Origin of the sequence: Flavobacterium cheongpyeongense, from assembly GCF_003202435.1 — a bacterium.
GTDB classification, from domain to species: Bacteria; Bacteroidota; Bacteroidia; order Flavobacteriales; family Flavobacteriaceae; genus Flavobacterium; species Flavobacterium cheongpyeongense.
Map to the genome: position 1 here is coordinate 1 of NZ_QJHK01000007.1, position 57671 is coordinate 57671.

At 34.8% G+C, this 57671-nt stretch carries 40 protein-coding genes and 1 pseudogene (1 of these 41 running past the window's edge); 11 read left to right on the forward strand and 30 right to left on the reverse strand.

The genetic code is table 11. The features are described from left to right. Window positions 1-927: 927 nt before the first annotated feature. From DMB65_RS09640 to DMB65_RS09705, 13 genes and pseudogenes are all read right to left on the reverse strand, one after another. Window positions 928-1212: pseudogene (locus DMB65_RS09640) on the reverse strand (type II toxin-antitoxin system RelE/ParE family toxin); the annotation flags it as partial. Window positions 1213-1232: 20 nt separating this feature from the next. After that, window positions 1233-1442 (reverse strand): hypothetical protein, encoded by a 210-nt coding sequence (locus DMB65_RS09645; RefSeq protein WP_110306448.1) that lies wholly within the window; start codon window positions 1440-1442, stop codon window positions 1233-1235. A gap of 219 nt (window positions 1443-1661) precedes the next feature. Beyond that, window positions 1662-2090 carry a hypothetical protein gene (locus DMB65_RS09650; RefSeq protein WP_110306449.1) on the reverse strand — a complete coding sequence of 143 codons (429 nt, stop codon included), beginning with the start codon at window positions 2088-2090 and terminating at the stop codon, window positions 1662-1664. 1 nt (window position 2091) lies between these two features. Beyond that, window positions 2092-2997: a ParA family protein gene (locus tag DMB65_RS09655; RefSeq protein ID WP_110306450.1), complete on the reverse strand. Its 906-nt coding sequence runs from the start codon at window positions 2995-2997 to the stop codon at window positions 2092-2094. Window positions 2998-3543: 546 nt separating this feature from the next. Continuing rightward, window positions 3544-4806: a YeiH family protein gene (locus DMB65_RS09660; protein ID WP_110306451.1), complete on the reverse strand. Its 1263-nt coding sequence runs from the start codon at window positions 4804-4806 to the stop codon at window positions 3544-3546. Window positions 4807-4831: 25 nt separating this feature from the next. Further along, window positions 4832-5911 carry a formylglycine-generating enzyme family protein gene (locus DMB65_RS09665; RefSeq protein ID WP_110306452.1) on the reverse strand — a complete coding sequence of 360 codons (1080 nt, stop codon included), beginning with the start codon at window positions 5909-5911 and terminating at the stop codon, window positions 4832-4834. A 318-nt stretch (window positions 5912-6229) separates the two neighbouring features. Then, the gene (locus tag DMB65_RS09670; RefSeq protein ID WP_317048133.1) at window positions 6230-6904 is read right to left on the reverse strand and encodes a thioredoxin domain-containing protein; all 675 of its coding nucleotides are present in this window, start codon (window positions 6902-6904) and stop codon (window positions 6230-6232) included. A 30-nt stretch (window positions 6905-6934) separates the two neighbouring features. Then, window positions 6935-7993, reverse strand: coding sequence for a sterol desaturase family protein (locus DMB65_RS09675; RefSeq protein ID WP_110306453.1), 1059 nt, complete (start codon window positions 7991-7993; stop codon window positions 6935-6937). A 223-nt stretch (window positions 7994-8216) separates the two neighbouring features. Continuing rightward, window positions 8217-10124 (reverse strand): arylsulfatase, encoded by a 1908-nt coding sequence (locus DMB65_RS09680; protein ID WP_110306454.1) that lies wholly within the window; start codon window positions 10122-10124, stop codon window positions 8217-8219. A 288-nt stretch (window positions 10125-10412) separates the two neighbouring features. Then, window positions 10413-11981 carry an arylsulfatase gene (locus DMB65_RS09685; RefSeq protein ID WP_110306455.1) on the reverse strand — a complete coding sequence of 523 codons (1569 nt, stop codon included), beginning with the start codon at window positions 11979-11981 and terminating at the stop codon, window positions 10413-10415. Between the two features lie 27 nt (window positions 11982-12008). Beyond that, on the reverse strand, window positions 12009-13481 hold the full coding sequence (locus DMB65_RS09690) for a RagB/SusD family nutrient uptake outer membrane protein (RefSeq protein ID WP_110306456.1): 1473 nt from the start codon (window positions 13479-13481) through the stop codon (window positions 12009-12011). A gap of 20 nt (window positions 13482-13501) precedes the next feature. Continuing rightward, complete coding sequence (locus tag DMB65_RS09695; protein WP_110306457.1) at window positions 13502-16624, reverse strand: SusC/RagA family TonB-linked outer membrane protein; 3123 nt, start codon at window positions 16622-16624, stop codon at window positions 13502-13504. Window positions 16625-17500: 876 nt separating this feature from the next. Beyond that, window positions 17501-17833: a winged helix-turn-helix transcriptional regulator gene (locus DMB65_RS09705; protein ID WP_110306459.1), complete on the reverse strand. Its 333-nt coding sequence runs from the start codon at window positions 17831-17833 to the stop codon at window positions 17501-17503. Window positions 17834-17950: 117 nt separating this feature from the next. Here DMB65_RS09705 and DMB65_RS09710 point away from each other — a divergent pair, with 117 nt between their 5' ends. Next, window positions 17951-18847, forward strand: a complete 897-nt coding sequence (locus DMB65_RS09710; protein ID WP_110306460.1) for an SDR family oxidoreductase — start codon at window positions 17951-17953, stop codon at window positions 18845-18847. Between the two features lie 317 nt (window positions 18848-19164). Here the strand turns inward: DMB65_RS09710 and DMB65_RS09715 are convergent, their stop codons facing one another. The 5 genes from DMB65_RS09715 to DMB65_RS09735 all read right to left on the reverse strand — a co-directional run bounded on the left by DMB65_RS09715 (window position 19165) and on the right by DMB65_RS09735 (window position 25047). Then, window positions 19165-19989, reverse strand: coding sequence for a hypothetical protein (locus tag DMB65_RS09715; RefSeq protein WP_110306461.1), 825 nt, complete (start codon window positions 19987-19989; stop codon window positions 19165-19167). 439 nt (window positions 19990-20428) lie between these two features. Next, window positions 20429-21757: a beta-1,3-glucanase family protein gene (locus tag DMB65_RS09720; RefSeq protein ID WP_110306462.1), complete on the reverse strand. Its 1329-nt coding sequence runs from the start codon at window positions 21755-21757 to the stop codon at window positions 20429-20431. A gap of 219 nt (window positions 21758-21976) precedes the next feature. Continuing rightward, entirely contained in the window at window positions 21977-22723 is a 747-nt protein-coding gene (locus DMB65_RS09725; RefSeq protein ID WP_110306463.1) for a LytR/AlgR family response regulator transcription factor, read from the reverse strand. Then, window positions 22710-24452 carry an ATP-binding protein gene (locus DMB65_RS09730; RefSeq protein ID WP_110306464.1) on the reverse strand — a complete coding sequence of 581 codons (1743 nt, stop codon included), beginning with the start codon at window positions 24450-24452 and terminating at the stop codon, window positions 22710-22712. Before DMB65_RS09730 ends, DMB65_RS09725 begins: the two co-directional genes overlap by 14 nt. 88 nt (window positions 24453-24540) lie before the next feature. Next, window positions 24541-25047 carry a hypothetical protein gene (locus tag DMB65_RS09735; RefSeq protein WP_110306465.1) on the reverse strand — a complete coding sequence of 169 codons (507 nt, stop codon included), beginning with the start codon at window positions 25045-25047 and terminating at the stop codon, window positions 24541-24543. A gap of 1263 nt (window positions 25048-26310) precedes the next feature. On the opposite strand from DMB65_RS09735, the gene DMB65_RS09750 reads away from it, so the two are divergent. Further along, window positions 26311-27144 carry a DNA adenine methylase gene (locus tag DMB65_RS09750; protein WP_110306467.1) on the forward strand — a complete coding sequence of 278 codons (834 nt, stop codon included), beginning with the start codon at window positions 26311-26313 and terminating at the stop codon, window positions 27142-27144. Beyond that, window positions 27119-29407, forward strand: a complete 2289-nt coding sequence (locus DMB65_RS09755) for a DGQHR domain-containing protein (protein ID WP_230470639.1) — start codon at window positions 27119-27121, stop codon at window positions 29405-29407. The genes DMB65_RS09750 and DMB65_RS09755 overlap by 26 nt, the downstream gene beginning before the upstream one ends. A 40-nt stretch (window positions 29408-29447) precedes the next feature. Here the strand turns inward: DMB65_RS09755 and DMB65_RS09760 are convergent, their stop codons facing one another. The 5 genes from DMB65_RS09760 to DMB65_RS09780 all read right to left on the reverse strand — a co-directional run bounded on the left by DMB65_RS09760 (window position 29448) and on the right by DMB65_RS09780 (window position 34359). Continuing rightward, entirely contained in the window at window positions 29448-30407 is a 960-nt protein-coding gene (locus DMB65_RS09760; protein WP_110306469.1) for a hypothetical protein, read from the reverse strand. Continuing rightward, window positions 30404-32290: an ORC-CDC6 family AAA ATPase gene (locus DMB65_RS09765; RefSeq protein WP_110306470.1), complete on the reverse strand. Its 1887-nt coding sequence runs from the start codon at window positions 32288-32290 to the stop codon at window positions 30404-30406. The genes DMB65_RS09760 and DMB65_RS09765 overlap by 4 nt, the downstream gene beginning before the upstream one ends. A gap of 2 nt (window positions 32291-32292) precedes the next feature. Continuing rightward, a complete protein-coding gene (locus DMB65_RS09770) occupies window positions 32293-33444 on the reverse strand; it encodes a metallophosphoesterase family protein (RefSeq protein ID WP_110306471.1) in 1152 nt (383 codons plus the stop codon). 115 nt (window positions 33445-33559) lie between these two features. Next, on the reverse strand, window positions 33560-34057 hold the full coding sequence (locus DMB65_RS09775) for a CinA family protein (protein ID WP_110306472.1): 498 nt from the start codon (window positions 34055-34057) through the stop codon (window positions 33560-33562). A gap of 35 nt (window positions 34058-34092) precedes the next feature. After that, the gene (locus tag DMB65_RS09780) at window positions 34093-34359 is read right to left on the reverse strand and encodes a helix-turn-helix domain-containing protein (RefSeq protein WP_110306473.1); all 267 of its coding nucleotides are present in this window, start codon (window positions 34357-34359) and stop codon (window positions 34093-34095) included. Window positions 34360-34932: 573 nt separating this feature from the next. On the opposite strand from DMB65_RS09780, the gene DMB65_RS09785 reads away from it, so the two are divergent. The 3 genes from DMB65_RS09785 to DMB65_RS09795 are packed head-to-tail and all read left to right on the forward strand — an operon-like array spanning window position 34933 to window position 41962. Next, window positions 34933-37887 (forward strand): SusC/RagA family TonB-linked outer membrane protein, encoded by a 2955-nt coding sequence (locus DMB65_RS09785; RefSeq protein ID WP_230470640.1) that lies wholly within the window; start codon window positions 34933-34935, stop codon window positions 37885-37887. Window positions 37888-37897: 10 nt separating this feature from the next. After that, a complete protein-coding gene (locus tag DMB65_RS09790) occupies window positions 37898-39286 on the forward strand; it encodes a RagB/SusD family nutrient uptake outer membrane protein (RefSeq protein ID WP_110306475.1) in 1389 nt (462 codons plus the stop codon). A gap of 9 nt (window positions 39287-39295) precedes the next feature. Further along, window positions 39296-41962, forward strand: coding sequence for an alpha/beta hydrolase family protein (locus tag DMB65_RS09795; protein WP_110306476.1), 2667 nt, complete (start codon window positions 39296-39298; stop codon window positions 41960-41962). Window positions 41963-42022: 60 nt separating this feature from the next. Here the strand turns inward: DMB65_RS09795 and DMB65_RS09800 are convergent, their stop codons facing one another. The 4 genes from DMB65_RS09800 to DMB65_RS09815 all read right to left on the reverse strand — a co-directional run bounded on the left by DMB65_RS09800 (window position 42023) and on the right by DMB65_RS09815 (window position 45367). Further along, a complete protein-coding gene (locus DMB65_RS09800; RefSeq protein ID WP_110306477.1) occupies window positions 42023-42289 on the reverse strand; it encodes a DUF6520 family protein in 267 nt (88 codons plus the stop codon). A 99-nt stretch (window positions 42290-42388) separates the two neighbouring features. Then, on the reverse strand, window positions 42389-43915 hold the full coding sequence (locus DMB65_RS09805) for a MauE/DoxX family redox-associated membrane protein (protein ID WP_110306478.1): 1527 nt from the start codon (window positions 43913-43915) through the stop codon (window positions 42389-42391). A gap of 80 nt (window positions 43916-43995) precedes the next feature. Continuing rightward, window positions 43996-44940: a helix-turn-helix domain-containing protein gene (locus DMB65_RS09810; protein ID WP_110306479.1), complete on the reverse strand. Its 945-nt coding sequence runs from the start codon at window positions 44938-44940 to the stop codon at window positions 43996-43998. Window positions 44941-44983: 43 nt separating this feature from the next. Further along, on the reverse strand, window positions 44984-45367 hold the full coding sequence (locus DMB65_RS09815; RefSeq protein ID WP_095382737.1) for a DUF7793 family protein: 384 nt from the start codon (window positions 45365-45367) through the stop codon (window positions 44984-44986). A gap of 243 nt (window positions 45368-45610) precedes the next feature. On the opposite strand from DMB65_RS09815, the gene DMB65_RS09820 reads away from it, so the two are divergent. The 5 genes from DMB65_RS09820 (at window position 45611) to DMB65_RS09840 (ending at window position 53115) form a co-directional block, all read left to right on the forward strand. Continuing rightward, window positions 45611-48046 carry a bifunctional aminotransferase class I/II-fold pyridoxal phosphate-dependent enzyme/GNAT family N-acetyltransferase gene (locus DMB65_RS09820; protein ID WP_110306608.1) on the forward strand — a complete coding sequence of 812 codons (2436 nt, stop codon included), beginning with the start codon at window positions 45611-45613 and terminating at the stop codon, window positions 48044-48046. A 90-nt stretch (window positions 48047-48136) separates the two neighbouring features. Continuing rightward, window positions 48137-48988 carry an RteC domain-containing protein gene (locus DMB65_RS09825; RefSeq protein WP_110306480.1) on the forward strand — a complete coding sequence of 284 codons (852 nt, stop codon included), beginning with the start codon at window positions 48137-48139 and terminating at the stop codon, window positions 48986-48988. A 227-nt stretch (window positions 48989-49215) separates the two neighbouring features. Next, window positions 49216-49512 (forward strand): helix-turn-helix domain-containing protein, encoded by a 297-nt coding sequence (locus DMB65_RS09830; protein WP_095382670.1) that lies wholly within the window; start codon window positions 49216-49218, stop codon window positions 49510-49512. Window positions 49513-49605: 93 nt separating this feature from the next. Next, window positions 49606-51030: a DUF4099 domain-containing protein gene (locus tag DMB65_RS09835; protein ID WP_110306609.1), complete on the forward strand. Its 1425-nt coding sequence runs from the start codon at window positions 49606-49608 to the stop codon at window positions 51028-51030. Between the two features lie 6 nt (window positions 51031-51036). After that, entirely contained in the window at window positions 51037-53115 is a 2079-nt protein-coding gene (locus tag DMB65_RS09840; RefSeq protein WP_110306481.1) for a type IA DNA topoisomerase, read from the forward strand. Between the two features lie 182 nt (window positions 53116-53297). Here the strand turns inward: DMB65_RS09840 and DMB65_RS09845 are convergent, their stop codons facing one another. The 3 genes in view from DMB65_RS09845 to DMB65_RS09855 are tightly spaced (at most 30 nt apart) and all read right to left on the reverse strand, a layout consistent with a single transcriptional unit that may run on beyond the window. Then, window positions 53298-54494, reverse strand: coding sequence for a HEPN-associated N-terminal domain-containing protein (locus DMB65_RS09845; protein WP_110306482.1), 1197 nt, complete (start codon window positions 54492-54494; stop codon window positions 53298-53300). Between the two features lie 30 nt (window positions 54495-54524). Next, window positions 54525-56093 carry a UvrD-helicase domain-containing protein gene (locus DMB65_RS09850; RefSeq protein ID WP_110306483.1) on the reverse strand — a complete coding sequence of 523 codons (1569 nt, stop codon included), beginning with the start codon at window positions 56091-56093 and terminating at the stop codon, window positions 54525-54527. Continuing rightward, window positions 56093-57671 carry the 3' portion of an ATP-dependent nuclease gene (locus DMB65_RS09855; protein ID WP_110306484.1) on the reverse strand. Its footprint extends 305 nt past the window's final position, so only the last 1579 of its 1884 coding nucleotides appear in the window; the start codon falls outside the window, past its right edge — the gene reads right to left on this strand; it ends in the stop codon at window positions 56093-56095. The genes DMB65_RS09850 and DMB65_RS09855 overlap by 1 nt, the downstream gene beginning before the upstream one ends.

Below are 57671 nucleotides of genomic sequence, written 5' to 3' on the forward strand. Positions count from 1 at the left end.
GACTAATAACTCAAATAATATCCTGAAAACTAACCGACATTTGTAATGTAATAATTGCATTGACCCCCAACAGTAAAATTATACTCCAAAAACAAATTTAGTTACTTTAAAGCTCCTCGCCCCAGGGAGCTTTTTTATTGTCTTTACGAAATCAAATCTTATATCCTGTTTTAACAGAATTGCTATTCAAAAGAAAATTTTGAATCCATATCAATAATAGTACTTTGCTTGGGCAGAAATGAAATTCATGAAGCCAAAATAAAACTATAAAAAAGTGAATAATCCTTCAATGTAAAAATAAAAGCTTTTAAATCTCAATTCAGAGGTGTAAGGAATGTGGCTTTTTACTTTTAGACTCACTAATATGTGTACTTAATTTTGATCCATCCACTTTTATACTAATCCATTATATTATTATTTTACAATTAGTTCTATTGTAAAAATAAAAATGTCTATCTGCCATTAATTCCATTCATTAAAAGCTTACAATCCTAAATGGTTTTCACAAATTTTATATTGTTTATTCTTTGTATCACTACGCGCTTGCAAGCTCAATTTTTCATGAAAAACACAAATTATATGCAGTAATACATTATAGTCTGGAGATGAATTACGGGTAGTGATGAAATAAAATAGTATCAGTAATATCTATAACAAAAAAAAGTGCAACTCTTCATAAATGAATTACTGCACTTTTCAAAAAAATATCAAGTAGAATAAACTATACCAATAGTAGATTAGGCTTTTTGTACTTGTTGTTTTTTCATTCTTCATAGATCATAAACTACTTCGAGTCGATTTATTTATTGGCTTTAATCTTTTTTTACCTCCATAAAACAAAAAAGCTACAGCGTTTTTAATTGCTGCAGCTTGTTGAAACTTTATTTTATACTTTGAAAATCAGCTATTTTACCGAATTACAACTCATTATTTATTTTTATTTAGGTTTTGTCTAGTATCAAAAACTCTATTGATATAAATTTTTGTTTTACCTTCTCGATAGGTTATTTTACAATGATGGTGAATTAACTTTCTATACTCATACTTCAAATGAACAAAATCTTCATCAACAGCACCTATTTCTTTAAAATTATAATTTTCTAAAACCTCTGTACTTTCTCTTAATTCTGTAGCAATTACAATCGCTTTATTAAATCCATAAAGCATGGCATTAAATCTAGTAACTTTTTCTAAATCCTTTAGAGCTCTGGAAGTCCAATAAACGGGTTATATTATTCCTTCCAACTTTCAATCATTTTTTGCACCTCAATTTGACTATAAATTTTGCCTGCTTTTATGTCCTCTTCAGATTCAGCAATCATCTTATCTTTTTTTATTTGAACACTATATGCTTTTGCCATTTCATAGAACATTTTAACGAATTTTTCGTCTCCTTCGTTAATAAGCTGATGCAGCTCTTGTTTTAATTCCAATGTACTCATAATAATAGTGTTTTTAATTCTCTCACAAATTTACAAATTCTATTTCATAATTTTTATTCTATTGAATGAAAGTTGATTGTAGACTCTTGCAGGCTTTTAAAATGCTATTATTTCTGATTTTATAAAACAAAAAAGCTACAGCGTTTTTATTGCTCTAGCTTTTTTGAAATTTTTATTGTTTGCTCTTGTTTGTTATTACACTTAAAAGGTTGTCAAATTTTAAATATTGTCTTTAAAATCAGATCTTGATGAATCAGACTTTCCTTGAATTGCTTCTGAGCGCAAACGAAAACCTATTGTGGCTTCAATAATCTTTTGTTTTAATTTTTCTAAATTATCTTTTTTAGTATGGGGATAATCTAATTTTCGTAAAATTTCTTCTAAAGATAATCTAGAAATAAAAAGTGAATCCAAATATTTCATTGCTTCATCACGCTCACCAACAGTATTTAAAAAGTCAATTATTTCAGTTGTAGAAAAGGTGATAGAATCTTTTTTTTGCTTTAAATTTTGTTTTTTCTCAATTAAATCAAATTGAATTACTAAATCACCATTTTCTATTTTAGCTATTTCTTCATCAGAAAGCTTTTTTAAGAAGGACAGACAATATTCCATTACCTGTAAATAAGGGGAGATTTTTTTTTTCATTTTATAATGCTAGATTTTCAAATTCATCGACAAAATCTTTAATTTCTTCGGTAATATCATCACGATTAGTATATTGTAACACAACAGGTACTCCATACTGTGGAGCATCCGCAAATAATGTTTTATTTTCCCGTATGACGCTTGTAAATACATTAATACCTAACTTTTTAGTCTGCGCTATAAATGGTCTTTGAGCAGAAATTGGCTTACCTCCATAAATTTGAATCATTGTAAAAATTACTCCAAGGATTTGCGGCTTTATTAATTCTAATTCCTCATCATCTTCAACTTCGCGATAATCATTGTACTCTTTTACTAAAGAATTTAGGCTTTTTTGTAAATAATCAATTCCCATTGTAGATAAATAATCTGGTTTTGCTGGAATTAAAATTGAATTGCTTGCTACTATCGCATTTTTAGTTACAATATTGAAATTGGGAGGACAATCAATTAATATAATATCATATTCTGTTTCTAACGATTCTATACCTTCAATAAGTTTTCTATGTACCTTTAGAAAATTTTGTTTAGTTTGTTGAAGATTAGCTCCTCCTAATAAAGTTGCTAATTCTAAATCCACATTAATCAATTCCAAGTGTGAGGCAATTAAATGCAATTTCCCTTCTTCAATTAAATAATCATTAACTTTTAAATTATCTATTATCAAACTATTGAAATCAATCGTTGATTTCCGAGAAGGTTTGAACCAATTTTTGATAGTTTTTGAACTTGATAAATCGTTTAACCAATATTCCGGTGTAACAAATGAGAACGTTAAACTTGCTTGAGGATCTAAATCAATTGCTAAAACTTTATATCCTTTGGATGCCAATTGGCTAGCCAAATTAGCAGTTATAGTAGTTTTCCCTACCCCTCCTTTGTAATTGATAACTGAAATAATCTCCATAAATTTTATTTGATATTATTATTAACTTTAAATGAAACTAGATTTTACTATTTTAAAGGCTAGTCATACAAAAGTAGTAAACAATGAAGTTAATAACTGTTTTCAAACCATTAAAATATTTAACTGATTTAACATCAAAACAATAACTAAATTTATCCATATTATATGAATTCATATTTTAAATAACATAAAACCAAAAAAGCCCAAGAACTAATTTCCTTGGGTTTTTGCTTTTTATTTCTTTCCAGAAGGTTTCTATAAAAACATCCACATCATAGGTTACAAAACCGCCTTTACTTTGTATTAGATAAAAAACTAATTAACCGAAAAAAAAGTGCAGCTCTTCAAAAATGAATTACTGCACTTTTCAAAAAAAAAAAATCAAGTAAAATAAACTAACCAAATCTAAACATGCAACAGGAAATTTTGACTTCCTGTCTTTCTATTTTTTATTTAATAAAATATTTACAGCAGAACATTAAAAGTTAACAACTGTTTTTCAGCTTATTATATTTTTCAAAATTATTCCGGCATGTATACTCCTAATCATTTGCCAAACAACAAAAAAGCAATGATAAGCGTGATAATAATATTGAACAGCTGTGCCATCAAAAAAGCATACAATGGTTTTTTACTATTGTTACTGAACAAATCTTTGAAATTGGTTTCTAACCCAATACTGGTAAAAGCCAGCGCGAACCAAAGTCCTTGCAGATTCTTCAAACTATCCTTAACTGCATCTCTTGTTTCAGCTTGAATCAGGAAAGAAAAAACCAAAGAAGCCACAATAAAACCAATCACAAACTTGGGGAAACGCTCCCAAATAACTCCCAGAGTTGGCTTCGATTCCAGAGCTTCCGAAGATTTATTATGAGTATAAGTCCAATAAACCGATATTGCAAAAGCAGCTAATCCTAACAATACATTCTGCGAGAATTTGACAATCGTGCTAATCTTCAAAGCAGTTTCTCCGACCAATGAACCCGAAGCCACAACTGCCCCCGAAGTATCTATACTGCCTCCCAGCCAGGCTCCTGTTACTTCTTCTGGAAAGTTGAAATGCCTGGCAATAATCGGCATAAAAATCATCATTGGAATGGCTGTTACCAACACCATCGAAATTACATAAGAAAGCTTTTTTGAATCTCCTTTTATCGCACCAGATGTTGCAATTGCTGCAGAAACACCGCAAATAGAAACAGCACTGGAAATCATTAAGGCTAATTCCTCATCTACTTTTAACTTTCTGCAGACCCAAAAAGCAAAATACCAAACTGATAAAACAACTACTAGAGCCTGAATAAGTCCTAGAGAACCCGCCTTTAGTATATCCGAAAATATAACACTGGTTCCTAATAACACCAATCCGATTTTTACAAAAATTTCGGTTGAAAGTGCCGTACGAAACCATTCCGGGAGCTTGAAAAAATTGCCTATAGACAAGCCTATAATCAAACTAAAAATAACCGCCTCCAGATTGAGTCCCTTGATTACCGTATTCCCGGCAATAATCAATGCCACAACTGTTAACGCAAACACAATAGGAAAGCCCAATAAAAATTTTTTAACCGATTTTCCTACCAAAAAAACACCTAAAATCCCAATGCCTAAAAGGTAAATGAATTCCAGAAAAAGTTCTTTTATGTTCGTAATACTGAATACGTCATTTAGTAAATCTGTGCCATTTGACCACTTGAATACAGGAACCGAAGGCAGGTAAATAAAAAGCGAGATTCCAATTATCAAGAACCCTAATAGCACTACCGTCCAATCTTCGTGAATGCTAAATTGTTTTGTTTTTGATGACATATTAAATTACTGTTTTTAACTTTAATTATTTATCCTTCACACATCTAAATCCCAAGTGATTACAGGCACTTGTTGTTTCTCCTTTTCCACGGCTTCCAGCTACATATCGGATGCAATATTGGTCGCTGCAGAGATAAGAACCTCCTCTTTGAACATGTTTTTCTACTCCCGGTTCCTCGGGATCATTGCTGGTAGAAGGTCCTTTTGGATTATCATTGGCACTGATTTTATAATAATCATCACGATACAAATCATTGCACCATTCCCATACATTTCCTTCCATATCATAAATACCAAAAGGATTTTTAGGAAAAGATTTTACTGGAGCTGCACCAGCAAAACCGTCTTCGGCTGTATTATTATTGGGGAAAGTTCCCTGAAAAATATTAGCAGCCCATTTCCCGTTTGGCTTCAGCTCCGAACCCCAATAATATTTGGAAGGTGTTCTTCCGGCTCTAGCTGCAAATTCCCATTCCGCCTCAGTTGGAAGACGCTTTCCTGCCCATTCCGCATAAGCTTTTGCATCTAAATAACTGATTTGAACCACAGGATTGTTCTCTAAACCAACAATATTGCTTTCAGGTCCCGATGGATGCTGCCAGCTGGCTCCCGGCACATATTGCCACCATTGCTGGATGTTGTCTAATGCTACTTTCTCTGTTGGAGGCACAAATACAGCCGAACCCGGGACTAAATTTTCAAGCGGTACACCCGGGTAATCTTTTGGGTCTAATGGTCTTTCGGCAATTGTAACATAATTGGTTGCTTTCACAAAAGCGGCAAATTGAGCATTTGTCACCTCGTGTTCATCAATCCAATAGCCATTTACACGCACTTTGTGAATAGGTTTTGCATCCGGATAATCATTGGTTCCCATATTGAATTCTCCACCCTCGACCCAAACCATTCCATTGGTTGAAGTGTTATTTTCTTTAGATTTTTTCTCTATTGATTGCAACAATAAAGTTTTTTTTGAGTTATTTGCCTTGCACATGGCTTCACAACTTGTGGTATTTAAGGTTGTATCTGTATTTTTTTGCCCAAAAGCAACATATCTATTTGATAAAATAAGGGCAACAATTAAACTAATTATTTTTATTTTCATCTTTTTTTGATAATTTTTTTTCCTACGGTACCTCAAGGATAGCTGATTTTTATTCGATTCAAATTTTCAAATTTCTTTTTCAAAATAAAATACTACTAATTTGATAGAACAAATATATTTTAAAAATTATAACTACCAAATTTTGGTTTGTATTATTTTTAATTCTAAAATAGTCCAAAAAATCATTATCCTATTTAAAGCATTAAAATACAACAACTTAAGCAGGGGGAATATTTTTAAAAAAAAGAGAGTCCATATCATTACAATATGAAATCCCTTTTCAGACAAAAGAATATTTTAAATCCAGTAATTAGAGTATTATTTTTGGGCTAAAGCCAAATCTACCTCTTTTTTTAAACTGGTTAAACCGTCTTTTTTGAAAATAATTTTACCGTTTTGATATAAAATCAAGGTTGGAAAAACAGTAATCGTTTTTAAGTCGGCTATCACTTGCGGGCTTTCTTCTAAATCAATTTCGATGATTTTTAAATTAGCTCCATATTCCGCTCTGATCGTTTCTAAAACAGGTTTCACTTTTTTGCAGGCACCACAATATCTGGAACCAATATCTACCAAAACTGTATTGTTGTCAGCAATGATTTTATTGTATTCTGCCAAGGTTAATCTGCTTTTCAAATTGGTATAAAAAGGCTTTCCTGATCCTATCCAGGCAGCAATACCTCCTCTTAAATCGTATACATCTGAAAAACCGGTTTTTAATAATTCTCTGACCAATTCACCGCTTCTCCCCGCACCAATCGAATAGATCAATACAGGTTTTGATTGATCCAATGTTGCTACATATTTGGCATAATTTTCAGTTGCCAAATTAAAATTAACCGCACCTTCGATATGATTTAAGGCAAACTCTTCGGGACTTCGGGCATCAATAATCTGTGGTTTTTTTTGACTTTTTATCTTGGCGTAAAAGTATCTACTTTTAAAGTAAACACATTCTGATTTTGCGAAAAGCCAGCAATTGTAACTAAAAATACAATTACTGTTATTCTATTTTTGAATGATTTAAGACTGAACAGGTTCATATACATTTTGTTTTACGGTTTCAGTATTTTTACTTTTAGAAATTGGAATCGACAGAACGCCTTCAGCCAATGGACTTCCTTCTTTTTTAGATTTGAATATTGGCCAAAGAAACTGTGCATACCATTCTTCACCTTTGTATGTTTTAGTTCCGTATGATTCAGGGAATTTACGAGTGATTAAACCCGTTCCGAAAATCACATCCCATAAGAAAAACATATTTCCGAAATTGCCTTTAAAATGTCCAACGCCATCCCCGCTAGTATCCGCATGATGTGCATGATGCGTAGCCGGAGTAGAAATAAAACGCTCCAAAACCCAAGCGACAGGATGCAATACTTTGTATTTGTAAAACGGTTTGTCCCAAGCAAGACTAGAGTGTGCTGCTAGAGTGATGGTGCTTTTTATCACGGTAACAAACAAAGCCGGCAGCCCTAACCCTAAAAACGTCAATGCTGCTGTCAAATAAATCTGAGAAAAAAAAACGGTGTAAATAAAGTTTTGTCTCGAAGCCATTGCCATTCCCATATACGGAGCCGAATGATGTGTTCTATGAAAACGCCATAAAAAAGGCACTTGGTGGTGCAGACGGTGGTACCAATATTGGGTTAAATCATCGGCTATTGCAATCAGGAAAAAACCTCCCCAAAACGGAACCCAAGATAATGTATTGGCAAGATTAGGAATTAAATATGGTAATGCTGTTAAGCTAAAAAAAGTGATTACCGGAGGCAAAAGCAATTTTGGAGCCAAAAAACAAATAATATCAATTTTGCGTTCCGTGCCAGTCCATTGATCGTCATATAAACCTGCTGCAAATTCAACTGCTCCCAAAATCAGCATAAAAACGATTAATCCCCAAGTGCGGATATTCTCGAATGCAGGTTTTGCAAATTCCAAAAATGACGGTAACGAAATGTGTGATTCTGCTATGATACCGTTACTCAGTCTAAAATAAAGATAAATTGCCAATACCGGCAAACTATAAATGAAAAGACTTATGCCCAAGTCTCTTGTTAGTTTTTTTTGATCTAATGCCATGATTTCTTATTTTAAAATTTGATTTACTAATGCTAAACCTCCAGCCAAAATAACCAGCGGTATTAAAAACACGATTATCCCAACGACAATCTTTTTCCCGATTAATTGAAAATCTATTAGTTTCATATTTGTTTTTTATTAAGTAATTAGCGCTTAGTGATCAGTTTTTTGCAGTTTGATTAGACAAACTAATCACTCTACTATTCACTAAGCACTAACTTTATTAATTTGTACTTCCTGCCTGAGTTGCTTTATGAATCAATTCCTGAAAGCTTTCCCCTGTGGCATTGTGTATTTTTCTTCCTAACACATCCTGCCAGTCGATTAACGGATAAACGTTATTCTCTTTGGCCTGCTCATCAAACAATTTTTTAAGCTCCTCTAATTTTTCAGGATACTTTTTTGCCAAGTTATTGCGCTCGTTAAAATCTTCATTAAGGTTGTATAATTCCCAAACATCAGTGTCGAAATTGCTTGGTACCGGTACTTGATTTTTACCCGCACCAGTTTGTGAAGTAAAAGGATTTGCATGTGCCGCCGCCGCTTTCCATCCATCTTTGTAAATAGCTCTGTTTCCGAAAATATAGTAATACTGTATTTTGTGCAATGATTCCGCTTTTGCATCATTTAAAGAAGCATATAAAGAAGAGCCCTGAATTTTATCCTGTTTAATTTCTCTTATCGTTTCAGGTGTTTTGATACCTGCAATCTCCAATGTAGTAGGAAGAATATCCGTTACGTGGCTGTATTGATTTCTGATTCCTCCTTTTTCTTTAATCCCTTTTGGATAAAAAACAATCAAAGGATTGCGTGTTCCTCCTTCGGATTGTGCGTCTTGTTTCCAGTTTTTGAAAGGTACGTTTGTTGCTTGGGCCCAACCCAAAGGATAATTGGTGTTCAAGCCTTTTGGTGTGCCAATTTCTCCAATTTTCTCTAAATTCGACTGAAGATTTTGCTCATCAGATACGCCTTGAGAAAAAAGACTTTGGCTGATTGTACCCACTTGAGAGCCTTCTTTACTGGCTCCATTATCACCAATAGCAACAAAGATTAAAGTGTTGTCTAATTGATTGGTTTCTTTCAGATAATTTACTACTCTTCCTATTTCATGGTCGGTGTAAGTGAGATATCCGGCGTACACTTCCATAAATCTGGCGTATACTTTCTTTTGGTCAGGTGTTAATTTGTTCCAAGCAGAAATAATAGCATTACGTTCTGGCAATACAGCATTAGCAGGGATTACACCCAATTTCTTTTGGTTTGCCAAAACTTTTTCGCGGTATACGTCCCAGCCTTCATCAAATTTCCCTTTATAGGCATCACTCCAAGATGCTTCAACCTGATGCGGTGCATGAACTGCCCCTGGCGCATAATATAAAAAGAATGGTTTACCTGGAGCTGCTTTTTGTTGTTTGGTGATATAACTAATTGCTTTATCCGTAATTTGCTCTGTTAAGTGTCTTCCATCTGGTGTTATGTGCGCTTGATCTTCTACTAAATCTGGTTTGTATTGATCTGTTTGGGATCCTAAGAAACCAAAGAAATGATCAAATCCTTTTCCGGTTGGCCATCTGTCAAACGGACCTGCATCTGTAGCATCTTCGTCAGGAGTAACACCATATTTACCAACGGCAAAAGTGTTGTATCCATTTTCTCTTAAAATTTCAGCAATTGTTCCTTTATCCGATGGAATTCGACCATCCCAACCCGGGAAACCTGCTGATAAAATAGTGTGCGAAAAGCCACTGACATGAACTCTTCCTGAATTCCTGCCTGTCAATAATGCCGCACGGGTTGGCGCGCAAATTGCAGTGGTGTGAAAATTGGTATAGCGCAGTCCATTATTGGCCAAAGCATCAAAAGTTGGTGTTTCTATCAAGCCACCAAAAGCACTGGAAGCCCCAAATCCCACATCATCCAGCAAAATCCAAACTACATTGGGAGCGCCTTTTGGAGCTTTTACAGGTTCCGGCCAATATTCTTTAGATTCCGCTAATGTTTTACCAACAACTCCTTTATAATTGGTATCCGGTTTGTTTTGGGCAAAGCCAAATTGCGCCATTAACAATGCGGTAATTAAAAGCCCTTTTTGAGGACTTTTGACTTTTGAACTAAATTTAATTTTTTTCATTGTTTTATATTTTATAGATTATTAATGTTCCCTCTTCTGGGTGAATATTTCATTTTTTTTTTAAAAAATTAAATTTTAAATCACAATTAATTCTATAGATTTAATATGATTTTGAATTATGGTTTTACGAGTTGTTTAATATCAAACAATTATGAACAACTGTTGCTAATTTTATTTATGATCTTTCACTAAGCGAATTGTAGAAAAAAAGCCATCAAAATGGATTAGATAAAAAAACTGTTTAATTTAATTTCATTTTCGTTGATTAAAAATTCATTCGTTTTACAACTATTTTATTTTATTCCAATCTTCAACACCTACTTTTACAGACCACTGTTTGTGTAATTCGATTAGAGTCTGAAGCATTGCTGGTTCTGCATTTGCCAGGTTTTTTGTTTCGGTTCTATCTGTAGCAAGATTGTACAATTCCCAAGGCTGATTGTTTTCGGCTACCGCCTTCCATTCTCCTTTTCGTACTGCTTTACTGCCTTCATGTTCCCAAAACAAAGCCTCATGTTCATTAGATTTTTTGCCTTCCAATTCCTTTTTTAAACTAATACCTTCTAAAGGAGTTAGATTTTTTCCTTTAAAAGAATCCGGATATTGAATATCCGCAAACTCCAAACAAGTTGGGAAAATATCAATCAAATGACTTACCCGGTTGCTCAATGTACCCGCCTTTATATGCTTGGGATAATAGGCAATAAAAGGAGAAGCAATACCGCCTTCGTGTGTGTTTTTTTTGAATAATTGAAAAGGCGTATTGCTCACATTTCCCCACGGACTTTCGTAACTATCAATTGACGCAACCGAACCTGGTGTCCCATTTTTTTGTGTAACATAATTCCAGTTTTTCACCTCATCGGCACTTCCGCCATTATCCGAAAGAAAAAGTACAAGGGTATTATCTTCTTCTCCCAAAGCCTTTATTTTCTTCAAGATTTCACCAATGCTGGCATCCATTCTATCAATCATTGCGGCATAAATTGCCATCCGATTATCCCACTTGTCTTTTTCTTCGGTACTTAGTTGATTCCAATCGGGTACTTTTTCAAAACGATTGGATAAGTCCCAATTTTGATCAACTATTCCTTGTTCTTTTAATTTTTTAAAACGGCTTGCTCTCAGTTTATCCCAGCCCGCCAGGTATTTGCCTCTGTATTTTGCAATATCTTCTGGCAATGCCTGAATGGGCCAATGTGGCGCATTGTAAGCTACATACAGAAAAAAAGGCTTTTGCTGATTGCGCTGTTTTTCTAAAGAATTAACAGCAAAATTCGTTATTTCCTGCGTTAAATAGGTTGAGGAATCTGTGCGAATAATTTCTTTATCTCCTTTTAAAAAAGTAACGGTTCTGCCGTCATTATACAAAGGCTGCGAGTTGAAATAACTGCTGCCGTTGTTTTGCAAGGTAAAAGAATCATCAAACCCTCTATTTACCGCCCAAGCTGAAGGTACTAAACCAACGTGCCATTTTCCTGAAACAATGGTGTTGTATCCTGCTTGTTTGAGTGCTTGCCCAATTGTGATGCAATGCTCATTTAAATAGCCCTGATAAGCCGGAACGCCCTTATCTTGTACCATATCGCCAACACCTGCCTGATGTGAATACAATCCTGTGAGTAGTGATGCCCGTGATGGACAGCAACGCCCCGCATTATAAAACTGTTTTATAATAAGCCCGTTTTTAGCGAGCTTATTCAAGTTTGGGGTTTTAATTTCTGAGCCAAAAGCACCAATATCAGAGAAACCTAAATCATCTGCCAAAATGACGAGAATGTTGGGTTGTTTTTTCTGTGCGAATTGCTGAACTGGCACAAAAACCAAAAGGGAAAGAATGAAAATTTTTTTAATCATTTTGTTTATTTGTATGAAAACCTTTCATTAATAACCCGGATTTTGTGGTAATCCTATCGGGTCAATATTTCGCTCACTTTGTGGAATTGGATACAAATTATTACGTTCTGAAACAGAATTTTTGGCTGTTACTTTTTTTACTTCGCTAACCAAAGTTCCCCACCGTACAAGGTCATACCATCTTTGTCCTTCCTGAACAAATTCTTTTTTGCGCTCTTCTCTAATGGCTTCTCTTAACTGGATTGTTGTTAGTCCTGCCAAATCTACCGTTGCATCTGGTGTTGTAATTGCTTTTGAAAAAGCTCTTCTTCTTACTTGGTTTACCAGTTCATGAGCCTCTTCGGTTGCTCCATCTTTCTCGTTAATGGCTTCTGCTAATGACAATAAAATATCGGCATAACGAATAATTGGAAAATTAATAGCCACATTACTTGGTGATGACAAGTTGGTAACATCTAAATATTTACTAAAAATTGGCTTCGGAAAAGTATAAAGCAATCCGGTAGCTGGATTTAATAATTGTTTCTTGTAGCTTACATCTCTGCGGGTGTCACCTGCGACATAAATATCATAAAACAGGGCAACATTCGAAATAATATCAGCTGGTTCTGTGGCAGTAAATCCTGTAAACGAAGTCGCTTGAAAAGTACTGCCGCTGGCTCCATTACTTGCCTGGTTTGGCTCGAATTGAACAGAAAAAATATGTTCTTTTCCGTTCTTTTTGGCTTTATTAAACACATCGGCAAAACTTTCGAAAAGGGCATATCCAAAACCGCCATTGATCACTTCTTTAGCTTTTAGAATAGCGTTTGTCCAATCTTTTCTGGTCAAATATACTTTCGCCAAAATAGCTTTGGCAGCTCCAGAAGTAGCACGTCCTATATTAGTTCCTGTATAAGTAGATGGCAGTGCTTCCGCATCTTTTAAATCCAAAATAATTTGAGCATACACCTCATCAACTGTGGCTCTTTTTGATTTTAGACTTTCCACATTAATAGAAGTTGGCTCGTGCAAAACGATTGGAACTCCTCCCCAAAGACGAACTGCCTGGAAGTACAACAAACCCCTAATGAATTTAGCTTCATTAATCAATCTGGTTTTAATCACATCTGAACCAGACACATTTGGAATATTGTCAATCGCAATATTGGCTTTGTTGATGCCGTTGTAAATTTGGCGCCAAGCCAATTGAACACGATCTGAAGTGGCATCGTGGGTCAAATTACTCATTGCTCTTACTTGAGGATTTGTTGCAGAAACACCTGCTGCAGCATAATCAGAACCCATATCGGTCAAGAAATAGAGATTTCTTCCGAAAAGACTTTGTTCGCCTGGCTCAATTACGAAAGAAGCATAAACCGCAGTCACACTAGCAATGGCATCATCTTGGGTTTTGAAGAAATTTTCTTTGGTTATAAAAGAGGTTGGTGTTACCTCTAAATCCGTGCACGAAAACAATAACGCGGCACTTAATAGGACTGATAGTATTATTTTTTTCATCGTTTAATTTTTTATTTTACTTAAAAAGTTACGTTCAAGCCCGTGATGAATGTTTTGGAATTTGGATAAGCTCCAAAATCAATTCCGGGATATAAATTGTTTTGTTCATAAGAACTTACCTCTGGATCATAGCCCGTATATTTGGTCCAGGTGATTAGGTTTTCGGCAGATACATATAGTTTTATGCTCTTTGTTCTAATTTTTGAGGAAAGACTTTTAGGTAATGTGTATCCAAAAGTTACTATTTTCAATCTCAAATAAGAAGCATCTTCTACAAAACGTTCAGAAACGATTGCTACTGGCGAGCTTGAAGCTCTTGGAATTTCATTACTTGGATTAGTAGGTGTCCAACGATCTAACAAAGTAGCAGCTGAATTGGTTCCTAGAGTTGAAACTTCCAATTGTTGATTCAAAGCATTAAATATTTTACCACCATAAGATCCTTGGAATGAAAAACTCAAATCGAAATTGCTATAGGAAACCGTATTGCCTAAATTTGCCACAAACTTGGGTTGTGAACTTCCTAGACTACCTTTATCAGCAGCAGTGATTACACCATCTCCGTTAGTATCTACGTATTTTCTATCTCCAACTTTCGTATTGGCAAGGCTATTGATTTTTGGTTGGGTATTGATTTCTTCCTGAGTTTGGAAAATTCCGTTGGTTTGGTATCCCCAGAAAGTACCTAGTGGCTCTCCTACTTTTACGGTTACAGGTTGTTGTTGTAACAAAGAACCATTTGGAACTACTGGAAAGAATTGTTGCACTCCATTCCCTATTTCAAGTACTTTGTTTCTGTTCGCTGAAAACACAAAGTTCGAATTCCAAAAGAATGTATCTGTTTTTATATTTTCTGTATTTAAACTTATTTCAATTCCTTTATTCTCGACTCCACCAATGTTTTGTAGCACTGTAGCAAATCCTGAAGTCAATGGCACTGGCACATTGATAAGCAAATCTTTTGTTTTTTTGTAATACACGTCAAAAACGAAATTTATTTTTCTATCCCATAATGACAAGTCCAAACCGGCATTGTATTGGGTCGTTTTTTCCCATCTTAAATCTGGATTGGCTAAGCGTGTCGGAGCCAATCCGGTTTGAACGGTTCCTCCAAAACTATAATTAACCGATCCAATCGAAGCCAAAGAAAGGTAATTCCCAATTTCCTGATTTCCTGTTGTTCCTGCGCTTAATCGCAATTTAGCATCCGTTACCACTTCTTTAATACCTTTAGCAAAATCTTCATCGGTAATATTCCAAGAAAAACCAGCTGACGGGAAATACCCCCAAAGTGATTCTGATCCAAATCTTGAAGAACCATCGGCACGAGCCGAAACAGTAAGATTGTATTTCCCTTTATACGAATAATTTGCTCTGGCTAAATACGATTTCAATACACTTTCAAAAGCATCACTAAAGGGTTTTACAGCCACACCGTCTTGTAAAGCATTGTAGGTATTGGCATCATTTACAAAAGTATTCGCCCCTGCATTTACAACTTCTCCCTGGGTATATTGAAGTGTATATCCTGCCAAAGCCGAAAACTTATGATCTTCTCCAAAACGAGTATTGTAATTCAGGGTGTTTTCATTCAATACAGAACTTACCAGGCGATTCCCCACAGAGGCTAATCCTTTAGTAGCTGCTCCAAGAGTCGTATTGGATGGTGCATAAAAATTTTGCTTCGTATTGATGACATCTCCACTTATTGCAACCTTAGCCGTAATTTCACTATTGATTTTATACTCGGCAAACAAACTGGTCAAAATTCTATTGATTTTGGTTTCGTTTGTGGTGTTTTCCAAATCATTGATTGGGTTAGGTACATACCCATTTACGGAAGTCGCATAAGGATTATTCGTTACGTTGTAACTTCCATCATCATTTTTAACAGGAACAACGGGAGCAGTCAGCAAGGCACTAACCACCGGAGTATTATTTCTACCACCACTACCCGCTCCAACTCCATTGGCTATAGAATTGGTGTAATTGGTATTAACACCAAATTTAAAAGCTTGTGAATAATTTTTTTCATAGTTGGCCCGAAGGGAAATTCGCTTAAAATCGGAGCCAAGAACAATTCCTTCCTGATCAAAATAAGCTGCAGAAATCGCATACCTGGAACGGTCATCTCCGCCAGAAAAGCTCAACTGGTAATTTTGAATCGGAGCAGTTCTAAACAATTCCGATTGCCAATCATATCCACCCGAAGTTTTAAGAGCCTCAATCTGAGCTGGTGAAAAAGAAGGTGCCTGTCCTATACTTGCCTGAACATCATTGCGTAAACTGGCCCATTGAGAAGCATTAAGAAGATCTATTTTGTTCGACACTTTTTGAAAACCATAATAGGATTGGAATGAAATAAGATCTTGTCCTTTAGTCCCTTTTTTTGTTGTAATAATCACTACTCCATTGGCACCACGAGAACCATAAATTGCAGTAGCAGAAGCATCTTTCAGAACATCGATTGACTCAATATCACTAGGGTTTATTGTAGACAAAACGTTCACTCCCGCTCCGGAATTAGCCACTCCAGCCGTACTATTGCTATTGTCATTATAAATCAGTACGCCATCTAAAACATAAAGTGGTTCATTCCCTGCCGTGATAGAATTTCCTCCTCTAATACGGACACTTGAAGTTGCTCCTGGCTGTCCCGAACTTTGGGTAACTACTACTCCTGAAACAGCTCCTCTTAATAAATTGTCGGCAGAGGAGGTAACTCGATTTAAATCTGCTTTGGAAACAGAGGAAACTGCCCCCGTAATGTCCTTCTTTTTTTGAGTTCCATAACCTACAACTACTAATTCATTCAATTCTTGAACATCTTGCTTTAAGCTAATTATTACAGGGGTAACATTGGCTGTATATTCAGTTTTCTTATAACCAACATATGTTACAATCAAAATGTATGGGAATTTTTGTCCTGTTTGAAAATAAAACTTTCCTTCTGCGTCAGTAATAACACTATGTGTAGTTCCTTTTATAGTTACTGTAACTCCTGGAATGGGTTGATTTGTAATTGATTCTACAACAGTTCCATCTAGTTTTGACTGAATGAGCGGTGTGGTATTTTGCGCCTTAATTCCTAATGACAGCAGGAAAACAAACAACCAAGAGTTTATATTTAATTTTTTTTTCATTACTTTGTTTTGGTTTAATAAATAAGGATCCCTGAAGGCTGATTTATCAACTTTCTATCCTTTTTGAGATGAACATTTCTTTTTTAAACTTCGCCATTTCTGTTGCCGCAGAAATGGCTTTTTTTTAGCTACAACACATTTGTTTTTTCATTCTATTTTTTATTTTTTATTAATATTAATTTGATTTTTATTAGAAAGACATATGGTGAACACTCAGAATAATTTATAGTTTTTGCAATAAATTATTTTGAAAATGAGTATCCGAAATGGTGATGGCAGCAAATTGAAAACGCTAACAGGAACAACACATTCGACTAAGAGTGCCGAACGAAAAAAATCCTTGCTTGATCAAAAAAGAGGTATTCTTGATTGTTTTCAAAATATTAGTATTAGTAATTACTATCTATTATTTAAACTCTACTATTTCTATAGACAAATGTAGGTTAATATTTTGAATTACCAAAAAATTTCAAAACATTTTACAAAACAAATGTTAATACACCGACAACAAAAACATAAAGAACTAAAAGACAATATTTTAAATAAATCTAAAAACTATTTAAACATTCTGATGGGTTGTAAAAATAGTGTTTGATGGCTTAGATAATGATAGAAGAATCTCACGAAACGATAAGCGATTAATGGAATCATCCGCTAGTATGGCCAAATTATCTGCTATAAAACTGTTATTGAACAAAATTTAAACAGGCTCTAAAAAGAATATGATTTACTATTCGAATTCTTTTCATTACCAATACTTATAAAACATTATCTTACAATACATTATTTGATTAACATCTTATAAAAGAGAATTTGATACCAAAAAATAGGTTATACTACCTTTTTGATAATCTATATCAGGCTAATGGGTCAAACCTAAACTAAATTTTCCAGTCCAAAAGCGGCTATCTGATCTATGATTGGTAATGTTTTCAAACCCAGTTCTGTCAATTTATATTCGACCTTGGGCGGAATTTCAGGGTATGCTTTTTTACTGACCAAATTATGCTCCACCAAAGAATTCAATTCCTGTATCAGCATTTTTTCACTAATACCCACTACCGCTCTTTTAAGTTCCCCATATCGAATAGTCCGTGTATTAATCTGATACAAAATCATCATGGTCCATTTACCGCTCAAAATGCTCAATGATTTTTTCACAGGGCAGTTTGTATCGCATGCATTAATTATTTTTAAATTTTTTTCCATTGATATTCAATATTTCTAACTATTTAGTAAGCACCCAACCAACACGTAAGTACTTGTACAAAAGTAAGTTATTAATTAGTTTTACCAAAAATTAAAACAATTAAATAAAAAAATAAGATGAAAATAGTAGTATTTGGAGCCACAGGTTCACAACAATTTCATGTGATTAGCGAAGCAAAAAATAAGGGAGCAGTAGTTTACGCAGCAACCAGTTCCGAAAAAAGTTTCGAAAAATTAGAAACAGCAGGTGCAATCCCTGTTTTAGGCGATATGTCTGATGCCCAAAAAATGAAAGAAATCACCAAAGAAATGGACGCTATTGCTTTATTGATTCCGGTTTCTTTACCTAACCCGGCAGATGGATTTCAATTTGCCAAAAATGTAATAGATGCAGCTAAGGCAAATGATGTTAAAATGATTGTTTGGAATACCAGTGGATTTTTAGCTCCACAAAAATTAGGAATTCCGATGGAAGATGTAAAATTAGATACAAAGGAATATCTAAAAAATTGCGGAGTACCTTATGTGATTATTGAGCCGTCTATTTATGCCGAAAATTTGCTGGCTCCTTACACAACCGATTATGTAAAAAGAGAAAGAAAAGTAGCTTACCCAACTCCTGAGGATATGCCCATTGGCTATATTGCATCAAGAGATGTTAGTGCCTTTGTCGTAGAAGCTTTATACAAACCAGAACTTTCAGGACGATCATTTATGGTTAGTGGATTGGATGACCTGAAAGGAAATGGTCTTGCTGAAAAATTCTCTATTGGCCTTGGAGAAAAAATTGATTTCTACGCAATGCCTCCACAAGAATTTGGAGATAAATTAAGTATTCTTGTTGGAGAGGAAAGTGCCAGAGGCGTACAAGGTTATTATGAAATGCTTGCAAGTCTGCCAGTATATCCAACGAAATTCAATCCTAACTTAAAGGAAGTATTGGAAGAATTGCCAGTAAAAATGACTCCAATGGAAGAATGGGTTAAACTACATAAAGCAATTTTTATGGGCTAAATTATTTGAAAAAGCAACGAGGATATAGGACTATTTTTGTTGCTTTTTTTCTTTCATAATTCTAAAACCTGTCCTGACATCAATTTGAGCCTATTTTTTTGATTTTTATTCATAAACTTTAATCTCGAAAATGCAGATTATAGTTGGGATAATTTATAGCATAAGGTGGTATGCAAAAACTTTAAGGATAAACCAAAATTAATCCATGAGATTTGGGTTTCATTTTTCATGTCAAACAAATTTATACAAAGAAGCCACGAAAACTTTCATGGCTTCTTTTTAATAATAATAATAATAATCTTTTTTCAAATGAATTATTACCCTTGTAATTGTGGGTTTAAAACCCCAGCTGTAACGGTATAAATTAATCCATTAGGGCCTTCTTGCGCAAAACCAAAAATACCATATTCTCCTTCCTGATAAATTTGATTATCTCTTTCATCATAAGGTACAGCTGCCCATTTTAGAACGTCAGATGCTTTGACTTGGATGTTTTTTGTAGGATAATTCGAATCTGTTGGGCAAGATACTTCTATATTGAAAGCAGTCTCTTGAATTGTATTATCTGGAACAATAAACCAAGTTGGTGTTGGTCCTGAACCATTTTGTCCGGGAGGTATAGGTAAAGCTACTGCTCTGTTAATAGGGAATGAACCACTTCTTAATGTACCGCCAGTAATACTGGTTACATTGCAAAAAAGTTTGTTGCCATCTGCTACTCCTGGATCATTTTGACTTAAAGCGGACAATTGAAATACCGAATCATTTGCTGTACTTTGATTGTTTTCAAATTGAAAGTCTAAACTATTTAGTTGAATGTCTGCTGGAGCATTTAAGGAAAAAGTCATTACAAAATCGCCATTGTTAGCATTGATTTGATTTGTAATGTATTCGGTAACAATCCAATCAGGATTAGGACAACCTTGACTGAAATTCATTATGATGTTGTCTTTCGGAATTCCATTTATAAAACGAAACTCAAGTTTTGTAGGCTTTAAGTCTGACGGTAGGTTACAAAAACTCATTGTAAATTTCCCGTTGTTTGAATTGATTTGATTTTCTAAGTATTCAGTCACAGTATACCCTGGATTTTCCCCTTGCGTTAGCATCATTATTGTCTGAACTTGATTATTTGATTCCATAATTTCTATGATTTATTTAGTAGTTCCTACTCATAAGGCTTTTCGGATTTCACCCCGTTTTTATAGTGGTTTCTGAACTCCACTTTTAAATAAATGAGTAAAAATAAAACTAGCTAGCTTTTTAATTTCTTTAGTAAAAGTATTGTGGTATAATAGTTTAAATTAAAAAAATCCCATAAGTCTGAGTTTTTTATCCATAAGAAGGCGAAACTATGGAACAAGAATTTTTTGTCAATATTTTTACAATACAAAACAAAATAGGTTTCGCCTGTTAATTATAATATACAAAATGAGGCTGTCCGAAAAGTCGAAACTAGCCTCTGAGAATTGCACAAATAAAATTCGTCTCCAATAGGAATCCAAATATTTTAGTATAAAAAAGAGGCTGTCCATACTTTTCGGACAGCCTCGTTGGATTAAAGAAAAATGTATTAATTAATTAATTGTCTTCTGTAACATTAAGCAATGAAATTTGCAATGTATCTGCAATAGCAGGATTCACTGAAACCAATACAGGTGAAAAACGATCAGAATAAGCAAAATTATAAGCGTCAGAAAGTTTTTGTAAAACAGCAGCATATTGGTTGTAGTGCAAAGGGTTATTTTGCAAAGCACTAAATAGTGAAGCACCGGGTATGGAAAACCAATCAGTACTTGACATCGCTCCCACTTTTATTTTGCCAATTATTGTTTCAGAACCAATAGCTCCAATATTAAATCCTGCTAATAAATCTCCGGTTATCCACCCATAAACGTCGTTTGCAGGATTTTGTGAAGTTCCTCCATTAATTGAAAAAGAGGCATTGGCACCATAAATACCACTTGGATTGATTAAATCATTTTTTTTATAAACGATAGTTGTTGTCCCAACTACACTGCCTATAGTCCCGGTTAAAGTAATATCACCTGTATTGTCAATTGTAGCGGTTAAATTATAAGCTTGGGCACTTTGAGGCCCGGTGGTTGGTACATTTGGCCCAACGCCATTAAACTGACCTGCAATTGTGGCTATAATTCCATTTCCTAATCCAGGTATCACTTTTCCAACCATCGTATTGGGTCCAAAATTTTGAATCAGTGAGTTAAGATAGTCCTCAAAAAGATCATAAGGCGTAACTGGAACACCACCAATTGGCGGATAAGAAGAAGGCCCAATAACACGTGCAAAACCAGTTCCCGGTTGCGTTGGCAACTGTTCAAAACTGCCAGGGACAAGAGCAGGCAAAGCATTGCTTAAACCAGACTGTGGTGTAGCTGTAATAGCACTTAATTGTGTATAAATCATTTGAGAAGTTTTACCTGTTTTAATGCCATTATCTGCTTGTACAATTGCCTTATGCAAAAAAGTATCTAGCTGCATGGGAATACTCCAATAGTCAATACTGGTTAAATCGGCTACATCAGTCGGATTTCCATTAAACGTTAATTCCATTTTATCATAGCGAAGAAAAAAATTAGGGTCGGTAATATTTTGAGCAGGTTCATAACCCGCATTCAGAACAGACCATGTCTGACCATAAGATATATAAATCCTGCCACTAAAATTTTGAATGGACACTCCTGTACCTAAATCAGTTAAAGAATACCAGTTCCCTTTTCCTGCTTCTTTATTTAACGGTTGTATTTCGAGTTCTAAAGGTTGTAACTGATTTGGATCTGGGTAGTGTATGCTAAATAGAGCTGTATCACTTCCGGAAACAAAACCTATTGATACAAGTTTATCAGATAAGCCGCTGTTGTTCTTGAAAATTACTTTTAATGTTGCCATACTATTGTTTTTTTTAGTTTATGAACTATTTATAATTTTAGTCCAATAAAGGTAGTATGGCAAATTATCCGGATTAAAAAAAAAGGAACGAAACCGTGATTTTTTTGAATAAGAATAGAAAATCAGTCCTAAAAATTATTTTCTGATGTTTTACCGTAATGCAAAAAAAAACAAACCAGTCGAATGGATGTCTTTTTGGAACAAAGCAGAACACATCGATTATTTCAAAATATAGGTCTTGTTAATGATATCTTTGTATTTATCACTTAGTATCACTCTATGGTTTCCTTGTAGTATAATCAAATTATCTGAGGGAATAATCTCTGTTATTTTTTTAGTGTTCGCTATAAAATTTCTATGTGTCCTGCAAAAAACAGTACTGTCAAACAATTCTAAGATTTTGGTTAATGATATAAGGATAACAAATTTTTCTTTTTCTGTTATAATATTACAATATTTTTCTTCGACTTCAATATAGATAATATCACTGATATCGACCTTTTTTAGTAATTTACCTTTTTTAACAAATAAATATTCTTTGCTAATTACTGTATTTTCTTCTTCGCTCAAAAAAACATCATCCTGGGCATAGAATTTTTCGAAAGCCAACTCAAGAGCATATAAAAGTTCAAGCTCATTAAATGGTTTCATCAAATAACTAAACGGCTTTGTCAATTTTGCACGTTCAAATATTTTTCTGTCTGTAGAACTCGTTAAAAAAACAAAAGGCTTTGAAGCATTGGGATCGGCATTGATACTTTCCGCAAAAGCAAGACCATCGGGCAAACCATTCAAAAAAATATCAATTATGACTATGTCAACCTTATTGTTATAAAACAGGGATAAAGCATCTTTATGATTTGTAGCCAGCCCTGCAATTGTATAGTTATTGGCTTGTAATCCTTTTATTAGAGCATCACTTTCTGATGGTTTGTCCTCAATAATTAATACATTAATATTGTCCATTGTGGTACTTTTTAGCCAAAGATACGATGATTTTTGTTCCTTTTCCTAATTCGCTTTCTATATCCAGTTTCCCGTTATTTTTTTGGATCATTGATTTACACAACTGCATTCCCAAACCAGTACCAATTATTTCTGCATTCTCTTTTTTAGACATTAATGTGGTTTCTTTCAAAAGAGATGTTCGTGTGTTTTCGCTCATGCCTATCCCATTATCTTCAATAATCAACTCGCAATAGTCCTCATTAGTATTTTGAGTATAAATTTTTAAGATTCCATTCTCTTTTGAAAATTTAATCGCATTGTCTAAAAAATTACGAAGTATTATTTTTAAAGATTCCTGATCGGCAAAAACAATATCTTTCTTAGAAACTGAATTTTCAAAAACAAGATTTTTTTCAGATATTAAAGGGAGATAATTATAAGCCATCAGCTCTACAATAAAATACAAACGCATGGAAGTTACCTCAAAGAAAGATTGTTTTGTCTGAAGCAGAACCCAGTGCAATAAATTATCCAATAAGTTATAAGTACCATTTGCAATAGCACTGTTTTGATGTAAAAGAGAATCCAGTTCGTCCAGATTTTTAGTAGCTAAATTTTCCCGTAATTTAGTATTACTGGTTTTCATTGCATTGACAGAGGAACGCAAATCATGACTTACTATAGAAAACAAGGTATCTTTAGTATCATTCAATTCATCAAGTGCCTCTTTCTGGGTTAAGATGATTTTGTTGGTTTTTATTTTTTCCCTGTAAAAATAAACAGCCGTTCCTAATAGTAATAACAGGACAATGGATGAGTAGAAGAACCCATTTCTTTCGGCTATTTTAATTCTATTTTCGGCTTGAAGCAAACCTACTTCTTTTTGTTTTTGTTTTATTGCAAATTGTTTCTCTAGCTCTGCAACTTCCCATATTTTATTTTGATTGTTCAAAGAATCTTTCCATTGATCATATTCTTCTCTGTATATTAATGCTTTTGCAAAATGGTTACGATTTTTTTCTACTACAGCCATATTGAGTGCTGCATTTTGCTTTAATTGGTAATTTTTTACTTTTTTGGAGAGATGATACGCTTTCTCAAAATAAGGAATAGCCAGATTATCTTTGTATTGGTCATAGTATAATGTGGCAATATCTCCATAAGAGCCTACCAATATTGAAGAATCATTTTGTTTTTCTTCTAATTTTATACTCTGAAGTAAATAATGTTCAGCTTTTTTAAACTCTTTTAAATGCAAATAACACAGCCCCAGATTGTGTTTTACACTACTTTTTTTTATACCCAAAAGCTCATCTTCATGGAGTTTTTCAATTTCCTGAAAGTAATTAATCGCCTCTTTGAATTTTTTTTCTTCCAAAACTATTTGACCAAGGAGCATTTTACTGTGATTAAAGAATTCAAAATCTTTAGAAATTGAAGTAAATTCCTTTTTGCTTTCCTTAAAAATTTTTTTCTCTTTAAAACTAAATCCTCTAAAAAAATGGCAAAAGTTTTCAATCTCCTTATTTTGATTCCCGATGCTCAACTGTTTCATCGAGTAAACTAAAGTCGAATCCCATTCTTTTTGCAAAAAAAAATATTGTGCTTTATTAAAATTAGATTCACCCATGATTTTTTTGCTTTTCGCTATAATTTCTTTTTCAAAAGCACTATGGTTTTGTTGAGAAAAAAACAATTGAGGAAAAAGTAAAAAAATAAAGATTACTATTTTAGAAACAACTTTCATTTGCTAATTTTTGTTAGCAATTTAGTCAAAATATATAAAAAAACAGAGACTAACTAAGCCTCTGTTTTTTTATATATTTCCCTGATTATCATAAACCAGTTTGCACTGTCGTTACTGTTCCTCTGGAACCTATTGGATCTTCATCCCATAAAAAACAAACAATTTCCTTTAATTTTAAAAGGTCCGGTATTGGCAAGTCTTTAGGCAATATCCCATTGTGAGTATAATCTTTAGGATTCGCTTTAAAATTCAATTGAAAAACATCGAATTTTGAACATGGTTCAGGAGCTACATTATAGCATACATAAAAATTAGCATACGGTGTTTCATCGTTAGTATAACTAAAATCCTGTATGACTGTCAATTGCTTAGGTGTGACTTTTGCTTTTTTACTAATAAATACGACAATACTAATCTGCATCTTGTGTTTTTTATTTATTGTTACTTGCGCAATCGGAGGTAGCGGTTTTTTATGTCTGGGGTTAGGGAATTTTATTCGATATCCCAAGCGCTTTACTTTAACTCCTTTTATTTTAATACCGGCCGGTTTTTCTATTGGCACGCAAGAAGTATCTTGTTGATCTGTTGTACTCATAATTATTTGTTTTTAGATTAAAATTTCTATTAAATTAAAAAATAAGATTCCGTTTTAACAAGAGCCTGTTTTCTAGTTCTAATACAATATATAATTGCTTACTTATTGTTTATTCTGCTTCTTATTCAACAGTTTCGTTGAACGTGTATTTGTAGTACAGACCACTTGTCAATAGGATAAAAAACGGATCCGTTAATCTCGTTCACCGCCTGATAGCGTTTAGCATTCATAAATACAAACGCCAAGACTAAATACGAATACTGAGCAGTACTTTGTCATTTTGTTTGTCAGATTTGATTAATTTACTTTGACAATCAAAATTTTAAGAACCTAGGCTATTTTAAAATACCGGAGTTCCCTAATGATTTTTTTCTTTCGCAGGAACAAATCGAATTGATCGGGTGTAAAAGCAATTAATTGCTGTACAAAGAAAATTAAAAGGATAACTTTTATTGAGTAAATTGGTACGAAGAGGTCTTTTTTTGGAACGAAGTAAAAATTAAATTCGGCAATCAAAGATATAAAGGTCATGATTATCTTGATTGAAATGAAGACTTTTTGAATTAAAAGCATTTAGAAGCCAATTTAGAGGAGTAAGAAAAATAGATTTCTTCCTGTTCAGATTATCCAATCTTTTTGCCTAATCCTCAACTTTTGAACCTGAGCACTCAAAAACCAATTTAATACAAAAACAAAAAAGCCACTCGATTTGAGTGGCTTTTGATGTGAACGCAGAAGGATTCGAACCAAAGGTCACAAACCCGTAACAACACTATACTTTCAGTAATTTCAAAAACCGTTTGCCACGATCTTGCCACATTTATTTTAGATGTTTTACAACAACTATTTATTGATTCTAGAGAATATTATAATTCTATAGCAAATGTAAACATTTGATCACAAATTCCAATTGTAAATTAATTTCAAGTACTGATAAACTTTTATTTTAAATCCCACAATTAACATTTTTTCTAGATTTTAATGAATTTTATTGTTGAATTATGGATTTCCGTAATTCAATACCCAAAGATAAATTTACTTTTATAAAAATTAAATGAATGAAAATAATAGTTTGTTATTAAAAGCTACTCAGATACTGAAGTAAATTTTTTATTATATTATAAAACTTAACTCCAGTTAATGTATTTACTAAATTAAACTTTAGAGTCCTGTGTATGGCAGTACCAATATTGACAATAAATGTTATTTTTTATAAAAAAAATATATCTTTGGTATTTAACCTCAAAATAATTAATCTAATTTATGATTACTCAAGAAAAAGCAGTAGGCAAACCCTTTTTAAGATGGGCTGGAGGTAAAAGGTGGCTTACAAGTCAGATTGAGACAATTATTCCTAAAGATTTTAATAATTATTTCGAACCCTTTTTAGGAGGAGCTTCAATATATATTTATTTAAAGAAAAATAACCTAATCAAAAATAATTCTTTTTTATCTGACGCAAATCAAGATCTGATTAATGCGTATAATATGATTGCAAAAGATCCTCAGAAGGTTATAGATATTTTAAAAAAGTATAAAAACGAAAAAGAACAATATTATATTTTAAGAGATTTAGAACCTGAGAATGATATCGAAAAAGCCGCAAGGTTTATTTATTTAAATAAAACTTCTTATAATGGTATTTATAGAGTAAATAGAAATGGTAAATATAATGTTCCTTATGGAGATAGGAAAATTATAAACTTATTTGATTTTGAAAACATAGAAAATGTCTCGAAAATTTTAAATAAAGAAACAATTTTGATATCTCATGATTTTGAATTAATAAAAACTCAAATTCAGCCATTAGATCTAATATTTTTAGACCCTCCCTATACAGTCGCACATGAAAATAATGGTTTCGTGGAATACAATCAATCTATTTTTACATGGGATGATCAAAAAAGACTTGCAAATTTATTACAGCACATTAATGAAGTTGGTGCTTTTTTTATAATGACTAACGCAAAACATGACTCGATAGATGAACTTTTTTCTCCCTATGGAAAGCATAGTATACTATCTAGGCAGAGCCTAATAGGCGGAAAAGGCGCGAAAAGGCAAAACATTAATGAATACATTTTTAAGAATTTTTAATATGCAACAAAACCTTAAAATTGAACTACTTGGAAAACTTGTAACTGAAAAAAACATTTCTTCTCAAATTTCTTTACGAAATAAGTCCCATATTTATGAAACTATTTCGAATGAAGAAACGATTTTAAATTTAAAAGTAGAGGAAGGTTGGGAAATAGACCGAACGTATTCAAAAACAATTAAAATAAAAAAAAAGAAGCCACTTGATCAATTTTTTGAAGATAGAGTTTGGACCTTATTTGCTAAATTTGGTTTTACTATTTTAAATAAGGATAGGTTTTTTAATCTTCCCTATGATAAAACCAATGATTCGCTAACTCAACAAATAGATGTTTTTGCCAAAGATAAAGAGACAATAATTCTTGTTGAATGCAGGACTGCTATACAAAACAAAAGAGGTGATTTTAAAAAAGAATTAGAAGCAACGTCAGGTAAAATTCAAGGACTTATTAATTCCGTAAGGTCACTTTTTCCGGATGAAAAATTAAAATTTAAATATATTCTAGCAACGCATAATTTTTCAATTAATGAAAATGATATCGCTCGACTTGAAAATATAAACGGTATTCACTTTGACGAAAGTAATATCGAATACTATTATGAGTTAATTTCTCAATTAGGTAATGCTGCCAAGTATCAATTATTAGGATCACTATTTTATGGACAAGACATTCCGGAACTTGAAAATAAGGTACCTGCAGTTAGAGGGGAAATGGGTGGACATACTTATTATGCATTTTCAATTGAGCCAGGAAAACTTTTGAAAATGGGCTATGTTTTACATAGGAATAAGGCAAATATTAACATGATGCCTACATATCAAAGACTCATTAAAAAACAAAGACTAAAAGAAATTAAAACATTTATTGATGAAAAAAAGGGCTACTTTCCAAATTCAATTGTTATTAGTATAGATACGAATAAGAAAGACTTACAGTTTGATAGAGCTAATACTCAGGTTCAATCTACTATATCTGATGTTGGAATTTTACATTTGCCCCGAAAATATCGCTCTGCATATATTATTGATGGTCAACATAGACTATATGGCTATGCAGATTCAATCTATAAAGATAAAAATACAATTCCTGTAGTAGCATTTATAAATCTTGATAGAAGCGAACAAGTAAGGATTTTTATGGAAATTAATGAAAATCAAAAGGCAGTTTCCAAAAATTTAAGATTAACATTAAATTCTGACTTACTTTGGACTTCTACATTCTATACTGATCAACAAAAAGCCATGTATTCTAGGATTGCAATAACTTTAGGTGAAGATAGGAAATCTGCATTGTTTGATAAAATTTCCATTGGAGAGGATAAAAAAATAATAACATCCGAAGCCATTGTAAACGCTCTAAATAAAACAAATTTTTTCGGTAAAGTAAGTAAAAATAAAATTGAAAAATTAGGAACCTTTTTTAAAGGAAATATTGACGATGGGTACAATTCCCTATCAAATTTTCTATTAAAATCTTTTACATACTTGGAAGAAAACTTAGAAGACGAATGGAGTAATAAGGAAAGTATCTTATTAATTAATAAAGGTGTATCTTCAATCATCAGGGTTCTTAGCGACATATGTGATCATATTTCTTTGAACCATTCGATAATAAATTCTGATAATTATTTCTCTAAAACTAAACATTTTTTAGATGCTATAATACTTTTCTATGTTAATCTTGATGATGAGATTAAGGAAGATCTTAGAAAAACATATGGACAAGGGGGAGATTTGAAATACTGGCGAACTCTTCAGAAATTCATTAGAGATACTTACGATGAATTTAAACCGATTGGTCTAGACGAATATCTACAAAAGGAAAAAAGGGAATTCAATGAAGAGGCTTTTAAAATAATACGAGAAATTGAACAATTTCTCAATAAAGATTTTGAAAAAAAACTCGAATCTAAATTTGGAACTCAGTGGTTCTCAAAAGGAATTCCATTACCTATTCAAAAAAAGTCTACTGAATTAGCCCTAGAAAAAAATTATAGAAAGGAAGACGGAGAGAATGACTCATCACCATGGGACTGCCTACATTTAATTGACTATAGAGAGATAGCTCGTAAAAATTGGCCAGATTTATTTGAAAAGGAATATACATTACCTCCCGAAAAGAAAATTTCGGGAGGAAGTGAAGCTAAGACTAAATGGTTTGAGAAATTAAATACATTAAGAAATAAAAATTTTCATTCTTACTCTGTCGTAAAGGATGAAATCGAATATCTAAGGGAATTAAAATCATTTTTGATTAAATAATTTAATCGTCTTCTTTTAAATAAATTTTTAAGTTCAGTTTTTAACTTTCTAAATCACTCTCAAAAGTTACTCTGTAAATTGATATTTTTCCATCCGGTTCTTTATCAATTGCAGTTTTTGATGCTTTACTAGAACTTATTCGCCAGACATCAGTATTTTCTACCTTAATAGATTCTATTAAACATAATAAACTAAAGATTTTAGGTCCACAGGGAGCTAGTACTATTCTGTGAGATTGAACTAAATCCACAACTAATGTATGCAGCAATTTTGCGGTAATTTTCAAATTTAAAATTGGATATTCAAATATATTTTCTTTCTTAACTTCTGTAAGTAACACACTATTCTCTACTTTTACTGTTTGACTAAATTCTTCTGCATACGAAGAATCTGAAATAAAAACATAACTCTCAGCATCAAGATATTGTGCTAAACCAGTTGCTTTGTCTTTTTCATAACCTAGTCCAATTATTAATGCAGTCGGCTTATCTGGAATGGAAATATTGCTAAATCCCTCTAATGGATCAACACTTAGGGTTAAATTTTCACCTTTCAAAGGAGCAGTATAAATTGAGTGTGAGTAAGCATAATATAGATTTACTCTTCTGATTTTTGAATCTTCCAAATAACAATTAAAGTAATTTAAGAAGGAAGAAAACCAGATACTTGTCATACTTGAATAATCAATAAGAATATTGATATCACCTTCTTTACTTTTTTCAAAAAAAGCATTTAAGGTATTTATTATTTCAACGCCAGATTCACCTTCGGATAATATAAAATTGCAACTAGAATCTTTTTCATAAAATAATTTATTTTCATTTGTTTTAAGCCTTGCTTCATTTTCAAATTCCAAGACATGGCTAACCTCTGACTTAACATCATGCTTAGATTTAAAAAAAATCGATCTCTTTTCATATCCACATGCAAAATATGAAATATCAAATTTTATTTCAGATAATTGGTCTTCAGTTATTTGTTGGGTCGTAATTAGTTTCATAGTTCTTCTGAAAATAAGTTCGGAGTAATTTCTCCCTTTTTTCCGTCTTTTAAAATTGTACTTAATTGTCTTGATCCATATTCTCTTATTGGTAATTTAAAATTAGGATACAGTAAATACGATAACCTGAAGCGTTTTTCAAAAATGCCATTTTCTGAAAGAGCTTCCTTAGGATCAATATAAACAAAGGCTCCTAGCCTAATTCCTAAATTAACCAAACTAATAATTTTTTCATTTACTCCGTCGTCGACAATAAAAGACCCAACAGGCTCAATCGTAAAATCTTTACTAAAAAAATAACTGCCAAAATAACTGCCAATCTGCACGATAAGTTTTCCTAAGTTCTGAACTTTTCCATATAATTCAATACTAGCATCAGGATGTGAAGAAATTATTTGTAAATGTCGTTGAGAGATTCTATAGATTATAGTTGACTGCTTTTCTGGCGTAATTTCTTCAATCGTTTCACGCGGATTAATTTTTAATAATTCATCTATCAATGCTGTTAAAAATCTAGGATTTCCGTCGCAGATTTCATAAACATTATTTGTTCCAAAATAAAATGGAATGTTTTTTCTTCCAATTATATTATTATTTCTTAAAAATTGGCTCCTATAAATTATTATTGGCTTCATTTTCCTAAAGACTGGCCCCATTTGCCTCTCATCTGATGGGGCTGGAGATTGAAAGGAAATACTTTTTTTATCGAGAAATAAGCGAAAGGTTTTGTCATTTTGAGCTAGATATTTAGTTAAGTGCCACATTAAAGTTCCTTTTTTAAAATTTGAATCCCAGGAATCATTATTGTCAGGCACAATTTCCTTCTGATTTGATAACTTCATGCTCTTAAGGATTTTTTCAATATCATAAATCCCAAAAATCTTTTCAGGCACGATTTCCCTACCGTGATAGTTTTTAATCTTCGTTGCTGCCAGTTTACTAGCAAATTCATTCCATTTTACAAATCCATTTCTATCGTATGTCCATGCTCGTATTACATTATAATCATTGGAGTCACTTGACTCTAATGCTATATCCCTACTGTCTACAATAGATTTCTCGATTTTTACGATAGGAGTAGACGTTAATTTATATAATATACTTTGATCACCTCTACTTCTAAGTTGACTTATTAAATTTTCTTGTAGCCATTCGGGAGCAAGTTCTAACTCATCAAAACAAAGCGCCCACCTAAAATGTGATTTCTTAAAAGATATATCTGACTGAAAATTCTTTTTGAATGCAAAAAAAGAGCTACTTGTAAGATCATAAAAATCTGAATGAAAATAATCTGGCAGTTCACTAAAGTTAATTGTATTGGTTAATTTAGTTTTATTTATAATCTTATTAATTTGTCCTAGTCTTTCTTTTATTGATAACTCAATTGCAACTAAATCCGGAGAAATCGGCGTTTCTAATTGAAAAATACGAATTAAATCAATACACAGATTTCTTTTGTTTTTTAAAAAATCTTCATCTTCCCTGTTTTCAATTTCTAAAAGTTGAAAAAATGTGTTAACAACTGATTTAATAACATTAGTATTTACAATAACTTTGGATATGATATTTGAGAAAGCTGGTAACAGCGGAAATGAATTTGCTAATTGATTTAATTGTTTCTTCCACTGATTATCAGTTGGAACATACACTCCATAAAAAGGTAAATCTATTTTGTCATTTCCAGGTATGTTATTCCATATATTTATTGTCTGAGGCATTAACATCTTTAAAAGTGTTGTTTTACCGCAACCTCTCGGACCAAGCAGAAGTGAATGATTAACTTGTAATAGATCTGCGTACTGAGGGTTTTCAATAAAAGAATTAGCTATTTCATCAGGAGATAAATTCCTTGCATTAAAGGAATGATAAAGAGTTGTTTCCATACTTAGTTAATTTGCTTATTGATACTAGCTTTATCCCCACATCTTATTCCTGGTAAGACTTCAATTGAAAAATCTGAAATAAGTTTATTCTGCAAATCTTGTTGTTGATCAGGTCTCAAAAAAGATATAGCGTCAATATCTTCCTTTAGTAATCTCAAATTACTTATCTCAATATTTTTTTTTATCATCCAATCATTTATTGCAGATGCCAAATCATTAATCTCACCCTTAAATCCATATCCGGTAATATTTGGAAATCCTGAGCTACTATTATTTATATGCCATCCACTAACTGGCCCATAATCCCAGCTTTTAACTATTCCCTTGTGGTCAAAAATTTCAACTATATGGAACATATTTTCTGACTCCGTTTCATTCAAATTTTCTAAACATGAAAAACTTCCGGCACATAAAATTGACACGTCGTTAAGAGTACGAAGCATAGGCTCATGTTTATGTCCATGGATATATAGACTAAATGCATACTCGTTTAACAATTTCAACAACTTATCGCCTTTATCAATAAAATCCGAGTCGCTAAAGTCCGCATTTGAATGATTTGTGGGATGATGATGAGACATTGCAATACCAATTTTCGACTTATCAGTTTTTTCCAGTCTTTCCTTAATCTTTTCAAGTGTAGCTTCATCAATACTTACCTTCTTACTTGTAGTAGTATTAAAATGATCATGTACACTATTGAAAATCAATAATCTATATTGTTCTTCTTCAATTACGGTAAAATTGTCTGCCCAAAATTCTTTTTGATCGCTTGGAGAAATAACAGGATAATTAGTCTTTAAAGTCTTAGCGACAGAAAATGCTTGTTCGGGCTTTTCAGCACGTGATGCTACATCATGATTACCTAAAGTTGCAAAAATTGATTTTGCATTTAGAGCATTGGCTATTTCCTCTACATACCGCCAACCCGAGTGATATCCTATTTTGTTTACTTGATCAGCAATATCTCCAGGACAGAGAAGAATGTCTACCTCTAACTGATCTTTTTTTATTAACGTTTTAAGTGCTTCAACAGGATGTCTTACTGTGGGAATACCAGGCGTATCGGGATGTAATCTGGTAATTGCGCGGCGATCAATATTATCCGTGCAATGTAAGTCACTGACAATTGCAATTTTTAATTTTTTTATCATTAAAATTAAGGTTTATAACTATCCATTCAAAAAAACTTAAAATTGTAATTCAGAAACTTTTTGAAATGTTAAGGCTACATTATTGGGTTTAATAAGTATGGGTTTTGTAATGTATCTATATTTTCTTCCCTACTACTACTTCTATTATATAATTAAAAATTGCTTCTACAGCACCATCTCTAATTAAATTTCTTTCATTTTTTAATATAATTTCGGAGAATTCAAAAAATGAATTTTTATACATTATAACAACATAGATTTGCCCTATCGCCTTATCAACATAATAGCCATTAACTGATGCGGAAGCTACTCCAGTAACGGCAACATACAAATCAGCAGTAGGAAACAAATTAAAAATTCCGTTAACCATTTCTCTTGTTACCTCAAAAGATTCCGCAGTTTTATCGTGTAATGTTTGATTACTTACACCTAGAACTTTATTTTTAAACTCTGGATTATAACTAACGATACTTCCTAAAAGCACAGATGAAGCACCAGGTATCGAAATTATTGTACTTGCCAATAATCCGCCAGTAATACTTTCAGCACAAACAATTTTGATTTGTTTTGATGTTAATAATGCTACAAAATCTTCTATTTTTTTTGTTTCCACAAATTATTTCTTTTATAAATTCAAAATCTAACAAATTACTCTTCTAATTTGATATTACTATCTTTAAAGTAAAATTCAAAATCAAAAACTGTTTGAGGTGAAAGCTGTAGCCCTTTTATCAACTCGTAAACAGTTGAAAGTTTTATATTAACTTCTCCTTTTTCATATTTTGCTATATCACTATGATCTAAATCACACCTTTGAGCTAACTGTCGTAAACTTAATTTTTGATCAGTCCTAAGCTTTTCAATTTGCTTTCCAAATAAAATTCGAAATTCAGTTCTATTGTCTTCGTTTGACATACGATTATTATTTGTAAGGCAATTTCTGTAGTATTTTATAAATTAATGTGGGTGCTAAAGCCCACTTTAATTTATTTTTATTATATTTGCTTTTGAATACATATATTTGCGATTCTTCATTAAAAAAATTTGAAGCATTCGCTTAGAATCTCGCACTAGAAAACTGGTAATTTTTGCAACGGGATAATAAGTAAGATGCTCACGTCATTGGCGTGGGCTCACTTATTGTTGCTCGGTATACCAGTACCTCTAGTGCAGTAAGATGAGTTCTACGCCTTTTTTACAAAACTCTCTTGTTATTCTTTGCGTGCACGCTTCTGGTGATTTAAGTTTCGTATAAAAAAGTCGAACTCATTAATTATTATTGCCTGTGTACTAAAACAAAACTTCCTTATGCGAATTAAGACGTTTACTTAATGCATAAAAAATGGCCCTCTACCAGCGACAAAACTTGTATAGAGGACCGTAGCCAATTAAATCATATTTAACTAACCAATCCTCAAAATTATGAATAATTTTTCATTTTCCGTGGGTGGAAGAACTCTCTATTGCCTAATTTTTCTAGGTTTTATTATGTCATTTCCACCACTACTTGCCAAAAACCACACTCGGCAAGGCAATTCATTTTCCCAACAACATAAGGTTCAAGGTACTATAACAGATGGCAGTAATCCCCTGCCTGGTGTAACAATTGCCATTAAAAACAAAAAAAACAATGTCGTAATTTCTGATTACAGCGGTCAGTTTTCACTTACCTCATCTCCCTATGACACCCTTGTAGTATCGTATATCGGTTTTAAAACTCAACTGGTTCCCATTCAGGGACGCTCAACTGTGAATATCGTACTTATAGACGACACCACGACTCTTCAGGAAGTACGTGTAAATGCCGGTTATTACTCCGTAAAGGAAAGCGAGCGCACCGGAAGTATCGCACGAATAACTTCGAAAGATATTGAAACCCAGCCCGTGACTAATGTACTAGCTACCATGCAGGGTCGTATGGCAGGAGTCAGTATAACACAGACCACAGGCGTTCCCGGTGGTGGCTTTGAAATCAAAATCAGGGGACAGAATAGTCTGCGTGCTGATGCAAATCAGCCACTATACATTATTGATGGAGTGCCTTATGCTTCAGATCCTATTGGTTTTAATCAAACGTCAACAACTTTTCCGACTGTTACCAGTCCCCTGAACAGCATAAGTCCGGAATCGATTCAAAGCATTGAAATTTTAAAAGATGCCGATGCCACTGCGATCTACGGTTCCAGAGGAGCGAACGGAGTAGTACTGATTACCACAAAAAGAGGCAAGGAAGGCAAAACAAGCTTTACACTGCAGGCTTCAACGGGAACGGGAACGGTCACAAAGTTTATGGATTTAATGAATACACAACAATATCTGGAAATGCGCAAAAAAGCTTTTCAAAATGATAATACATCATATAAAGCTCGTGATTATGACATTAACGGTACGTGGGACCAAAACCGATACACCGATTGGCAGAAAGAACTGCTTGGAGGTACAGCATTGATAAATAACATAACTGGATCTGTTTCCGGCGGTTCTAATAAAACACAATTTATCTTAAGCGGAAATTATTATACAGAATCAACTGTCTTTGTTGGTGATTTCCTATATAAAAAAGGAGGAAGTCAGCTGAGTTTGAATCATCAATCGGACAATGATAAATTTCGCCTCACCTTCTCTGCCGGATACAATTTTCAGGACAATAATATGCCAGCTTTTGATTTCACAAATGATGCACGCTCACTTGCTCCCAATGCCCCAGCACTATACAACGAAGATGGAAGCCTGAATTGGGCGAACAAAACATGGAGTAACCCGCTTCGAAATCTTAATGCCGTCTTCAAGTCCAAAACAAATAATCTTGTCGCCAATACGGTACTCTCCTACGAGGTTCTGCCAAGGTTGTTTGTAAAAAGCAATTTTGGCTATACAAACCTATCAACAAGAGAGACAAGAATAAACCCCTCGACTATTTTTAACCCAGCCAATAACATTACAAGTGCGCGTTCGAGCATCTATATAAATAATACAACACGCTCTTCATGGATAATTGAACCGCAGGCAAACTGGTCGAAAGAATTCGCAGGAGGAAATCTTGATATTCTGGCAGGAGCTACATTTCAGAATCAGAATTCCGCAAGTCTTTATCAGTCGGGAAATGGATTCCCATCCAACAGCCTAATTTATAACCTTGCGGCGGCATCAGTTGTGACCATCCTTTTAAATGATGAAACTCAGTATAAATATCAGGCAATTTTCGGAAGAATTAACTATAACTGGGAGAAGAAATATATCCTGAATCTAACTGCCAGACGGGATGGATCAAGCCGCTTTGGTCCGGGAAATCAGTTTGCCACTTTTGGCGCTGTCGGAGCGGCATGGCTGTTCTCCAATGAGCACTTTCTAAAGAACAGTTCATGGCTCAGTTTTGGAAAGCTACGAGGCAGTTACGGAACCACAGGAAATGACCAGATCGGAGATTATCAGTATCTGGATACTTATTCCATAGCCGAACTGCCTTATAACGGAATTGCCGGACTACAACCAACCAGGCTCTACAATAAGGATTTCGGCTGGGAAATCAATAAAAAACTCGAAGCTGCAATGGAACTTGGTTTTCTAAAAGACCGCATTTTTGCAACTGCAGCTTGGTATCAAAACCGCTCTTCCAATCAGCTGACAGGAATTCCAATGGCAGGTACGACAGGCTTTACTGTTCTACAGGCAAATTTAGATGCAGTTGTTGAAAACCGGGGAACTGAGTTTACTTTACGAACTATCAATATTAACTCTGTAAACTTCAATTGGACAACCAGCTTTAATATTACTTTTGCAAAAAATAAACTCATTCGTTTTCCCGGACTTGAAAGTTCTTCTTACAGTCAGCAGTATCGTATTGGTCAGCCATTAAACATCAGTCTGCTCTATAATTATAAACGCATTAATCCGCAGACAGGCGTATATGAGTTTGAAGATCTTAACGGCAATGGAGTTATATCATTTCCTGATGATCAGCAAGCTGTTTCAGATCTCAATCCAAAATACTACGGAGGAATGCAGAATCAACTTTCTTATAAACAATGGAAGCTGGACTTCCTTTTTCAGTTTGTCAATCAGAAAAACAGGGCATATCTAAACGGTGTTGCTGGACAAATGATCAACCAGCCGTCCAGAATGACAGACAGCTGGCAGGAAGTAAATGACAATGCCTTGTATCAGATTTATACCTCTGGCACCAACAGTGATGCAGTGACGGCAAATTACCTATACTCGAGAAGTACTGCTTCAATCGTAGATGCATCTTTTATCCGTTTGAAAAACATTTCTCTTTCCTATGATGTTCCTCTGCAAATGAAAGAAACGAAGTGTCTTATTATGCTTCAGGGGCAAAACCTGCTGACATTTACCAAATTTAAGGACGGTGATCCTGAATTTACAACTATGGGCTTTCTGCCTCCCTTGAAAGTAATTACTGCCGGTGTGCAGCTAACATTTTAAAACAGTAAAAATGAAAACTTCTTATATACCAGATCGACTTATCATTTTCTTTTTATTCGCACTAACTGTGATTTCATGTGATTCATTTGTGGAGGTAGACCTGCCAAAATCACAATTAACCAGTGAAGGAGTTTTTAAAGATTTTGCGACTGCTGATGCTGCGCTCACGGATATTTATGCAAAAATAAGAGACAAAGGAATATTGACGGGTCAAAATACGGGCATCTCCTGCCAATTGGGAAATTACACAGACGACCTTGTTGCTTATGGAACTCCCACCAGCACAACGGTAAGTTTTTACAATAATGCGGTCTTGCCCTCGAATTCTGACGTTGCAGATTACTGGAATGCGTCTTATAATCAAATATATGCAGCTAATGCAATTCTGGAAGGAATTGCAGAGAACATATCTTTTACTTCTCAGAATAAAAACAAACTACAGGGTGAAGCTTTATTCATCAGGGCCCTGATGCACTTTTATCTTGTCAATATTTTTGGGGACATCCCTTATATTAAAAATACAGACTATACAAAAAACAGCCTTGTTAGCAGGATGCCTGCCGCCGCCGTTTATGAGAATATTACCAATGACCTTAAAAATGCTATTGAACTACTTCCCACCTCATACAGCACTACAGAAAGAATTAGACCAAACAAATATACGGCACAGGCTCTTTTGGCAAGGGTTTATCTTTATGTGGGAAAATATGTACAAGCAGCCAATGAAGCATCATCTGTCCTTAACCAATCAGGCATATTTCCGCTGACCAAAAATATCAATCAGGTTTTCCAGATCAGTTCTAAGGAAACCATCTGGCAGCTTAAAGCTCCAGTATCGGGTCAGAATACGCAGGAAGCAGATACTTTTATCTTTCTTTCGGCTCCTCCTGCCATGACCTCCCTTAGCGATAATTTAGTCAATTCCTTCGCCTCATCGGATCTGCGCAGGCTCAACTGGATAAAAGAGGTAAAAGAAGAAAATTCAGTATTCTACCACCCCTATAAATATAAGGAGCAGAATTTTACTTCTTCTTCTGTTGAATATTCAATTGTTTTCAGAACTGCTGAACAATTCCTTATCAGGGCTGAGGCAAGAGCACATCAGGGTGACCTGACAGGGGCCAAGGATGATTTGAACAAAATTCGGCAGCGTGCTGGACTTCTGGATACTCAAGCCGTTACACAGTCAGAAATACTCGATGCTATACTCTGTGAAAGAAAATGGGAGTTTTTTACCGAACACGGACACCGCTTTTTTGATCTGAAACGATTCAATAAAATTGACGAAGTGCTAACAGGAATCAAACCGGGTTGGAAAACTACAGATCGCCTGCTTCCAATTCCTCAGAGTGAACTTAGTGCAAATCCAAATCTGCGTCCACAGAACGCAGGTTATTAAACTATTATTATGTCATCTAGTAATATTATATCCGGTGCACTTCCCGGCGGTGGAAAAGCACAGGTACAGACCGAGATTTTATCTGTTTTTTTTATTTTAATTATTTTGCCATTAGTAACCTGTCCCCTTTGGGGGCAGGTGGTGCAAAAGCAAAATCTCACTCCTGAAAATTATCATAAATGGGGACGCCTGCTTTTGGATAAAATCTCTGGTGACGAGAATTGGGCAGCATTCAAAATGTTTTATAAAAACAAGCCTGATACACTTTTTGTACGAAGTACTGAAAAGGATAAAACCTACAGTTTTCCATCATCTAAAAAATCGGCATTTACATCTGAAAATTTTGTCAGTCTTTCAGGTAAAGAAATGCACGTATTGAATCTGAAAACAGGAAATACTGAAACCATAAACGGGGTGAGTGACTTTGTTTATTTAAAAGCAAATGACATGCTTGCTGTTATTCTTTATGATGACGGAAAAAATAAAACACTTATACTTAAGACTCCCAGTGGAAAAACCATCAAAACTATTTATCATTTTCAGGATTTATCAATCGACCCTTTGGGAAAAAACTTGATTTACGCTGTAAAGGAAAATGGAAAATCGTCCCTATTCTTAATGAATCTAAAAAATGCATCTGATAAAATAGTACTCGCTGATTATGACGGCAGCTGCAGCAATTTTGCGTGGCAGAAAAACAGCGAATCTGTTGCCTTCAATAGAAGTGCCAAAAGTCTAATCTCAGCCTTCGTGCATTATTATCAGTTAAATACAAACAGGCTTTACTCGATAGATTCCGAAAAACTTCATTTTTCTAGCGAGTCTTATATTACCGATAACCGAAACTTCAAACTTCTTATTTCGGATGATGGACAGCATGTGTTTTTTAATTACAAAATAAAAGATTCTGCTGCTGAACCAAACACTGAGTCGCCTGTTGAAATATGGAACGGAAACGACAAGTGGGCCTATCCTGAAGAGCAAGACATGGGACAGTTTGAAAAATCGCCTAAGATTGCCCTTTGGAACCCATTTTCAGATACAGTAATTGCTGTAACCGATGCCGAGTTCCCAAGCCTGATGCTAAGCGGTGATCAAAAATATGCTTTGCTGTCCAATCCGAAAGCTTATGAGCCTCAATGGGAAATGGACAGTCCAAGAGATTTTTACATTATGAACCTTGAAAGTGCGGAAAAGAAATTGTGCATTGAAAAACAAAATGCCCAGCCACGCAATTCCTTATTTTCTCCTGGGGGAAAATATATTGCTTATTTTAAGGAGAACAATTGGTGGATTTACAACATTTCGAGCCAAAAACACATCTGCATTACAAAAAATATCAAAACCAAATTTACTGGAAGGGTGCAGCTTCTTGATCCTGAATCTCATTGGGGAGCTGCGGGCTGGACTAATGGAGACAAGGAAATTCTTCTCTATGACCAGTACGATATCTGGGCTGTAAGATGTGATGGATCTTCTTTCAGTAGACTAACGCATGGCAGCGAAACAAAGACTAAATACAGGATACCGGAATTTCTGGATGATTCGGTTAAAAATTATAGATATGATGGGCTGAAGACGAACAGTTTTGACATAAATAAGGACCTTATCCTTCGCACTGAAGGCAATGATGGAAAAACAGGCTGGTCAAGATGGAACAAGATATCTGGAGAAAAAGCGATTGTGTATGGCAGTACACTTGCCGACCAGCTTTACTATAATCCCAAAAATAAAAAAATGATATACAGAGAGCAGAATTTTAATCTTGCTCCAAGACTGGTTATAAAAAAGAACTCGGGTAATGCAATTCCTTTTTACCAGAGCAATCCTCAACAGGAAAAATATCTCTGGGGCCGTTCTGAGTTAATTTATTACCAGAACAAAGAGGGCGAAAATCTTAAAGGCGTGCTGATTTATCCTGCCGTTTATCACCCTGGAAAAAAATATCCCATGATTGTCAATATTTATGAGCTTCAGTCTTATAAACTCCATCAGTATAAAAATCCCTCACTTTCTGAATATGATGGATTTAACCACACTGTTGCTTCACTGCAGGGATACTTTGTGCTGTTACCTGATTTGGTTGCTCAACCTGAAAATATAGGAGAAGCTATAACAGATTGTATTGATGCGGCGGTAAAAAAGGTTTTGGAAAAAGGAATTATTGAACCTAAGAAAATTGGTCTCATCGGACACTCCTTCGGAGGCTATGAATCCTCGCACATTGTTACCCAAACTGACCTGTTTGCAGCAGCTGTTTCTGGCAGCGGCATCACTGATCTTACTAGCTTCTATCTAACTATTAGTCAAAACTCAGGAAAACCAGATATGTGGAGGTTTGAAAAAGAACAGTGGCTGTTGGGAAAAACACCAGTCGAAGCGCCAGAACTTTTTCAAAAAAACTCGCCGATTTACAATGCAGACAAAGTAAAAACACCAATTCTTATATGGTCTGGAAAAGATGACAAACAGGTTGATGTCCGCCAGAGCATGGAATATTATCTTATGCTGCGGCGCCTTGGAAAAAAAACTATAATGCTTCTTTATCCAGAAGAAGATCATGTCATCATTAAAACAGCGAACCAGAATGATTTGTATACGCGCATCCAGCAGTGGTTTGATTATTATCTAAAAGACGATCTCTCTGCCCAGTGGATAACACACGGAACAGAATAATAACAAAAAAACAATGCAGTTCTTTTCAGAACTGCATTGCCTTTTGAATGATTTTCAAATTTAATTTTGTTTGTACAATTGAACATCGCAGTTACCCTGTGCATTTTTTCCAAAGGCCTGTGAACCTGTACTACTGACACATATTGGATTTGGCGTGGTGTTACAATTTACCTCGATATCGCACTCATCATTTTCATCCAGAGTATATCCAATTCGTGGTGCCGTCATACTTGAAGCGCTCTGCATTGAAGTAGTAACAAATGCTCCCGAGATTCCCAATGCAACTACCGCCGCAGGAATCATGTTTTTAAAAAAATTAGTTTTCATAACAATAAATATTAAGTTAAACACTGACCTACTTTTTTCTACAGGTATTCGGTCTTTTTCCCTGATATCGGCCGATATATTTTAATTGTCATTTTTATGTTATTTGACAATTTTCATTTCTTTTTTTAAATTATTTCGCAATTTGTAAACTGCCAGGTGATTTTCCATGATGGCATACAGATAATCATCAGTGACATAAAAAGAAAATAGTTTCTTTTCTTCAATTTTGTAAACGGCAAAGCTCATGATGTATGTGCGTTTTACAAGATTGTAAACATCAATTATAAAGGCGTCTTTCCAGAGTTTTTCATTCTCGAACCTGCCTTGCACCCTGGAATTTACAAAAAGCAGATTGCCGCAGACTGCAGTTTTTGCATTTACTGTTAATGGTGGTGCCGAAAATTTTCTCTCCATCCCATTTTTAAGATAGGCCACCTTGATCTTAGCTTTAGTTGTAGTGTCGATTGTGTTTCCAATATAGCTAAGTTCTGCATTGCTGTTAACAACAATAAATTCATTGCGATAATAGTATGTATACACCAATTGATGCAGTTTTTCACTGTAGGCAAGGGTTCCGTCAGTATCAAAAATTCCGTCTTTCTGCACTTGCAAAAGTGTTTTATTATATCTGATTTTTTGGATTTGTCCATCATCAAAAATACCCAGTTCGTGGGATCTATTTTTCCCTCTGCTTGACCGCAGAATAACTTTTGTACTGTCAACAGGTTCGGCTAAAGTGAAATAAGGCAGTCCCTTGAATTCACCAGTAGTTTTCCAGTCTGATATTCTTCCTTTAAATATTGCGGGAACACTTCCGTCCGTTAGATAAAAATGGGACCCCCTGACAACTGTTCTCACTGATACAAACGGAATATTTTTTTTTGCAAAAGTAATTTTAGTGGTTTCTATTATTTTAGTTTTCTCATTCAATACTTTAACATGTAAAGGATTGCTGTAATTACCCAAATAAATTCTCTTTTGATCTGCTCCCGCAAAATAATAGGAGTTGAATTTTAAGTCAATTACTGTATCGCGCATGACAGGATGTTGCGGAAAGCGTCTAATAAAAGGATTCTTATATTGCATGATTTCCTCTGACAAAAGAAATAATACAGTTACCGCAATGACACTTAAAATGAAGCTCAAAGAAATCTTTAAAATAATTGTTCGTGGCTTTTTCTTCCACGCATTATTATTTGGCTGTTGGCTCTGCCATATCAGAGCAGTTATAGCCAAAACCACAAAAAAAAGATTAAAAGCAAGATGCACATTCCAGCTCATTTTCTCCAGGATTCCCCCGCAGGAACAGGGAACAAAAGAGCTGTAATGAAGCACTATAAAAATGTAAGTGGTAAACATGGTCATCAAACACAGAGCAGAATAAAGTCCACAGTTTCGAAGTTTGGGAATAATCAAAAATAATGCGATTAAAAGCTCTATCAACGGGACTAAATAAGAAATCCATAATGCATAACTGCTTAATGTAGGAGACTGCCCAAGCTGTACCTGGAAATTCTCAAAATCCAGCAATTTGCTCACTGCTGCATATACAAAAAGTAAAATATATAGAAGACAAATTACATCAATTGCATATTTTTTAAATCCCGCGTTTGTATATAGTATCATGATTAGGCAATTTGATTTCAACAATGTAAAATTCTGAATTTCAAATTAATAACACTTATACAATCGGGAGCGATAATTATTTAAGAAGGATTAAAATCACCAGTTGAAAAAAAGCCACCTGTTTTATTCCGGCCGAGTTCTTTTGGAGAAAAGCCAAATCGCTTTTTAAATGACTTGGAAAAATTAGGATAGCTATTGAAACCGTTCATAAATGAGATATTTTTCAAAGGAATATCTGTCTGCTCTATCATGAGGTAAGCTCTTTTGAGTCTCTCCTCTGTATAAAACTGATAAATACTTGTATGAAAAAAATACCGGAATCCATCTTTGAGCTTAAAATCATTTGTTCCAAAAAGTCGTGCTAATTCCTTTATTGACGGTAATGGCTCAGCCAAATTCGCGAGTACGTAATCATATACACCCTGCATTAGGCGCGCATCGGCTTTTCTAAAATTATGCTGCTTTTGTTCTTTTGTTTCGTATAATTCCGGAACAGCGTCATCAAGCTGGAGAAAGGGAGCTATGAAGCTTAGTACTGTAAACTTACCTTCCGACAATCGTGATACCGAGCATTCGGCACTTACTATCAGCTTTTTATATGTTATGAAATTTAGCGTAATGATTTCACCTGATAGTAGTATTTCTTCCAACTCTTTTCTCTCAAGATCTGACATATCGGAGAAATCGTCCAACAAGAATTCCTGTAGTGGCCTGCTGAGCATCTCTATCGAATCATAACCCAAAATTTTCAACGCACCTTGATTTACATCTTTTATGGAGTGGTTCTCATCTAGAATAAAAGTTGCAGGCGTAATCATTCTATGAGTAATATATGGGTTGACAAAACCTGAATGAAAAGCCGACTCTTTGAGTTCTTCCGCGACCATATTGACTAGTACTACCAAGGTTTCAATTTCGTCATCATAGCTACTCAAAGGGATTTGGTTATTGAAATTGCCCCTTGCCATTTCAAATAACATCTTGTGCATCGATACCATCCTCTGGCGGTTGTGAGGGCTTTTCATTTGTACTAATTATTTATATAATGCTGTGTACCTGCAAGGGATACTAAACGAAATCCGTCAGATAATCCAACGCCTCCTGCTCGACTGTAAAAATCCGGGTAGGCACGGACGGCTTGCTGATTTCAAGATAAAAAGTGCTCATAGTCATAGAAACATTTTCACTGCCAATCAGAGCGACAGCTTTTGCAAGCAATGATCCGGATTTGGCGAGATAGTCCCTTGCTGCTTTGTCAATTGAGGCTATACCTCTGGTATCACAAAAGACAGGAAGATGCCTTTCATTTTGAAATGCAATCCTGTCTGCAACTACTCGCATTGCTACCTGCAAATCTATTGCTGTATTAGCTTTGTATTCGAAAAAGAGGATTCCCTTTTCAATCCAAAACCTTGCATTTTGATTTTCAAAAGATTCATGTGAGGCAATCATGACCTGTTTATTTAAAACTTGAAATTTAACAAAATTATAAAGATTTAGAAATATTATCATTGTCAAATATGGATTATTTCTTGCAAAACATCGGGAATTGTTGTCAAATCGGGAATTACCCTTGTCAAATTGGGAATAAAATATCTGCAACTAAAAGCGCTTTCAATTTTTATAATGAATTTTAGATGTCTAATTTTCAGACATTTACAAAAACACAAATCTAAACCAAAAAAATTTATAGAAATGGCAAAAATAAAACACAACAATTTTATCGATACAGTTGACACTGTTTTTTCTAGTGCAAAAGATGAAGGCATATTGCATCTTCATGCTGAAGGTACATCTCTAAATGGGCGAACCATAAAAATTAGCGGAAGCGAAATGCTCCATTTCGGGACTACCGGATATCTGGGTCTTGAACAGGATAAAAGGCTAAAAGAGGCTGCAATAAACGCGATCAATAATTATGGAACACAGTTCCCGCTTTCTAAAACTTATCTTTCACATCCGTTGTATGCAGAACTCGAAAGCAAGATAGATCAGATGTATAATATAAAACCAATCATAACTAAGAACAGTACCCTGGGCCATATGGCAATAATCCCTACTTTGATACGAGATGAAGATGCAGTAATTCTCGACCATCAGGCGCACTGGAGTGTGCAAAATGCCTGTCAGATACTTAAGCTTAGGGGAATACCGGTAGAGATGATACGCCATAACAATCTCGAAATGCTTGAAGACAAAATTCGCATGCTCAGTGGCAAATCCGGAAAAATCTGGTACATGGCCGATGGTGTTTATTCCATGTATGGAGACTATGCACCTGTAAAGGATCTTTTGAACCTTTCCCAAAAGTATCCGCAGTTCAACCTCTATTTTGATGATGTTCATGGAATGAGCTGGAAGGGTAAAAATGGTACTGGTTTCATCTTTGATTCTATTGGAACACTGGAAGAAAACATTGTTGTTGTCAGTACACTGAGTAAGACTTTTGGTGCAAGCGGTGCTACCTTTTTCTGCAGCGATCATAAATTACGTGAAAAGATAAAAACTTTTGGCGGACCTCTAACTTTCTCTGCACAGCTTGAACCGGCATCAGTTGCCGCTGCAATCGCATCCTGTGATATACATCTCTCGGAGGAAATATATGGTCACCAGGCTGAACTTGCAAAAAAAACAGCACATTTCAGTACCCTCCTTTCAAATAGTAGTCTGCCGCTAATCTCTGAAAACGATTCCCCCGTTTTCTTTCTAGGAATGGGTACCCCAGCTACTGCTTATAATTTTACCAAGCGTCTTTTTTCGGAGGGCTTTTATCTTAACCTTGGTATTTATCCTGCTGTGCCAATAAAAAATACGGGAATCCGTATCACGATATCTGCACATAATCAAATTAAAGATATAACCGAACTTGCCCGTGCGATGGATTACCACTTCCAAAAAGCAGTGGAAGAAACAGGAAGCAGTAATGAAAAGATACGGCAGGCATTTAGAATGGATATCAGTACAAAACTCCCATCTAAAAAACAGCACTCAGAACTGCTCCATATTGAAAAGCAAACTAGTATTAAGAACATCAATAAACAGGAGTGGAACAAGTATTTGGGAACTCATAATATCCTTGATTGGGAGGGAATGCAGTATCTCGAGAAAACGTTCTCGCATAGCCAGGATCCTACCAATAAATGGGATTTTTTCTATTATATAATCCGCGACCAAAACATGCAGGTTGTCCTAATGACTTTCTGCACATTCGGTATCTGGAAAGATGATATGCTGTCCACTGAATCGGTATCTAGACACCTGGAAGAAATTCGGAAAACCGATTCTATGCACATGACTTCAAAAGTACTAAGTATAGGATCGTTATTTACTGAGGGGCTGCACTGCTACATTGACGAGAGTCATTCACTGGCAGAGCAATCACTGAGATTGCTACTGAATGAGCTGGAACAATCATACAACTCGCTAGGGGCGGATATACTCATTCTGCGTGATTTTGAGCCCGGATTCCACTGGGATGAAATGATAAGAAACCAAGGGTATTTTAGAATTGATATGCCCGAATCATGTGTTATTGAAAATGAAAACTGGCCAGCAATTGACAATTACGGTTCCCTGCTTTCAACCCGTTCCCGTCAGCATTTCAACAGGGAAATAGTACCGTATGAAAAATTCTACGATGTCCAAATAAAAGATTACCTCAATCAAGCGGAACTAGACAGAGCTTACGAGCTATATTGCAATGTAAAGGACCGCAACCTGGCCATAAATACCTTTTTGTACAGCAGACAAGTATTTGAAAATATGAACAGCTGTCCAAACTGGGAGTTCATTATTCTGACCCTCAAAGATGGCCCTAAAAAGAATTTAGTTGGGATAATGTTCTGCTATAAAAATTCAGGAAATGTATATGTGCCTGAACTTATCGGCATGGACTACATTGCCAGCGAGGGTCTCAACTTGTACAGACAGCTATTATACCAAACGATTAAAAGAGCACGAGAGCTTGAAATTGAACGAATCGATTTTGGCATATCGGCAAACTTTGAGAAGAAAAAAATTGGTGCTTCTATAAAATCTAAAGTGGCTTATGTGCAGGCAAGGGATAACTACGCTATGGAACTTATGCAGACACTGCAGAATGAAACCAATATTCCGCGCTTATCGAGCTAAATTATAATTCCAGCGAAAAGTGACGTCGTAAATTTCCGGGCAGCAATGCCCCAGCTTTTCCTTGTTCAAATAAATCTAAATTCTGTTGTCATGATAAGATCTACATGTGAGAACGCACTTCAGGTTATTCGAAAAGCAGAACAGCAATTCAGCTTAGATCCTGAACATATAATTGAAAAATCCTACCATATGACTACCGTACTTCGAAACTTGCTTAGTACGGTAAAAAAAAATGTTTTAGAAAATGGCTTCTCTGATGAAAGTGAAGAGATTAATTTTTTTAAAAGTATTAAACCCCAAATACTTGGAAAACTCATATTCTACAATAAAGTTTTCCGCATTGAAGCATCCTGTCCTGTTGTAAGCGGCAAAATGCATTACAAATATTTTTCAAACGAGCTTAATTTGCTAAAACAAGAATATAAAGACCACTTTTATACCACAGACTTCTATCGGTACTATCGTTCAGGAAGAACGGAATGGGACCATCATTTTTTTTGTCTGGGCAAAATAGACCTTCACGAAGGGGTTAATAGTTTTGTGTTTGAAATTGACACTCAATTTTCTACCTATTACGATTATAAAGTAGCGCGAATAATTGCCAACGAACTTCTCTACAGCTACCTGATCTCCAAAATTGAACCTGACACGCAGCAAACCAGTATTTTTTCAGATGGAAACACAGCTAACAGAGATTTTTTCTGGACAGATTCAAAGAATGCTTTGATCGAATTAATTTATGCACTTCATGCATCGGGAAGTATTTCTCACGGAAAAGCCGGAATCCGTAAAATCAGTATGGTTTTCCAACTGTTGTTCAGGATACAACTCGGTGATGTCCATCATGCGTTCCACAGGATGAAAGACAGGACTGACAGCAAAAGTATATTTCTTGATCAGCTGAAATCATCGCTTAAACAGCACATGGAGAAAGAGCTGTAGCGGTTTTTGAAACATGCAATTCTCTACCAATGAGATGCAATTGGCATCGAGTAGCTATTGACATATAATTAGTTCTATATTTTAATCAGTCCCAGTAAATCAACTAGGTGAACTAATTCTTATAACTGTTAAAATTTTCACAAAACCGCATTTTACATTGGCTGACATTGGCAATGAAAAAATTTTGCCCGTAGCAACTTTGCATCACTAATGCAAAACACACAGCCATGAATATAGATAGAATGGAATTCATTTCCTGGATGGAACGAATCATAGAACGTTTCGATCTTATGAGCGCACATATCAGTGAACTTGAAAAAAAGCGCGGAAGTGTTGACGGAGAAGAGCTATTGGATAATCAGGATATATTGCAGATGCTTAAGATAAGTTCCAGGTCACTCCAGCGGTACAGATCTTCCGGCAGGCTTCCCTATTATACAATCAGCGGAAAAATATATTATAAGCTCTCTGATGTACACCAATTCATTAGAGAAAGTTTTAATGTCCGAATGCCAAAAACATAGGCCATAGATGGAAAAACAATGCCACAAAATTCCTGCTTTTAGCCAGCACTATTTCACCTTTTAATTTCGCAAATGAATTTAAAATTTAAAATTATGAGCGAACAAAGTAAAGAGATAGGTAACACTCACGAGGAATTATCGGATATACTGCTGGTATTCGACAAAGAGAAAAAGAAAATCCTGGCCGTAAAAGGTATTGATCAAAATGGCAATCTTGAAACCGTTGACCCTAACCGGAAAAATGAGAATCAGTTTATGCGGGTAGATAAACAGGGTGATTTGTTTTCGAATTTCTTTTCCAATTTTTTCAGCCAGCTGAAGAACCCAACCAATTTTTCGTTTTTCAAAATTCCAGCACTGCTGGCTGTTGACACTTCAAAAGATATGCAGAAACACTTAAATCATCCCACACCTGAAGGTGAACAATTAATGAAACAGCACGAAGTAAAAAAGGAAGATAAACAAGAAAATAAAAACAATATGGAAACAACACAGACAAGCCCGGAAACAAGTGAATACAAATACAAACCGGAACAGATCGATTGGGAAACATTAAACAATCTTGGTCTAAGCAAAGAGAAACTTGAAAAACTAAATTTGCTTGATCCTTTACTAAAGGGATACAAAACAAATGAGCTTGTGCCCGTAAGCCTTAACCTCGGTACTGCCATAACCCGAATGGATGCACGCCTATCCCTAAAACAAAACGAAGAAGGACAGGTCGTGTTGGCCATTCACGGCATCCGAAAATCACCCAATCTGAATTTTCCTTTTTTCGGTCACGAATTCAGCAAGGAAGATAAAGACAATCTTCTGCAAACAGGCAATATGGGACGAATAGTAAATCTCACCAATCCGAAAAACAATGAAATCAGCCCCTCCATTATCAGTATAGACAGACTAACCAATGAGGTGGTGGCACTTCGTACGGATTTCATTAAAATCCCTGATGAAATTAAAGGAGTAAAGCTTAACGAAGAGCAAAAGCAAACATTGCTGGAAGGGAAACCGCTTCCAATAGAAGGTATGGTTTCCAATAAAGGAAAAACGTTTGATGCATCGGTTCAGTTCAATGCCGATAAACGCTTTGTAGAATTTCTCTTTGACAGAAATGCTCCTAACAATCAGCAGAACCAAACTCAGGGAGCACCAAAAAACTTTAGGGACAAAGAACTCGATAATGAACAATATCAAAAGCTCAAAGAGGGTCACACGGTTTATATCAGCGGCCTCGTGGATAAAAAAGGCAAGGAATACAATGGATATATCACGTACAACAAAGAAACCAATAAAACAGAATTTTCATTCCAAAATCCAGATAAAATCAAAGAACAGATAAAACCTTCTGAGGCGTACAAAACACAAACCGCCGTCAATTCCGAAGGCAAAACGAACGAAGCAACTAAGAACATCAAGGAACCTTTAAAATCAGGGCAAACAGTCCCTGATGACAAAAAACTGCAGGAACATCAAGAAGAGTCCGATGCACCTGCTAAATCTAAAGGGCGTAAAATGTAATAACATATGATAACAATTATTGCAGAAAAGCCCAGTGTAGCAAGGGAAATAGCCGTACTGCTAGGAGCCACCGAAAAAAAAGATGGCTATCTGACCGGTAACGGCTATTTTGTTACATGGGCATTGGGACATTTAGTGGCACTGGCTATGCCGGCAGATTACGGAATTTCAGGATTTAAGAAATCCGAACTCCCCATAATGCCAAACCCTTTTTTGTTGACGATCCGTAAAATAAAAAGTGACAAAGGCCATGCTGTTGATCCAGGAGCGGAAAAGCAGTTGAGAATAATAGAACATGTTATTGGCCTGAGTGAAAAGATAATTGCCGCAACTGATGCCGGACGTGAGGGTGAATTAATATTCCGAAACATCTACGAGTTCCTCAAATGCAGTAAGCCATTTGAGCGATTATGGATTAGCTCACTTACTGAAAAAGCTATTAAGCGGGGATTTGACAATCTAAAGCCCGGCATTGATTTTAACGGACTGTATAAAAGTGCACAAATTAGAAGCCAGGCTGACTGGCTATTAGGTATTAATGCCTCGCAGGCATTAAGCATTGCCGCAGGTGACGGAATCTATTCACTTGGAAGGGTACAGACTCCTGTCCTGGGTTTAGTCTGCATGCGTTACCTTGAAAATAAAAACTTCTCAATAAAACAATACTGGCAGTTAGAAGTATTACATTCCAAAGAATTCACTGACTTTAGAAGCCTGTCACAAAACAAATGGGAAGATAAAAAATCGGCAGACAACGTGTTAAAATCAATCGAACGGAGTGGAAATACCGCTTTTGTCACAGCTGCAGAAACCAAAAAAAGAGCTGAACAGCCACCATTACTTTTTGATCTGACCGGACTGCAAAAAGAAGCCAACACAAAACTGAATCTTTCTGCAGAGGAAACACTAAGTATTGCACAAAGCCTCTATGAAAAGAAATTTATTACTTACCCTCGAACCGGAAGCAAATTCATTCCTGAAGATATGTGGGCAGAAATTCCCGGACTGATCAGAGTTTTGCAGGACTGCGAGGCAGTCAGGCAGGCAGTGTCCAAAGTTAAATGGGGCCAATTCAACAAACGCATAGTGAATGACCTGCGTGTAACCGATCATCATGGCCTGCTGACTACCGAGAAAATACCTTCTGCCTTGCCAGCAAAGGAAAACGCAGTTTATAATATGATTGCTTTTAGACTTCTGGAAGCAATTTCGCAGCCATGCACCAGAGAAGTCACCCATATAGCATTACAGGTTTTACATTATGATTTCAGCCTGAGTGGAAGCAAAATAATAGAATCAGGATGGCGTGCGATCAGGGGCAGTTTTCATGATAATGACCCGCAGCAGGAAATTCCCGGATTGAAAATCGGTGATGAACTTAAAATTAAAAGTGCGAATGTTGTGAAAAAGCAAACGAACCCTCCGGCTCTATTCACTGAGGCTGGACTTTTAGCTGCAATGGAAACCGCCGGTAAAGAAGTCGAAAACAAGGAACAATACAGTGCCTTACGAAATATGGGTATCGGTACGGCCGCAACGAGATCTGGCATTATAGAGACACTCTTTTCTCGTAATTACATACAAAGGGAAGGAAAATCACTGTTACCTACTCCGAAAGGACTGAAAGTGTATGAACTGGTAAAAGACAAGAAGATCGCCGATGTTGGTATGACTATAGAGTGGGAAGCTGCCTTAGAGAAAATTGAGAATAACCAGAGTGACACAGCAGCTTTTCAAAACGATATCAGAACATACACAATATTCATCACTTCTGAATTACTACAAACTTCCATTGATAACAGTCACGTTCCTCAACTTGTCTGTCCAAAATGCAAAATCCACCAACTTATTGTCAGTGATAAATTTGTTAAATGTAGAGATGAAGTATGCAATTGGACACAGTTCAGAAATATTTGTGGTGTTCATTTAAGTTTATCTGAAATTGATAATCTTGTCAATAAAGGTAAAACATCATTAATAAGGGAAATGAAAAGCAAATCTGGAAAGAAATTCCATGCGTATATTGTATTAAGCGAAAAATCTGAAACTTTCTTTCAATTTTATAACAAAAATAGTTTACCATAATTTTAAAATAAATTGCGGAGTTTTACAGAGATCGGAGTTTCTGTGTCCAGATGATCCAAACTTAATATTCAAACCACCCTTCATTTCAGTATTTGCATAATATTTAAAAGCAGTTTAATATATTAACTCAATATCTTATAACGTTGAAAAAAATAATAATTGATTATAGAAACATTGCAATTCTATTCCTCTCTATGAGAATTAACTTCGCTAGATCGTAACGTGTCAGAGATCATATCGAGTACTTCAAGGCTCTCGGGATTATCAAAGAAAAGGACACAGGCTTTTTTTCCATTTTTAGAAGACGGATAAACAATCCCGTTTATCCTTTTATTACCTTTCAGTTTATCAGAAAATGGAAATCTAAAATATTCAGTTACTACTTGAGTGGGTACATAATCTATGTGGACGCGCCCATCTCTTTTAATCGGAGACATAAGATCTTGAACAAAATCTCTGATAAAAGAAATCCTGTAATAATCTTTAAGTTTTTTTTGATCAAATGGACTTGGAAGATCCGGAAGGGCTGATAAATCTATAATAGTCAGTTCTGTATTTGTTCTAAAACCTGCAGTAGTACAAGATTCCAAATCAATATTCTCATAGTCCAAGGTTTCTGCCAGTGAAGTCTCGACCTCAAAAGCGCCGTAAAACATTGAAATTCCTGCCGGACTCATTCTGTTAGCATTTACTGCATTTTCATCGGGAGGGGATGTCATGCCCTTAGGTATAGTAACGGTGAGATCACCTTTTGTATGCTGTCTGCATCTAAATATGACAGTACCAGCAGGCAATACATTAATTAGATTAAATTTTTTTATACTGTCCCCTATTTCCTTTAGCATATCATTCGAATTGATCAGATAATGTTCCGAATTCAAATCCTTAACAAGTCCAAAGAAATAACGCGATCTGTTCTTAACTACCTGCTTGAAATACTTCCAGCTGTACAGAAGTTTATCAGAAGGACTGTCATAATATTCCATTTCGTTTGCCCATCCTTTGCTGTAATCCAACGAATCAAAAATGTCATTAAACAGCGTTTCTTCATTAATCTCCAATTCGAAATGCTCCTGTAAAATTTCCGAACTATCATAAACATTACCCAGATAACCTCCCTCCCGGGAATTATAAGACATAAAGTTTGCAGGATCGGTATAAAATGCCTGCACAGCTTCCATCATAAATACCATAAGATCTTCCAGAGCGATTACAGACTTATTTTTATTGCAATAATCACAATATCCCATATCAGCATTTCTGCGGATAAAATTTTTTATCGGCTTCTGGTCAAAATGATTTAAACAGACATTCTTATCAGGAACACTTTCTAATCCAAGGTCTTCAAAACGCATCGCTTCCTCCATTACTCCACTCATAACTTCATTTTTTTTACTGATATTTCCTTTTTACAACTCTAACAATTTAACATTCAAAGACTGCAGTTTTACTATAGTGGATGGACTGACTTCTTCTAGGCACCCTATACACAAAAATTTTTCAGCTCGACTAAAGGCTACATAACCTAATCGGGGATAATCCGTTTTTTCATTGCCCCTTTTAAGCTCTCTTATTTCGGCTTTAGTTTCAATCCAAAGTAATAATTCTTCTTCTGTTTTGGATATAGCAAGAACTGCTTCTGATTCGAGTCCCTTAATAGTATGTATATTGCATAGGGTTACGGCACTTGTTGAGTTGTGATTAAAATCAAACTTTAAATTTTCAATTTTCACTGGAAGCCCCTCTAGCATTTCTAAATGAAGTTCCTCCTTGATAAAACTTCCATAAGTGTTTTCATTTGTAATTCTTCCGCTTCTTATAGCCTTAAAAATAGCAATAGAATATTTCCTCAACGTATATACATCCGTCTGATATCTATCACAAAATTGAGTTTGGTTCATGCGAATTGTTGAAAGCAAGGTGTCCTGAATCGCTTTTATGGGGCTTACCCCCGTTTCCTTTTTGGGTGTCATAAAATGGTTATTTACAACCGCTGCCACACGATTGACCACATCATTTTTTTTGGCCAGTATACAGCGGCCCGAAATAGCAATTCCCATCAGGTCACACTTGGTGTAAAATTCTTCTATTATTGGCCTTACATGACCCCATTTCAAAGTAAACATGACATCTTCCCCTACTTCTGCTACAGTATTACCAAATCTGCAGGCAGCTTCTTGTTTAAATATTTCAGTTTTAAACTGACGACCGTTAAATTTATTGAGAAACGATACAATATTCTCTGTACACCTGAAATTCTTGTTGTTAATTTCTACGTCATATTTACTGCTTGCTGCAGCTTTTAAAATTGGAATATTCCCAAAAACTTTAATAGCCGAATCAAAACTTTGAATGTACTGCTCAGGATCCCCCACACAATAAATTTTAGTTTTCTGCTGTTTTCTGATATTTTCAATAATAGTAAAAACATCATTGCCCGAATCCTGAAATTCGTCAACAAATAAATACTGAAGCCTATTGCTGAGAGCCTTTACAATAATTTTATTTGAAACACAATCCTTAGAAATTGATAAGGTTTGATCAAATGTTATATAACCATTTTTATTAAGTCTGTTGCGGATATTTTTTTTTATAATTGCAGCTTCCTGGAAAGTCTTTGCTCTTTTTTCTTTCTCTTTGAGACTTTCAACCTTTGCAAATACATCATCTAGGCCGCATTGCAGAAATAATTTTTCCCTGCCCACAAAATCACTTCCAAAAGCAGCAAAAGGCTTAACAATAAACCTGTTCAAAAAGGAGTGCATAGTACCGATAAATAAATTCTCAGGTATACTTATCTTCTTTGACAGTCTTTGATAAATATTATTTGCAGCTGCATTTGTATAAGTTATCACAGCCATGTAACGCACTGGTGAAAGCTCAGGGAGAGCACTAATAATTGTAGCCACCATGTTGTGGGTCTTTCCCGCACCGGGTCCGGCAATAATCAATGTCGCATTTTGATTTTTCTTTGTCATTATGAAAAGAAATTTAGTCCCTTTGTTATGTAATCCGGAATTACAAAACCATCAGTTAAAGGATCAGAATCGGCCAGATTGAGCATTAATGAATAAGCAAATTCTGACTTATAATCTTCAATAAGGGCAAAAAATCCAGCTGTATCAATTGGATTTTCCCCAAGTGCACTTATATAGCTTTTTCCGGCATTAGGTCTTACATCCTTCAAAACCGCAAGAAGAATATCGCGGCCTTTACCTTTTGCATTTGCATTAATTAAATCTTTTTCAAAAGTACTATCAGCAGTTATACTAACTTGGATTTGATCAACGTCGTCATATTTTGCGGCCAAATTATCAGCTCGCTCTTTTGTTTTTGTGTCTGTATCCCTATCGGTCAGAACAAGGCATTTTTGAAAAAAACCATTTTTAATTATTTCAAGGAAATAGCTAAATGCCAGTCCATTTACATTTATTACACAGCAGCTTGATTTTTCAGTTGAATGTCCCATATTTCTTTCAAAAAATATCGGCACCAAAAGTTTTTCTGAAATTCCCTCTACCAGTATGATTTTCCTTGAGTAAAAAATGTTGGCATTTACTGCATCAAGGTATTTATTAAGATATTTAATCTGTTTTTTTCCAAGTGCCTTTTCAGAGAAACCATCAAGCACATAATGTGATTCAATCTTATCCCCATCCCTATAGAGAACAACAGTATTTTCAAAATCAATCTTAGTAGTTATATGCGTAGAGTGTGAAGTGATAAGAAGCTGAATATCTTTTCGAAAATCTTTTTTACCATCAACTTTTATCAACGATTCTATATTATGTGCCAGATGATCCTGAAGATTTGGATGCAGGTGCGATTCCGGTTCTTCAAGTCCTACTACCCTAAAATACGAACTGTGTCCTCTTGTAATATCCTCCACGTAAGACAGTACCAAAGAAATAAATAAAAGATTATTTCTTCCAGTTCCATTTCGTTCGATCTTAATAGGGTTATCACCATAAATAAGGCTTATTTTTTTTAAAAGATCAGATACATCAGGAAGTGAAAAAATTAGATCTACAAGATTAGATGTCTCATCAGTAGCTAAGGAAATTTTATCCAGTTGAACCGAAATTCCATTCTTTATTTCCTGCAGTGTGGCATTATCATTAATAGCCTGTTGCAATCCGACCAGTTGTCCTTTGAGGTCCTGATATTTCTCCTCTTCCTTTGAATTCAATATCCTAAAAAGCAGTCTGCTGTTATGGCTGGCTACCAGTTCGGTACAGGCATCTCGCAAAGCATCCAAAAGTTCAAACTTCATCTGATTAAGATGATAAATATTTGCAGTGGAAGAGCTGTCACCACCACCATAAATAGTATAGAAATACTTGGAAATAGGAAAATTGATTAAATCCAGCTTTGCGCTCTCAAGCAACTTATCATACAGCTCTTGTGTATGCTCCTTGATAAATTTTGTTATAAAATTACGCTGATGCTGTACATCCTCTTCCCTGTTAAATTTACTTCCCGTAGCAAATCTATAGGTTAGGGTTGCTTCAGTAAAATTAACGTTACTATACCAATCACCTACCACAGATTCCTGG

What these genes read in the sequence shown, in the direction of transcription:
- DMB65_RS09645 (WP_110306448.1), bottom strand. Translation starts at nt 1,442, where the DNA reads ATGAGTACATTGGAATTAAAACAAGAGCTGCATCAGCTTATTAACGAA.
- DMB65_RS09650 (WP_110306449.1), bottom strand. Translation starts at nt 2,090, where the DNA reads ATGAAAAAAAAAATCTCCCCTTATTTACAGGTAATGGAATATTGTCTG.
- DMB65_RS09655 (WP_110306450.1), bottom strand. Translation starts at nt 2,997, where the DNA reads ATGGAGATTATTTCAGTTATCAATTACAAAGGAGGGGTAGGGAAAACT.
- DMB65_RS09660 (WP_110306451.1), bottom strand. Translation starts at nt 4,806, where the DNA reads ATGTCATCAAAAACAAAACAATTTAGCATTCACGAAGATTGGACGGTA.
- DMB65_RS09665 (WP_110306452.1), bottom strand. Translation starts at nt 5,911, where the DNA reads ATGAAAATAAAAATAATTAGTTTAATTGTTGCCCTTATTTTATCAAAT.
- DMB65_RS09675 (WP_110306453.1), bottom strand. Translation starts at nt 7,993, where the DNA reads ATGGCATTAGATCAAAAAAAACTAACAAGAGACTTGGGCATAAGTCTT.
- DMB65_RS09680 (WP_110306454.1), bottom strand. Translation starts at nt 10,124, where the DNA reads ATGAAAAAAATTAAATTTAGTTCAAAAGTCAAAAGTCCTCAAAAAGGG.
- DMB65_RS09685 (WP_110306455.1), bottom strand. Translation starts at nt 11,981, where the DNA reads ATGATTAAAAAAATTTTCATTCTTTCCCTTTTGGTTTTTGTGCCAGTT.
- DMB65_RS09690 (WP_110306456.1), bottom strand. Translation starts at nt 13,481, where the DNA reads ATGAAAAAAATAATACTATCAGTCCTATTAAGTGCCGCGTTATTGTTT.
- DMB65_RS09695 (WP_110306457.1), bottom strand. Translation starts at nt 16,624, where the DNA reads ATGAAAAAAAAATTAAATATAAACTCTTGGTTGTTTGTTTTCCTGCTG.
- DMB65_RS09705 (WP_110306459.1), bottom strand. Translation starts at nt 17,833, where the DNA reads ATGGAAAAAAATTTAAAAATAATTAATGCATGCGATACAAACTGCCCT.
- DMB65_RS09710 (WP_110306460.1), top strand. Translation starts at nt 17,951, where the DNA reads ATGAAAATAGTAGTATTTGGAGCCACAGGTTCACAACAATTTCATGTG.
- DMB65_RS09715 (WP_110306461.1), bottom strand. Translation starts at nt 19,989, where the DNA reads ATGGAATCAAATAATCAAGTTCAGACAATAATGATGCTAACGCAAGGG.
- DMB65_RS09720 (WP_110306462.1), bottom strand. Translation starts at nt 21,757, where the DNA reads ATGGCAACATTAAAAGTAATTTTCAAGAACAACAGCGGCTTATCTGAT.
- DMB65_RS09725 (WP_110306463.1), bottom strand. Translation starts at nt 22,723, where the DNA reads ATGGACAATATTAATGTATTAATTATTGAGGACAAACCATCAGAAAGT.
- DMB65_RS09730 (WP_110306464.1), bottom strand. Translation starts at nt 24,452, where the DNA reads ATGAAAGTTGTTTCTAAAATAGTAATCTTTATTTTTTTACTTTTTCCT.
- DMB65_RS09735 (WP_110306465.1), bottom strand. Translation starts at nt 25,047, where the DNA reads ATGAGTACAACAGATCAACAAGATACTTCTTGCGTGCCAATAGAAAAA.
- DMB65_RS09750 (WP_110306467.1), top strand. Translation starts at nt 26,311, where the DNA reads ATGATTACTCAAGAAAAAGCAGTAGGCAAACCCTTTTTAAGATGGGCT.
- DMB65_RS09755 (WP_230470639.1), top strand. Translation starts at nt 27,119, where the DNA reads ATGAATACATTTTTAAGAATTTTTAATATGCAACAAAACCTTAAAATT.
- DMB65_RS09760 (WP_110306469.1), bottom strand. Translation starts at nt 30,407, where the DNA reads ATGAAACTAATTACGACCCAACAAATAACTGAAGACCAATTATCTGAA.
- DMB65_RS09765 (WP_110306470.1), bottom strand. Translation starts at nt 32,290, where the DNA reads ATGGAAACAACTCTTTATCATTCCTTTAATGCAAGGAATTTATCTCCT.
- DMB65_RS09770 (WP_110306471.1), bottom strand. Translation starts at nt 33,444, where the DNA reads ATGATAAAAAAATTAAAAATTGCAATTGTCAGTGACTTACATTGCACG.
- DMB65_RS09780 (WP_110306473.1), bottom strand. Translation starts at nt 34,359, where the DNA reads ATGTCAAACGAAGACAATAGAACTGAATTTCGAATTTTATTTGGAAAG.
- DMB65_RS09785 (WP_230470640.1), top strand. Translation starts at nt 34,933, where the DNA reads ATGTCATTTCCACCACTACTTGCCAAAAACCACACTCGGCAAGGCAAT.
- DMB65_RS09790 (WP_110306475.1), top strand. Translation starts at nt 37,898, where the DNA reads ATGAAAACTTCTTATATACCAGATCGACTTATCATTTTCTTTTTATTC.
- DMB65_RS09795 (WP_110306476.1), top strand. Translation starts at nt 39,296, where the DNA reads ATGTCATCTAGTAATATTATATCCGGTGCACTTCCCGGCGGTGGAAAA.
- DMB65_RS09800 (WP_110306477.1), bottom strand. Translation starts at nt 42,289, where the DNA reads ATGAAAACTAATTTTTTTAAAAACATGATTCCTGCGGCGGTAGTTGCA.
- DMB65_RS09805 (WP_110306478.1), bottom strand. Translation starts at nt 43,915, where the DNA reads ATGATACTATATACAAACGCGGGATTTAAAAAATATGCAATTGATGTA.
- DMB65_RS09810 (WP_110306479.1), bottom strand. Translation starts at nt 44,940, where the DNA reads ATGAAAAGCCCTCACAACCGCCAGAGGATGGTATCGATGCACAAGATG.
- DMB65_RS09815 (WP_095382737.1), bottom strand. Translation starts at nt 45,367, where the DNA reads ATGATTGCCTCACATGAATCTTTTGAAAATCAAAATGCAAGGTTTTGG.
- DMB65_RS09820 (WP_110306608.1), top strand. Translation starts at nt 45,611, where the DNA reads ATGGCAAAAATAAAACACAACAATTTTATCGATACAGTTGACACTGTT.
- DMB65_RS09825 (WP_110306480.1), top strand. Translation starts at nt 48,137, where the DNA reads ATGATAAGATCTACATGTGAGAACGCACTTCAGGTTATTCGAAAAGCA.
- DMB65_RS09830 (WP_095382670.1), top strand. Translation starts at nt 49,216, where the DNA reads ATGAATATAGATAGAATGGAATTCATTTCCTGGATGGAACGAATCATA.
- DMB65_RS09835 (WP_110306609.1), top strand. Translation starts at nt 49,606, where the DNA reads ATGAGCGAACAAAGTAAAGAGATAGGTAACACTCACGAGGAATTATCG.
- DMB65_RS09840 (WP_110306481.1), top strand. Translation starts at nt 51,037, where the DNA reads ATGATAACAATTATTGCAGAAAAGCCCAGTGTAGCAAGGGAAATAGCC.
- DMB65_RS09845 (WP_110306482.1), bottom strand. Translation starts at nt 54,494, where the DNA reads ATGAGTGGAGTAATGGAGGAAGCGATGCGTTTTGAAGACCTTGGATTA.
- DMB65_RS09850 (WP_110306483.1), bottom strand. Translation starts at nt 56,093, where the DNA reads ATGACAAAGAAAAATCAAAATGCGACATTGATTATTGCCGGACCCGGT.